The organism is Halomonas citrativorans (genome assembly GCF_014898005.1).
In the GTDB taxonomy this organism is placed as follows: Bacteria; Pseudomonadota; Gammaproteobacteria; order Pseudomonadales; family Halomonadaceae; genus Vreelandella; species Vreelandella citrativorans.
In genome coordinates this window covers 1-57,671 of record NZ_JABUYX010000020.1, presented here as the reverse complement: position 1 = coordinate 57,671, position 57,671 = coordinate 1, and the positions used below count along the sequence as shown (strand labels likewise).

The window sequence follows — 57,671 nt, the reverse complement described above, 5'->3', positions numbered from 1 at the left end:
GGTGTTACCCATGGGCAGGCGGCTATCCAGTAAATCCTGCGCCCGCAGGCCGAACAGGCGGCTGCTAAACGTCTCTGGGGCCGCGTTTATCTCGCTGACGGCGGCGATGAACGCATCACGGCAGGCGGGCTCGTTTAGCGCATCGCTGCCAATGGAGTGCTTTAGAACCGACTGATTCGCCAGTAGCTGATAAAGCTCGCCTGTTAGATAGGTGGTGAACTGTGTTACCACGCCTGACTCAATGCTCGCCCATTTGGAGTGGGTGCCCGGCAGGCAGACCCGACCTGAAAAATCGGGCGCTTCGGCCGCCAGGCCAGCAAGCTGGGTCTCTTCTCCGCGCATGACATCAAAATGCTGAGCCGCGCTGTGGGTTTGGCTCAGGCCGGGCAGCAGATGCACACGCAGCTGGCCACCAACCAGCCTAGGCATCACCGCGCCGTGGCTAAGCTGGTCAAGCGAGATAGGCACCGGCAGGTAAGCGGCTTCCAGCCAGCCTTGTCGAGCGCCTGCCATGCCGCACACCATTGCCGCTATGTGGCCGTTGGCAGGTAGCCAATCGCCCACCAGGCGCAACAATTCAGCCTCGTATTCATCCGGCGTGAGCGAAAGCATGCCCTTATCGCTGCTGGCGTTGGCGATCACCTGGTGTTGCTTATCGAGCCCCCAAGCACGCAGGTTGCTTGAGCCCCAGTCCACCGCGATCCAGGCGAGCGTTTGCGGTAACGCATCAGAATCGGTACGCATGTGACGATATCTCCACGAATAAGGTTCTCCACGATTTAGAAGGCAGGGCTTACCACTCAGCGATAGAGCCGTCATCGTGCGTCCATACCGGGTTGCGCCAGCGGTGGCCTGTTTTTGCGCGCTCTTCAACATAGGCTTCATCAATTTCTACACCCAGGCCGGGGCCTTGGGGGATAGCGCAAAAACCGTCGGTGATACTTAGGGCTGTTTTGTCTACTAGGTAGTCCAGCACGTCATTGCCCTGGTTGTAGTGAATCCCCATGCTTTGTTCTTGAATGAAGGCGTTATGGCAGACAGCATCCAGCTGAAGTGAGGCGGCCAGGGTTAACGGCCCAAGCGGGCAGTGGGGCGCCAGCGCCACATCGTAGGCAGAGGCGAGGGTGGCGATTTTCAGCCCTTCGCTAATGCCGCCACAGTGGGAAATATCCGGCTGGATAATGTCGATCATGCCATCGGCCAGCAGATCGCGGAACTGAAAGCGGGTATGTAAGCGTTCGCCGGTCGCCAAGGGGTAGCTCAACCCGCCCGCAATATCTTTCAAGCAAGGCAAGTGTTCCGGTGCAACGGGCTCTTCAACAAACATGGGATGGTAAGGCTCAAGCTCACGCAGTAATGCTTTGGCCATGGGACGATGGACGCGGCCATGAAAGTCGATACCGATACCCACATCCGGCCCAACGGCCTCGCGCGCCTCACGCACTCGGGCCACGGCTTCATCGACCTTGCGATGAGAGTCGACGATTTGCATTTCGGGCGTGCCGTTCATCTTGAACGCGGTAAAGCCTTTTTCGACCAGCGCCTTGGCACCGGCGCCCACATCGCTTGGGCGGTCGCCCCCGGTCCAGGCATACATGCGCATTTTATCGCGCACCGCTCCCCCCAAGAGTTGGTGAACGGGAACACCCAAATCACGCCCTTTAAGGTCCCACAGTGCCTGGTCAATACCCGCAATAGCGCTCATCAAAATGGGGCCGCCGCGATAAAACCCGGCACGATAGAGCGTGTTCCAAAGGTGTTCGATCCGATGAGGGTCCTGGCCAATCAGGTAGTCGGAAAGTTCATGAACAGCCGCTTCTACCGTTGCGGCACGGCCTTCGATGACCGGCTCGCCCCAGCCATAACAGCCTTCATCGGTTTCGATTTTAAGAAACAGCCAGCGGGGAGGGACTTGCCATGTTTTAAGACGCGTAATTTTCATACGATATAATCCTCACGGTTAGCCGAGTGGGTACGGCAAGCGTTACTGCAGAAGTTGGTTTCAGCCCAGCTAGACGATGCCCAGATCGATAGCGGTGCGCCGCAATACCTCGCGCGCAGCGGTGTCGGCCGCGTTAATGTCGCCGGCTTTAATCGCATCCAGTACGTGGCGGTGCCGGGTCAAACTGTCGTCGAGCGTTTTAATATCGTGTTGCGAGCGATATACCAGCGCCATGATTGAAGGGCGTAATAAATGGCCCATTTGCCGCCACACCAGGTTATGCGTCGCTTGGTAGATCACATCGTGAAAGGCAACATCGAACTCAATGTGCTGGGCACGCGCGTCAGGGGTGCCTGCCGAACAGCGCATGCCTTCAAACGCTGCTTCCAGCTGTGTAATGTCATCACCGGTGGCCGCTTGGGCCGCCAATCTCGCAACCGTGGGCTCTGCTGAGAATCGAAAAGCGTAAATTGCGCGCACGAGCTGAGGGTCCAGGTTGACGAGCCCTGTCATCCATTCGCTCATCAATGGGTCAAGCAGGTGCCATTCACTCATTTCACGAACCAGCGTGCCCCGGCCCGCCGTGCGCTCTATAAGCCCGGCGGCCGTTAGGCTTGCCAATGCATTGCGTACCTGATTGCGGCTGACGGCAAAGTGCTTGCCGATATCCAGCTCCTTGGGAAAAACGTCACCGGGCTGCCAGTGGCCGGTTAATAGCGCCCTGGCCAGTAAGCGTGCCAAGTGTTCAGCGCCACCATGGTGGGCGGGCAGGGTATCCAGCGTCATGGGATGTCTCTATGAATGACTGTAATCGCGTGAGCTTATTAAATGTCAGACATTTTAACAACCAGACGAAAGTTGGTTTTAGGGGGGCCTTTTTAAAAGGACTGTTTTTAAAGTACCGTTTTAAAAGGACGAGTCTTGGAAACTGCTTTTAACGCGCCCGTAGTGCGGCAATATCATCCTGAGTGGGTAGCGCGGCGTACGCGCCAGGCCGAGTAACGGCATGAGCCCCGCAGCGGCAGGCAGTCTCCACGGCAGCGCTTAAGAAGGCGTTATCCTCGTGCCAACCTGGGGCAATGCCGTGGCGAGAAAGCTCTGCCAGTAGGCCACCAATAAACGCATCGCCACCTGCTGTGGTGTCCACCGCTTGTACACTGGGCGGCGCAATGTGCTGTGCCATGGCAGCACTTTTAAGCACCACATCGTTAGGGCCGTCAGTAATCAAAATGACGTTGACGCCTGCGGCCAAACGCTGGTTAAGCCAGGTGTCCTGAGACTGCTCGCCGCGCAGGTAATCCAGCTCCTCAAGCGATATCTTGAGCAGCTCGGCAGTATCTAAAAGCTGCATCACCAGGCCAATATCGGCGGCGGCATCTGCCCATAAATTATGTCGCAGATTGGCGTCAACGCTCACCAGACAGCCAGACTGCTTGGCCATGTTTGCCAAGGCGAGGGTGGTTTCGGCAATGTCAGGGTCGGTTAGGCTATTGCTGCACAGATGCACGATGGCTGGCGTTTCAAATACTCCTTGGGGCAAATGGTGAATGCGATAGAGCAGGTCAGCGGCCGGTGGGCGGTAGAAGTCAAAGGTGCGTTCGCCGAGGGCATCTCGGGAGACAAACGCGAGTGCCGTACGGGCCATTTTAGTCCGCATAACGCCATCGGTATTAACACCGTGGCTATTCAGTTCCCGAATCAAAAAATGGCCGAATGTGTCATCGCCGACCATACCTAAAAAGTGACTAGGCACCCCCAGTCGAGCACAAGCGACGGCAACATTCGCGGGCGCACCGCCAGCGTAAGGAGTAAAGGTTTCCTGGCGGTCGTTAGCATCGCCTAAGCGGCTTGAAAGCATATCCACCAGCGCTTCGCCAAACGCAATAACAGAAATCATGGGTTGTCCTTGTTGTTTTTGAGGTTGCTGCCGCCCTGCGCGTTAAAACACTTCTTCGTTATGTAGCGCTTCGGCAGCGCCTAGCAGGCCTGTCCATGGGTGAGTGACGACCCAGATAGGAATATCCGCATTATAGGTGTGCATACGCCCTTTATTGATAAAGGCCGTATGTAGCTCGCTGTTGGGCAGCCAGTCCAGCAGGCGTGGAACAATACCGCCACATAGATAAACGCCCCCGCGAGCGCCCATCGTCAGTGTTGCGTCGCCACACACATCCCCCAGGATTTTTAGAAACCGCAGCAGCGTGCGGCTGGCTATTTCATCACCCTGCTGGGCAGCCTGAGTCACCTCGGCAGCAGTGGTAAATGCTGGCGCTATGCCTTCAAGGGCGCAGTCAGCCGTATACAGGTCAACAATGCCCTGGCCACACAATAGGCGCTCTACGCTGACGCGCGGGTAGTGCTTGTGTAGCTCATCCAGCAGTTCACGCTCTCGAATATCGGTGGGGGCAAACGTAACATGGCCGCCTTCGGTGGGCAGCGGAATCCATGCGTGCAGACCAGGGAAAACGCCCGCCACGCCCAGCCCCGTGCCCGGGCCAATTACCAGGCGCGCTGCATGTGCTTGAGGCGTGCCGGGCTTCACTTCCACCAGGTCGTGATCTGGCACGTGGGGGATGCCCAATGCCTGAGCGGTGAAATCATTAATAACTTTAAACAGCGAAAGGTTCAGCGTCTGCTGAACCTCGCTTTTTAAAAACTGCCAGTGGTTGTTGGTCATTTTGACCTGCTCGGCATGCACCGGGCAGGCAAACGCTAAGCAGGCCTCGGTGGGCGCGTTACTGCCGGTCGCGCCCACTTGGCTCAAATAGTCCTGGGCGGCTTCCACCACCCCCGGGTAGTCGGAGCAGGGTAGGTTGAGAATGTGTTGGGGCGTTTTCTCCCCCGGGGTGACCAACGCAAAGCGGGCGTTGGTTCCCCCGATATCGCCAATGAGAGCAGGTCGGCTCATTGGTCCTCCTGCTCTATTTTTTCCAGCTCTCGGGAAAGAACGTCAGCTTCAAAGCCGCCAAACACGCCTGCGCCTTCTTCGGCTTTAGTGGCCAAGTGGCGGAAGCCACCGAAAAGCTCGCGACCCATGCCAAAGTGGTTCTGCTCAAGATTGGCCTGCGCGCAAGGTCTGGCATCAAACGTGGCGGCATCCATCAGTACGTTAAGTTCGCCGGTTTCGGCATCCAGGCGCACAATGTCACCATCCTGCAGTTTGGATAGAGGACCACGGTCAATGGCTTCAGGCGTGACATGGATAGCGGCAGGCACTTTGCCTGAAGCGCCCGACATGCGGCCATCGGTCACCAGGGCCACTTTAAAGCCACGGTCTTGTAGCACGCCTAAAAACGGCGTGAGCTTGTGCAGTTCGGGCATGCCATTGGCTTTAGGGCCCTGGAAGCGCACCACTACGATGACATCGCGATCCAACTGACCCGATTCAAACGCCGCTTTTACCTGGTTTTGATCATCAAATAGCTGAACAGGCGCCTCAACGATGCGGTGTGCCTGCTTCACTGCGGAAATTTTAATCACGCCGCGGCCCAGATTGCCGTCGAGTACGGTAAGTCCGCCAGTTGGCGAGAAAGGATTGCTGACCGGACGGAGTACCTCTGAATCGAGGCTGGATTCAGGGCCTTCGCGCCAAGTGAGCTTGCCATCTTCAAGGAAAGGCTCTTGCGTGTAGGCGGTCATGTCCGTACCAAAAACGGTAGGAATGTCGCCATGCATAAGACCCGCTTGGAGCAATTCACGAATCAGCAGACTCATACCGCCCGCCGCCTGGAAGTGGTTAACATCCGCCTGGCCGTTGGGATAAATGCGGGTCATGCTGGGCACCACAGCGGAAAGCTCGGTGAAATCATCCCAGTTAATGGTAATGCCCGCCGCGGCTGCCATGGCCACCAGGTGCAGCGTGTGGTTGGTTGAGCCGCCGGAGGCCAGTAGGCCGACAATTGCGTTAACAATCGCTCGCTCATCAATTTGCTTATAGAACGGGCGGTAGTTGCCGCTTTGTTCGGTATTGCGAATGGCCTGTTCCGTGGCGTAGCGGGTGAGCGCTTCACGCAGTGGGGTGCCAGGGTTAACAAACGAGGCACCGGGCAGATGGAGGCCCATCATTTCCATCATTAGCTGGTTGGAATTGGCGGTACCGTAAAACGTGCAGGTGCCGGGGCTATGATAGGACTGGGATTCGGATTCCAACAGCTCGTCTCGGCCAACCTTGCCTTCAGCATAAAGCTGGCGAACGCGGGCTTTTTCGTCATTAGGAAGGCCGGTGGTCATGGGGCCACCAGGCACAAACATGGCCGGTAGATGACCAAAGCGTGCAGCGCCAATAAATAGCCCAGGCACAATTTTATCGCAGATACCCAGGTACAGCGTTGCATCAAACATGTTGTGAGAAAGTGCGACCGCCGTCGCCATGGCGATCACGTCGCGGGAGAACAGCGACAGCTCCATACCGGGCTGCCCCTGGGTCACGCCGTCGCACATGGCGGGTACGCCGCCTGCGAACTGGGCGGTTGAGCCCATGCCCCGCGCGGCTTCTTTAATAACCGCAGGGTAGTCTTCAAAAGGCCGGTGAGCGGAAAGCATATCGTTATAGGACGATACGATGCCCACGTTGGCGCTATTGGTTAACTTGAGTCGGCCCTTATCGACAGGAACATCGCAGCCGGCAAAGCCGTGCGCCAGGTTCCCGCAAGAAAGCTCGCCACGATGGACGCCTTGCTTATGTTGGTCCGCCATATGCGCTTCGTAGAGCGCACGCCGCTGCCGAGAACGTTCACGGATACGTTGAGTAACCTTGGCAACGGTAGGATTTAACGTAGCAGGTGTTGGGCTCGGCATAATGACCTCTGCATGATAGAAACGGCACGGTTTGTGTAGTTATTTTACATATTTTTATACTATTTAAAGTAAATAAATAATAAAACAGGTTATTCATTTGGTTTTATTACTATATCCAAGGTCTTGCGTCTTTTGCTTCCTTGCCTCCATGCAGCGCTAAAGCCGCTCAGAGGCTCATAGACACAAGCCTAGTATAATTCAATTGGCCCGTACCGAACGTCGACTGTCGTAGCGGATGGGGCACTCAATAGTTACTCGTTTTCAACCTCGTCCCGTTTAATGCTGAAGAACAGCGCATAAAGCGTGGGTACCGCGACCAGAGTGAGAAGCGAAGCGAATGCTAGCCCGCCCATAATAGTGACCGCCATGCTGTTGAAGAACGCATCGGTCAGCAGCGGGATCATGCCCAGAATGGTGGTGCCTGCCGCCAAAAGTACCGGGCGCAGGCGGCTAATGCTGGCCTCAAGCAGTGCCTGGAAACGTGCCGTACCCTGACGAATCTGCTCATCAATTTCATCGACCAGCACAATGGCATTTTTCATCAGCATGCCAGAAAGGCTTAACATGCCGAGCAGGGCAGTAAACGAGAAGGCCAAGCCGGTCGCCAGCAGGCCTATAACAACACCGCATACCGACATGGGGACTACCAGCCAGATAATTAACGGTTGTCTGAGTTTTCCGAAAAGCAGAATGGTCGTCAGTACCATGATTAAGAAACTGATAGGCAGCTGCTGCGCCAGTGATGCTTGAGCGTCGCCGGAGTCTTCGCGCTCGCCGCCCCATTCCAGTGTATAGCCGGGCGGTAGCGGAATGGCTTCAATCTCAGCGCGGATCTCCTCGAAGGCCTGGGCCGCCGTGTAACCTGCTCCTGGCTCGGCGCCCACGGTGAGTGTACGCACGCGGTTACGCCGCTGAATCAAGGCCTCTTCACTGCGCGCCTCAAAGGCATCCACCACCTGCGTAATGGGGATGAACTGCTCTTGCGCTTCACTCCATACCTGCCGATCAGGCAGCAGCGCCACGTCATCTCGCTCCGCTTGAGGCGCTCGAGCCACAATAGGCACCAAATGCTCGCCTTCACGATAGGTGCCCGCTTGAATGCCTGACGTGGCAAACTGAAGTGCCTGAGTAATATCATCGCGTGTGACGCCAGCAATACGCGCGCGCTCCTCATTAATCACTGGTGCGACGATCAGCTCCTGTTGGCGCCAATCGGTGCGCTCGTCAATGAGAAAGGGGTTGGCCGCCATACGTGCTTCGGCTTCAGCGGCTAACCCACGCAGCACGCTGGCGGAGGCGCCCTGAAAGCGTGCCTCTATATCAGCGCCGTCGCCGGGCCCAAACTGCAGGCGCTGGGTACGTATTTGGGCATTAGGGAAGTGTTCATTTAAAGCGCGGTAAAACTGTCGGTCCAGCGCGGGGATAGCGTCGAGCTCTGCCGTACGCACGATGAATTGTGCGTAAGCGGTATTGGGCTGCTCGGGTGAGTAGGTCAGCATAAAGCGTGTTGCCCCACTGCCCACAAAACTTGCCACCGATACCACATCGTCCTGTTCGAGAAGGTAAGCTTCTATCTCTTCGACATCGCGTAGCGTGGCGCGAATGTCGGTGCCTTGAGGCAGCTCGTAGTTGATAAAGAATATAGGTGTATTTGAATCAGGGAAGAAGGATTGGGGCACTAGCGTAAAAGCCCACATGCAGGCTCCAGTAATCACCACCAGCGCCGCGACGGTAATAATGCGCAGCTTAAGCGCCATCAAGAGCACCTTGCGGTAGCTGCGATACATCAGGCCGCCGTATAAATCCTCTTCGTCATCCTGATTATTCTCTTCTTCATCCTCTTCACCTTTCTTGCGCAGCAGGTAGAAGCCGAACAGCGGGGTAACGATGAGGGCCAGCAGCCAGCTCAACATTAACGACACCAGAATGACGATAAACAGCGAGAACATGAACTCACCGGTTACATCATCGGAAAGGCCAATGCCTGCAAACGCCATAATGCCGATAATAGTGGCACCTAATAGCGGTATCTGAGTGCGTTGTGCGGATGCGCTGGCCGCCTTCTTGGCCTTCATACCGCGCTTTATATTGGTGACCATGCCTTCTGCCACCACGATGGAGTTATCCACCAGCATGCCCATGGCGATAATCAGCGCGCCGAGTGAAATGCGCTCCATCTCGATATTGAAAATGGCCATAAACATCAGCGTGCCGAGTACGGTCAGCAGCAACGTGCTGCCGACGACCACGCCAATCCGCCAGCCCATGACCAGGCACAGTACGCCGATAACGATACTCACCGACATCAGCAAATTAATCAGAAAGTCATTGATGGCGTCGTTAACGACATCGTGCTGTTCATAAAGCGGGTGAAGTTCAACACCGAGCGGAATACGGCTTTGCAGCTGCTCCATACGCGCTTCAACAGCGTCACCGACCTCAATGATATTCTCGGTTTCGATGCCCGAGATACCCAGCGTAAACGCGGTTTGACCGTTATAACGGATGACCTGGTCGGGGATTTCAGTGGGCTGTCGATAAATCGTTGCGATATCGGCCAGCGCTACCTGGTCGGTTGTGCCTGGCGCACCAATGCGGATCGATTCCAGTAGCGCGGTACTGTCGATGTTCGAGCGCGCGACAAGGCGTACCTGTCGATCACCCACCCGCAGTACTCCGGCGTCTTCGACGGCGTTTTCGGTTTGAATGGTATTGATTACCTGCTCGATGGGAATGCCGAGCGTGGTTAGCCGCTCATTGGAAATATCGAGATAAATCGTCTCTTCGCGTTCGCCTGCGCTAGTGACGCGGGCAACACCCGGTACCGCCAGTAGTTCGCGCTGAAGAAAAGTTGAAATATCGCGAATCTCACGGGTAGAAAAACCGTCGGCGGTGACGGCATAAAACAGCCCATATACTTCACCGAAGTCGTCGTTGACCTGAGAAGGTTGGGCGCCTTGCGGCAGGTCGGCTTGGGTATCATTAACCTTGCGGCGCAACTCATCCCAGATTTGTGGCAGTTCGTCACTACCATAAGTAGAGCGTACTTCTACCTGGATTTCTGAGCGGTTGGGCACCGATTTGGAATCAAGCACGTCTATTTGCGGCATTTCCTGAATGGCGCGTTCCAAGCGCTCGGTAACCTCTTCCTCAACCTCTTCAGCAGTGGCGCCAGGGTAGGGAGTGTTGATGATCGCGTAGGGAATGGTGAACGATGGATCCTCCAACTTGCCCACCGCATTAAACCCCCAAATACCCCCAAACAGACAAAGTACAACAATCAGCCAGGTGTTGATGGGCCGCTCGATTGAAAGCTTCGCAATATTCATGACCACGCCCCTTATAGCGATGCTTCAAGCGGTTTGACCTGCATGCCATCACGTAGCAAATGAACACCCGCTGCAACGATAGACGCACCGTCTTCAAGGCCCGCTGTAATAATCACCTGGTCACCGACGATGTCGCCGGGGGTAACGCGTTGCGGCGATACCGTGCCTTCATCGCCGTCGTAAATCCACACCTGAAATTCGCCTTGTTCATCGTTGTCCAAGGCGCTGCTGGGCACCATGATCAGCGGTGTCTCAAGGGTGTTTTTAAACGCGATAAAAACGCTGGCGGTCGTGCCGGGGAGGGCGATCAACGGGACGTCCGGGGTTGGGGCATACTCTACTTCATAGGTCTGGGCGATTTCGTCAGGTTCGGTGGCATGTTCCCGATACTCAAGCGAGAAGCGCTGCCCCGGTAGGGTGGCAATCTCGGCCTCGACCTTAAAGTGATGGTCTCTTTCAAGGTGCTGCATTAACGCTTGGGGCACGTTAAAGCGTACCCGCAGCTCGGAGATATCCTGAATGCGCACCACCTCTGTATTGGGTGGGACCGTTGTATGATTCTCGACTAAACGCCGGGATACGAGCGCATCGAACGGCGCATTAAGGGTGGTGTAGGCAAGTTCCTGACGCGCGCTCTCAAGCTGGGTTTCGGCAAGCTCGGCCTCCGTTTGGGCGCTATCCAATGCGGATTGGGAAACGGCGTCATGGGCCCGCAGGTTGCGCTGTCTTACCAGGTGGCGGCGAGCTTGCTCGTACTCGGCTTCGGCGCTGCGAACCTGTAAGGCATAGTCGGTCTGGTCGAGCCGGGCGATTAACTCGCCGCGTGGAATCGTTGCACCTTGAACGGCGGGAAGCGCCTCAATGCGCCCGCCTACCTGAAAGGCCAGGTTCACCGTGCTCAGTGCATCCACGCGGCCTACAAATCGGCGGCTTGGGTAGACCTCTTGCTGGCTTGTTTCATAGAGCTTCACAACTTGGGTCGGGTTAGGTTGCGTTTCATCATCGTTGCCACAACCCACGGTTAATAAGGGGGTGAGCACCAACAAAATCCATAAAAAGCCCGGCCTCATTAGCTGCCTCCATGCAAGCGGTCAAATCCATTTTTAACTAACGTATTATTATCACTAGGGTATCTTTATAACCAGGGTGTCGTTATGCAAGCTAGCAACTATAGTCGTTAGAACCATCGTCGTTAGAGCCATAGCTGTTAGAACTATAGTAGTTAGCAGGGAGTGCGACGAACGGTTGTTTAATTTTATCCTGAGATAATTATTTGAGTGGATGAATAGCTCAACGGTGGCAAACACTGTAGAAGAATGCAAAGGAGTGCAGATGTACAAGGGGAACGTCAAACGCCGTTGGTTAGGGGTGGCGCTTGTCGCTTTATTAAGTGGCTGTACGGTAGGGCCTGATTATCAGCGTCCTGAAATAGCGCTACCGGATACCTGGCCTGAGCGTATTACGCTCAGCCAGGCAGAGCGCAGCGAATGGCGCGATTGGTGGAAGCAGTTCAATGATCCCGCCTTAAATACGCTGGTTGCCCGTGCCACGCAGGATAATCTCGAATTGGCCGTTCAACTGGGCCGTATTCAAGAGGCCCGAGCACAGTTGGGGTTGGCCGATGCCGAGCTATTCCCAAGCGTTGGTTACCAAGCTGAAGCTAACCGCGAACGCATGCCTGGGGCTTCCATACCCATCGATATTGAGCCGGTGCAAGACTTGCTCACCTCGACCAGCAATCAATACTCTCTCGCGGGTAGCCTTGAGTATGAATTTGACCTTTGGGGACGGTTGGCGCGCCAACGCGAGGCCGCCATCGCCATGTTTGAAGAGAGTCAGTTTGCCCACGATGCCGCTGAAATTGGCGTCATTGCGGATGTTGTCACTACCTATTTCGATCTTAAAAGCGCTCAGTACCAGCAGGCGATACTTGAAGAGACGCAGGCCGCTTACGAAGAGACGTACCGGCTGCAACAACTGCGGTTCGAGTTGGGTGAAAGCAGTGAACTTGAGGTGCGCCAGGCTGAAGCTGAGTGGCAGGGCGCGCGTACTGAACTCCCGCAGGTTACTCAGCGGGTAGAGACGCTGAGAGGCGCCTTGGCCGTGCTGGCGGGGATGTCACCGCGTGAACTAATGGGCGAGCTTGATTTTGGCGATACGCATCTACGCGAAATTGCTGAGCCTGCGCGTATTCCGCATTTACTCCCTTCAGAACTGCTTCAGCGGCGGCCAGACCTGCGGGCAGCGGAGGCTGAGCTGATCGCCGCTAACGCCCAGGTTGGTGTGGCCGAAGCCGGCCGTTTGCCATCGCTGAACCTCAATGCTTCCCTGGCAAGCGTGGCGGCCAATACCAGCGACCTGTTTACCGATAATGCACACTCTTGGGGGCTTGGTGCATCAATTGTTGGGCCGCTTCTGGATTTCGGGCGCAGCCGAGCCAATGTGGAAAGCGCGGAAGCGCTGGTCGAACAAGCCGATGCGCAGTATCGACTAACCGTGTTGACCGCCTTCAACGAAGTACGCGATGCGCTGTATAACTACGATATCAGCCAGCAGCGCGTCGAGGCAGTCAATGACCAGCTTGAGGCGGTAGAGCGGGCGCAGGAGCTTGCGGTGCTGATGCATGAGCAAGGGCAAGTCAGCATGCTGGAAAGGCTCGACGCTGATCGCTCGCTGCTTTCAGCCGAGCTTGACCGTGCGGATGTGCAGCGCGAACGGTTGGCGGCGGCAGCGACGTTATTTAAAGCCCTGGGCGGCGGGTGGCAGGCCAATCCTCCGGCAACACTGCAATAGCACCAGCGTAACGGCTAAAAAGCCAGGTGCGCGGCGATGAAAGAGCAACGTTAAAGCCCCAACGTTTGTTACTATTTGAGGCTTAACTGTCTGTTTTCTTTTACGCTACCGGAGCTCGCTATGCATTCCCTTATTGCCCAGATACAACCTGTTGATTACGCTGCTGGTGATAGGGCAAGGGCGTATCTGGACACGCTGACCAAGCCGCCTGGAAGCCTTGGGATGCTAGAGCAGTTGGCGATTCAGCTTAGCGAAATTAGCGGTGAACGTGCGCCTACTCTTACGCCGCCTGGGGTCGTGGTGTTTGCCGCGGACCATGGCGTTGCCGCCGAAGGCGTTTCTGCCTTTCCCCAAGCGGTTACGGCACAGATGGTCGCCAACTTCGCCAGCGGAGGTGCGGCAATCAACGTGTTTGCCCGGCAGGTGAACGCCAGGCTGGAAATCGTCGATGTGGGTGTCGTAGGCGATATTGATATGCCGGGCGTGGTCGTCAATAAGATACGTCGCGCCTCGGGAAATATTGCTATTGAAAATGCCATGCTCCCCGAGCAAGCCCAGGCGGCAATTGAAGCAGGCATTAATGCCGTGACGCGCGCTCACCAGGCGGGTTGCCGTAGTGTGATAGTAGGCGAGATGGGCATTGCCAACACCACCGCGAGTAGCGCCATGCTAGCGGCCTTGACCGGTACGCCGGTGGCTCAGGTGGTGGGCGCAGGCACAGGGCTTAATAGCCATCAGCAAACCCATAAGGTGAATGTTATTGAACGGGCGCTTGCGGCGCGGCATTTTGAGGCGAATCAACCGTTAAGCGTGCTGGCCGCCTTGGGTGGGCTTGAAATAGCCGCGATGACCGGCGCCTATTTGGCTGCAGCCGCTTATCGCCTGCCCGTCATTGTCGATGGTTTTATTGCTAGCGTGGCCGCACTGACTGCCTGCCGAATTTGCCCCGCTGTAAGCGGCTATCTTGTATTCGGTCATCGCTCTGAAGAGCCAGGCCACGGGGTAGCGCTGGAAGCGCTTGAGGCAACACCGTTACTCGCGCTGGGCATGCGCTTGGGGGAAGGCAGCGGTGCCGCGCTGGCTTTCCCTTTGCTCCAGGCGGCTACCGCCATGATGGCTGAAATGGCGACGTTTACCTCCGCCGGTATCGCGGACAAAACAGCGTGACCCTGCTACTGCTTATTACACTCGCTATCGGATTGGATTTACTACTAGGCGACCCTCGCTCGTTGCCGCACCCGGTCGTTTTCATTGGCCGCATGATCAGCTTTTTAGAAAAGTGCTGGAATCGAGGCACTGATTCACAGCGAAAGCGCCGAGGATTTCTACTCACCGCAACCGTCGTCATTGCCGTATGGGGTGTTAGCTGGTCAGTGCTTGCGCTGTTAACGGCGATTAACGTTTGGCTTGGGTTAGTTGCAGAGCTCTGGCTGCTGGCTACAACGCTTGCCATTAAAGGGTTGGCGGATGCAGGCCGAGCCGTCGCGGTACCGCTGGCTAACGGCGATTTGCCGGGCGCACGCCAAGCGCTTTCCATGATTGTAGGGCGCGATACGGCAGCGCTCGATGAGGCTGAAATCACTCGGGCGACGGTGGAAACCGTGGCTGAAAATACCGTGGATGGTATTACCGCACCGCTGTTTTTTGCCGTGATAGGTGGGGCGCCGTTAGCTCTGGCGTATAAGGCGATTAATACGCTGGACTCCATGGTCGGGTACCGTAACGAGCGCTTTGAGAATTTTGGCTTTGCCTCGGCCAAACTGGACGATATAGCCAACTGGTTGCCTGCCCGAATCACCGCGTGTTGCCTTTGGTTAGGCGGCATTTTATTGGCCTTGGTGGCCAATAAGCCGCTACGCTGGCGAGGCGCGCTACGTGCCACTTTCCAAGAGGCCCCGCGTCACCCAAGCCCCAATGCCGGTTGGCCAGAGGCCATGGTTGCCAGGCTATTGGGTGTGCAGCTGGGTGGGCTTAATACCTATCAAGGGGCTGTTTCTCGGCGCGCAACGCTTGGCGAGCCACTGGCGCCACTAAACGTGACGCACATTGGGGCGACCATTCAACTAATGCATGTAGGGTGGCTGCTGTTTATGGGGCTGATGGGGTTGCTATGGGTGGGGGTAAGGTGAGCTATAAAGCAGAGCAGTGCGCCTCTCACTGGCCAAGCCATGGTGGCCAGCCAGCCGCACTTTTAAAGCGCTTTGGGCTACCCGATGCGCATCCGATAGAAGACTTTAGCGCCAACCTTAATCCGCTTGGCCCGCCTGAGTGGGTGGCAAACGCGCTCACTACGTCGATTGCGTCGCTTGCCCATTACCCGGCACCTGATTATCGCGTGGCTCGGGAAGCGATAGCCGCCTACCACGGCGTTACGCCCGAGCAGGTACTGCTGACCAACGGGGGCGCCGAGGCGATTTTTTTAGCGGCAGCCCGGTATGCGGGCAAGCGCGCCGCCATCGTGACGCCTGGCTTTGGAGAGTATGCGCGCGCCTGCCGCGCACATCGTTTGCCAATTACTTATGTTGCGTTATCCGCTCCAACGTTTGAGCTTGATCTCGACGCGTTAATGGCATCACTAAAAGGCATCAGCGTACTGTTTTTATGCCGCCCCAATAACCCTACCGCTACGTTGATTCCACTGAGTATCATGCAGGCGTTATTGGCCCGCACGGCAGCGATAGGTTGCGATGTGGTGGTTGATGAAGCGTTTGTCGATATGACCGTGCAGGTGGGGGAAAGAGCGTCGTTAACGCCCCTGTTGACCGAGTATCCGCATCTACTACTGCTACGCTCGATGACCAAGTTTTATACGTTGCCGGGGTTACGCGTAGGCTACGTGCTGGCGTCTTCGGTGGCCATCCAAACGCTGGCGGTGCATCAACCTCCCTGGAGCGTAAATCAGATGGCGGCTGCGTTGGTGGCGCCGCTTCTTCGGGATGCGGTGTTTGCTGAGCAAACTCGCAGCTGGCTAAGCCAGCAGCATCCGCTGATGGAGGCATCTCTGCCTACAAAAGGGCTTGATGTCGTCACCAGCACGACGAATTTTTTTCTGGTAAGGCCTAATAACACTTTGCGTGAAAGGGGGCTTACCAGTAACGTACTTTTTGAGCATCTGTTGCGAAACGGCATACTGGTTCGTCATACGCATAACTTTGCAGGTCTGGACGGCGATTGGGTGCGCATTGCCCTGCGTGGCGCAACAGCGAACCAACGATTACTAAAGGTACTGAATGATTGTCTTTGTTAGTGGCGGCGCTCGCTCGGGGAAAAGCGCAGTGGCCGAGCAACTGGTAATAAAAGCCGCCAAGGGGAGCAGTTGCTACTACATTGCTACTGCGGAGGTTTATGACGCAGAGATGGCGGCGCGAGTGGCACGCCATCAAAGTACACGGGATACGCGTTGGATCACGATAGAGGCGCCCATTGCCATTGACCAGGCGATCGCACAAGTGCCCGATGGCGCCGCTGTATTGTTGGACTGCCTGACACTCTGGGCCAGTCAGGTGCGTTACGCGGGTGGTTTAACTGACTCCCAAGGCAAGGCGCTGTTAGCTAAGAGCGTACAAGATGCGCGCTCGCGAGGCATTCACCTGGTGCTGGTTTCCAACGACCTCAATGAGGATCTGCCTTCACCTGATAAAGAGCTCTGGAGTTTCCTGACGTTTTTACAGGCACTGCATTGCTGGCTGGCGGCTGAGGCAAACTCGGTGCTTGAAGTGGTGGCTGGGCATGCCATTGAGTGGAAACCCAAGAGTGAGCCTTCATGAAAAATGCTTTTTATGGTGGTGCGCTTGCCCTGCAGTTTTTAACCCGCTTACCGGTACCGATTGCTTGCCCTTGGACACCTAAAACCCGCCGCTGGGCTATCCGTGTCTATCCCCTGGTGGGGCTATTGTTGGGTAGTTTGTTAGCGCTGCTGGCGCTGTTGCTTCAAAACGCGCCCACGCCAATTGCCGCACTTGCGCTGCTCAGCCTATGGGTGGGCTTGAGCGGTGGCTTGCACCTGGATGGGGTAATGGATTTAGCCGATGCACTGGGCAGCAATCAGCCGCTGGCGCGCCGCTGGGAAATCATGAAAGACCCCCAAATTGGCAGTTTCGGCATCCTGGCGCTGCTTTTTTTGCTTGCCTGGAAAGGCGTCCTGCTTTGGGCATTGCTGCAATACGGTGCTCCGCTCTGGTGGTTGGTGGTACTCCCCGCGCTGGGGCGGTGGGGCGGTGCAATGCTACTGGTATTCACGCCATGTGCTCAACAAACAGGGCTGGCCTGGGCCTGGAAACAGTCGCTTGGCCTGCGTGATGTACTGCTGGCGCTGGTACCTTTGCTGCTGCTCGCGCTTTTTTGGTCGGGCATTATGGCAATGTGTCTTGCGACGGGCTTATTTGTAGTCGCCAGCCGATGGGCGCTGATGACACTGTTCCAGGGTATTAATGGTGATATGGTGGGTGCGACGATAGAAGGGGGTGAGTTGTGGCTGATGGGGTTAATGTTGAGCTGGTGGTGGTACGCCATGGCATCACCGCCTGGAATGTAGAGCGCCGCTATCAGGGGCAGCGCGATATTCCGTTGTTATTTCCTGATGCTGAAGAGGGGCTTTTAGCACTTCGCGAAGCGCTAGCAAGCGAGCGTTTTGACGCGATCTATTCAAGTGACCTTCACCGCTGCCAACAAACGCTTGAATGGATTCAAGCGGCCAAGCCGGGGGTGCCGCTACGTTTGGAGTCTCGCCTACAAGAACTCAATTTTGGCGATTATGAAGGCAAGGTTTACGATGAACTTAAGGACTTGCCGCATTATCGAGCCTGGGTGGATAGTGTCGGCGAGCTACAAATTCCCGGTGGCGAGTCCGCGGCTCAGTTACGTGAGCGCTTGGCGCTTTGGCTTGCCGATGTAGCGAAAGATGCCTTGGCGCATGGGTATCACAAGATTCTGGTCGTGACGCATGGCGGCGTTATCCGCGAGCTTCGTCGCCGCTTTGAAACGATTGAGTTTTGGGATGGCGCGGTGACTCAGGCCCAGGGAAGACGCTGGCAATTGACGTATCACCCCGGCGATTGTGGAAAAGGAGAGTGGCTATGCAACTGTTCATCGGCGGTGCCTGTGCCGGTAAGCGAAGCCTTGTAAAAACACGTTTTCCAAGTGCTGTCTGGTGGCGGTTAGCGCCTGGGCAGCGCTTACGTGAGTGCGCCGGGGTAATGTTGCCCAGCACACCATTAATACTGCATGGCGTACTGGAGTGGCTCTCAGCCTCCATGGACTCAGATGCAGGAAGCGATGGCTGGCGGTCACAATGGTGCGATGATTTAAACGAGCTTCTGCAATCTGCCAAGGCGCAGCAAACAGCGCTGGTTATTATCGCCAGCGATATCGGCCGAGGCATAGTGCCCATCGAGCGCCACCAACGCCGCCTGCGTGATTTAAACGGCTGGTTTAGCCAAGACGTAGCGGAACGTGCCGAGCACGTTTGGTATGTGCGCCATGGGTTGGTGCAGGGATTACCTAATTAAGTAGCAGCACGTTTTTCTTTAGTACGTCAGTTTTATCCTGCTTTTGTAAGAGATCTCTTACTTTTTTGTAGGATATTGTCGCTTTGCGCGCTTAAAGGGTTGTTCTTCAGTGAGTTACCGCTACTCTGGACGTTTGTCTTTTTGTTACGTTCCAGGGAGTGGCACGATGGCTAACGGTAAGGGCCTACAATTCACCCTAACGCTGCCCGGCGTTGATGATATCGCGGTGATCGATTTTACCCACCGCGAAGCGCTCTCCCAGCCTTTTGAATTGGTGCTCAACCTGGCCAGCCGCGATGGCCGGCTGGACGCCGCCGAGCTGCTGGACCGCGAAGCCACCCTGACCGTTTGGCAGGATGGTGAAGCGTTGCGTCATGTGCACGGTATCGTTAGCGAGTTTGGTCGCGGCGACCGCGGCCATCGACGCACTTTTTACTCCCTGGTGCTGCGCCCGGCGCTCTGGCGGCTTTCGTTGCGCCACAACTCGCGTATCTTCCAGAAAGTCGACCCGCTGACCATCATCAATACCCTGTGCGACGAACGTGGCATTACCGACGTGGCCTTCGCCGTCACCCGCGAGCTGCCCGAGCGCGAATACTGCGTGCAGTACCGCGAGACTGACCTGGCATTTATCGAGCGCCTGGCTGCCGAAGAAGGGCTGTTCTACTTCCATGAATTTGAAGAGAGCGCCCACCGGCTGGTATTCGCCGATGACCCTCAAGTGCTGGCGAATGTAGGCGAGCGCACTTACCACAGCCGCGCCGGCGGCACCGCGCCCACGCGCCATGTGCGCAAGCTCAGCCACACCGCCCGCGTAGCGGCGGCCACTGCCACCCTGAAAGACTACAGCTTCAAGAATCCGGCCTACGCCCAACTGCACGAACACCTGGGCCGCGACGTGGAAGCCCACGGCCAGCAGACCGACTACGAGCACTTCGATTACCCCGGCCGCTACAAGCAGGACGCTTCGGGCCAGCCGTTTACCCGCATCCGCCTGGAAGAGCTTCGCCGCGACGCGATCACTGCGAATGCCGAAAGCGACCTGCCCGAACTTGCCCCCGGCGTGCGCTTTAGCCTGACTGACCACGACACGCAAAGCCTTAACCGCGATTGGCAGGTAGTGGCCGTACACCACACGGGCGAGCAGCCCCAGGCGCTGGAAGAGGATGGCATCAGCAGTAGCGAATCGGGCGGCATGACGCGTTACGTCAACCAGGTCACCCTCATGCCCGGCGACGCCCCCTGGCGTGCTACGCCCAACCCCAAACCGCGCGTGGATGGGCCCCAGGTGGCGTTCGTGGTCGGCCCGGAAGGCGAGGAAATTTACTGCGACGAGCACGGCCGCGTAAAAATACAGTTCCCTTGGGACCGCTACGCCGAGCCCAATGAAACCGCCAGTTGCTGGGTGCGTGTGGCTCAGGGCTGGGCAGGCGGCGGCTACGGCAGTATTGCGATTCCGCGCATCGGGCATGAGGTTATCGTTTCCTTCCTCGAAGGCGACCCGGACCAGCCGCTGGTCACCGGGCGTACCTATCACGCCGTCAACATCCCGCCCTACCCGCTACCCGAGCACAAGACCCGCACCGTGATCCGCACCCAGAGCCATAAAGCCGAGGGCTTCAACGAACTGCGCTTTGAAGATGAAGCGAGCGAAGAGCAGATCTGGCTCCACGCCCAGAAAGACCTGGAGCTTCTGACGCTCAACGACCGCACCGAAGAGATCCGCCGCGACAGCCACCTGAAGCTGCACCGCAATCGTTTAAGCGAGATTCACAACGACGATCACCTGACAGTACATAACGACCGCTTTACCCACATCAAGGGCGATGACCACCTTCAGGTGGATCAGACCCGCCACGAGTTCTACGGCGATTCGCAGCTGTTGGAAGCCGGCCGCGAGGTACACTACAAGGCAGGTTCTCAGGTCGTGATTGAGGCCGGCGCGGAGATCACCCTCAAGGCCGGCGGCAGTTTTGTAAAACTCGACCCGAGCGGTGTGACCATTGTGGGTTCGCAGGTGAAAATCAACTCCGGCGGCAGCCCGGGCCGTGGCCAGGGGCAGGCGATCATGCTGCCCCGCCTACCGGGCGAAGCGGAGCCGGAAGAGAGCGAAGACGTTACCCTCGAGCCGCACCAGATGCCCCTGCTGAGCAGCGACATTGCCGCGGCCACGCCCCTGGCGCTGGAGGACATCGACATCACCGATGGCCTGGCCGACGACTGTAGCGCCTGCGAACCCGCCGTCGGCAGCCCGGTGAACCCGCTGCTGGGCGCCAAGCTGCTCCCCGCCGAGACCGATTTTGCGCTACCCGCACCGCGCCCTTTTGTGTTCAGCCGTGGGTACCTTTCCAGCAACGCGCGGATCGGCGTACTCGGCCAGGGCTGGTCGCTGCCCGGCGAAAGTCTGGCCATTACCTTAAAAGATGACGCATATATCGTGCATGACGCTCAGGGGCGAGCCATCACCTTTGGATCACTCGCACCGGGGCAGGCGCGCTTCTCGCCTACCGAACAGCTGTGGATACGCCGCGGGGGCGAATCCGTGTCTCAAGACCAAGCAGCAGATAACGATCCCCGCTGGCAGGCGCTGGACGAGACGCTGCGCGACGACCCCGAACGCATCGTGCTCAGCGATACCAGCGGTCTTTACTACGTGTTTGCCCGCCCCGAGGAGGCCAGCACACGCTGGCCGCTAATCGAAGAGCGCGACCGCAACGGCTATACCACGGCGTACCAGTGGGACAATGGCGTGTTGGTACGCGCCATCGACAGCGCCGGGCGTCATTATCAGTTCGTCTACGATGCCCTGCTGCCCAAGCAAGTTGATGATGCCGGTCAGCGCCTGACCGGCGTCACACTGGTGCAGGACCACGACGGCAGCGTGCAGGATGACTGGCTGGTGCGCTACTCGTTCAGCGCAGCCGGTGACCTGCTCGCTGTGCGTCACCGCCATGGCGAAGTGGTGCGCGAGTTCGAGTGGCAGGATCACATGCTGACCGCCCACCGTGTGCCCGGCGGTATGGAAGCCCACTACACCTGGGACCGCCATGCCCCGGATGGCCGCGTGGTCGGCCAGCAGGAAGCGGGCGGCCTCGCCCGACGCTACACCTATCACGTCGATCACACCCAGGTCACCGACAGCCTGGGCCGTGAAGAGCTGTATCACTTCGTGGGCAGCGGCCCCGGCCAGCGCTGGACTGCCCACACCCGCGCTGACGGCTCGCGCATCGAATTCCGCTACGACCGCGCTGGGCGTAAAGTGGCCACCCTCGACCCGCTGGGCCGCGAGACGCAGATCGAGCGTGACGAGAACGGCCAGGTGATCGGTCAGATCACGCCGGATGGTCAGCGCTGGACCCTTAAGCGCGACGCCATGGGCGATACGACCAGTGTGGAAGGCCCCGAGCACCAGCGCTGGCAAATTACACGCAACGAGCGCGGCCAGCCGCTGGAGGTTACCGGGCCGGAAGGCACCACTGCCTTTGCCTATGATAATGAGCAGCTACCTGACCGCCCCACCACGGTCACCGATGCGGTGGGCGCGACCCACCAGCGTGAATGGAACGCCTTGGGCCAGGTCACCGCCGAGATCGACTGCTCCCAGCAGCGCACCGCGTACGATTACGACCGCCACGGTTTTCTCGCCAGTGTCACTAACGCCCTGGGAGAAACCACCCGCACTCAGCACGACGAGTTAGGGCGCCGTATTGCCACTCAACAGCCCGATGGCACCCACTGGCACCATCACTATGACCCGCAGGGCCGCCTGGTCGAGCTGGAAGGCCCGCAAGGCTTCCGCCAGCAGTTCTTCTTTGACGATCACGGCCGCCCGGTGCAGCGCATCGAGGCCGACGGCAGCCACCAGGCCACCGCCTATGATGAAGTCGGCCGTCTGAACGAACTCACCCTGGGCAACGGTGCAGTCTATCGCTTTGCCTATGACGACATGGACCGCCTGGCCAGCGAGACCGGTCCGGATGGTCGTGAACAGCAGTACCGCTATGACGACGCGGGCCAGTTGGTCGAGCGCACCGAAACCCACCGCACAGGTCCGGACGGCCAGCCGCTGGCTACGCGCTATGAGTACGACGCCGCCGGACGACTTGTAGCGCGCCATCTACCGGCCACCGAACACGCCCAGGCCAGCAGCGAACACTACCGCTGGAGCGCCAACGGTCAACTGGCCAGCGTGACTAACAGCCACGGCGAAGTCACATTCAGCTACGACCACGCCCAGCGACTAACCGGCGAACAGCAGCGGCATGCCGGTATGGAGGGAAACAGCGGCTGGCAGTGGCAGCAGCACCACACCCTCACCGCCAACGGTGCCCCGCAGCAGAGTCAGTTTGGCGACTTGCCCGCCCTGAACTGGCACACCTACGGCAGCGGCCACCTGCACGGCTTGAGCGCGCCGGACCTGAATCTTGACATCGACCTGGAACCCGACGTCCTGCACCGGGAAACCCAGCGCCGCTTGAGCCTCGGCAGTGGCGACCAGACGCAACCGCTGATCCTGGAGCGCGACTACACCAACCTCGGCCAACTGGATCACCTCACCCTGCGCGGGGCTCAGGCAAACGGCGGCCAGCAGTACCAGTACGACGCCCTGGGCCGGATGAGCTTCCGCGCTCTGCAAGGTGAACACTCCAAAGTGATTGCGTACAGCTATGATGCCGCCGGGCGCCTCACCGGCAGCCAGCATGGCGACCAGGCCCACCGCTACACAGTAGACGCCGCGGGTAACCGCCTGGATGGCCAGCAGGCGCTCTCTGACAACCGCCTAAGCCAGCTCAACGGCACTCGCTATCGTTACGACGGTGCGGGTAATATGATCGAGCGGCAACAACCGGACGGCGAGCGTCTGACGCTCGGCTACGACGGCGCCAACCGTCTGGTACAGCTCACCCACACCAGCGCCTACGGCCATACCACGGAGGCCGCCTACCGCTACGACGCCCTGGGCCGCCGGATCAGCAAAACCGTACGCCACACCAACGGCACTACTGCCACCATCCACTACGGCTGGGACGGTGATCGCATCGTGCGCGAAGAGTCCGAAAATCAACGCTCAACCATTGTCTACGAGCCGGGCAGTTTTGTGCCCATGCTGCGTATTGATGAGACTCAGCCAGGCCAAATGTTGAGTGCTTTCGTCACCGATGCACTGGGTACGCCCATGCAACTGGTCGCCGTCAACGGCGAAACGAAATGGCAGGCGCAGCCTGATGACTGGGCGGCGGTGAAGAACGTTCGCGGCAGTGCGAGTCAGCCGATTCGCTTTCAGGGGCAGTGGCACGATGAAGAAAGCGGGCTCTATTATAACCGCCACCGATATTACGATCCGCAGCAAGGCAGGTACATCAGCCAGGATCCGATTGGGTTGTTGGGTGGGATTAATTTGTATGGATATGTGGCGAATCCAATAGGGATGGTGGATCCGCTAGGGTTAAATGCTTGGGAAGCCATCAAGTTTCATTCTAAAATGATACCTCGCTTCATCCGTGACGAGGGCATGGATGTGTTGACACGTACCGCTACCGTTGTTGGTGGCGGTGGTCAAGTCTTATTGGGAGGGGCTCTCTGTAAGACAGTAGTAGGTTGTGTAGCGGGTGCGCCTATTGCAGGTCTTGGCGTTAGTAATATTCAAGAAGGTTTCTCTGAAAATGGGAGAGGTTTTGCACGCGAAGCAGCCGTCAAGCAGTTGGGCGAACAATGGGGAAATCTAGCCATAGATGGGGCGAATTTAGGTACTTCTGTTGGCGGGCTTCTAAGGCCGATACAGAAACCTGGGACTTTTCAGCTATTTCGAAGATTACCTGAAGACTTCATTCCAGCTTATCAAAGCGCAACAACAACGGGTCTAACTATTGAAGCTGGCTCTGCGGGCATGGGCACTTTTAGTGGAATTAATAATTATATGGAAAGTAACAAGGAGTGCCAGAGATGATAGACGTTATATTGTCAATTATATCTTTCATGGTTTTTTTGATAGCTAAATTGCTAAAAGAAAATGCAAGGAGACTAGGTAAAAATATAACTTTGCTATCCTACTCAGCGATGTTTTTTTTCATATTTCTAATTGGAGGAGCGGTAGATGGCGAGCTGTTATTTGAAAAAACAACTTATTCAGTAATTTTGATTTATATAATGGTAATTATTTGTGCAGTATATGTCTGGAAGACTGTCAGCAATCTTCAGGATTCATAGGTAAGCTATGATAGCTTCAAAACTTGGATTCAATAAACAGTTGCAGCCCTGGCCCGGATGAGCTGCGCGCTCCACAAGGCGATCACTTCCAAGTGATTGCGATGCCGCCGGTAACCGCCTGGACGGCCAGCAGGCGCTCTCCGACAACTGCCTCGGCCAACTCAACGGCACCTGCTACCGTTCGATGGCGCCAACCGCTTGGTACAGCTCACCCACACCAGCGCCTATGGCCATACCACGGAGGCCACCTACCGCTACGACGGCCTGGGCCGCCGGATCAACAAGACCGTGCGCTAGGTGGACGGCACCACCGCCACCCACTACGGCTGGGATGGCGACCGCATCGTGCGCGAAGAAAGCGAGAGCCAGCGCTCGACCATCGTGTACGAGCCGGGCAGCTTTGTGCCCATGCTGCGTATTGATGATAGCCAACAAGGCCAAGTGCTTAGTGCTTTCGTCACGGATGCGTTGGGTACGCCCATGCGACTGGTTGCGCCTAATGGCGAAACGCAATGACAGGCGCAGCCTGATGATTGGGCGGCGGTTAAACATCAGCGTGGCAGCTGACCTTTCCCCCGAAATTAACAAGGGCGAGAAGCATAGAAAACTTCATGTTCAGAGAGACCAGAGGCTACGCATGCTCAATAACCGTATTGGCGAGGTCGACAACGAAAATTGCCACTTGGTGTAAGGCAACCGGCCAATAAAAGGGATCAATACGGCCTTAACCCTTCTATTTGCTTATAGGAGAGTTAACCGACAACATCACACTGAAATAGTTAATAGCGGCGAGTCGTTGCCGCTATTAACGTAGCACCTGCTTTTACTAATAAAAACACAGCAGGCTATGCCGCTGGCGCTTTTCCTACGAGTTAAACAATGCCTGAGCCACTCCGGTTTGCATCGGCTGGGCGTTGCTCGCCGCAGGTTTGGCGGTAGCCTGAGGCGCGGTAGCTGGCGATGGGGTTGATAGCCCCACCATCCAGGCGCCGCGCTTGTTGCAGGATGGGCTCAACATCCTGGTTGAACGCGGCTTTAAGCGTTGCTTGGGCCATCAGTGCATCGTTGTTCTGTTGGTGGTGTGCCAAGGCTTCGCGGTCGACTAGCAGTGACTTGACGAAGGCGCGTCGTACTTCCCCTGCGCTGTAGATGAGGCTTTCAATGGGGTCGGTAACATTGTGCGATTGGTCAAGCATGTGGAAAGGCGCGAACTGCGAGTTTCTACGCTGGACATCAACCAACTCGTTAAACACCAGAAATAGCTGATAAGGGTCGATGGAACCCGCGTCCAGGTCATCATCGCCATACTTGCTGTCGTTAAAGTGGAACCCGCCCAGCTTTCCGAATTGGGCGAGACGAGCAACGATCATCTCAATGTTGACGTTGGGCGCGTGGTGCCCCAAATCGACCAGGCAAAGACAGCGCTCGCCAGTTTCCTTGGCGGCCAGATAGTTCGAGCCCCAGTCCTGAATCACAGTCGAGTAAAAAGCGGGCTCAAAGACCTTGTGCTCGATTAGCATGTTCCAATCGTTGGGCAGCGCTGAATAGATCGTTTTGGCGCTGTCCAGGTAGCGTGCGAAGCTGTCGGAAAAATGCTGCTGACCGGGGAAGTTGGAGCCATCGCCAATCCAGACTGAAAGCGCTTTCGAGCCTAGTTGCTTACCTAGTTCGACCACTTCAATGTTGTGCTCGATGGCCTGGCGGCGCGTTGCTTCATCGGTATGCGTAAGGCTGCCGTATTTATAGGAGAGCTTCTGGCCCGCCTCATCCTGAAAGGTATTAGAGTTCATGGCATCAAAGCCTAGCCCACGCTCAAGAGCGTAGTCTCGAAGCTCGCTGGGATCAGAAGGTCTATCCCAAGGGATATGCAGCGAGACGCGCGGCGTCATGGTAGCCAGTTGCTGGATGACGGCGCAGTCGTCCAGTTTTTCAAAAATATTACGTGGCTCGCCTTCACCGGGAAAGCGCGCGAAACGCGTGCCACCGGTGCCCACGCCCCAGGAGGGCAGGGCAATTTCCAGACCGCGCGCCTGTTCGGTTATTGTATCGATGCTAATGTCGGTACGGGCAAGTCTTTCGCCCAGGTACTGATAGTCGCGGTCAAGGTCGGCCGCTCGCTGCTCGTTATCACTATGGATGCGGTCAGCATTGATCATTGTTTTTGTCATACATTCACCAGTTATGCGTTAGTTAAAGCGGGGCTCAGCGTGTAAAAGAAGGGGCGTGTCCCGCGTCCACATTAAGAATGTTACCGGTTGATTTGGCTGAGGCGTCGCTAACAAAAAAGTAGATAGCTTCGGCGATGTCTTCAGGCAGTACGCTGAGCTTTAGCAGGCTGCGCTGGCGGTAATGATCCTCAAGCTCATCCGTGTCCAGGTCGTAGGCGCTGGCACGCTCTTCTTTCCATTTGCCGGTCCAGATTTTAGAGCCGCGTAGCACGGCGTCCGGGTTAACCACATTGGCGCGAATGCCCAGCGGGGCACCTTCCAGCGCTACACTGCGTGCCAAATGAATCTCTGCCGCTTTGGCGGTGCAGTAAGCGCTTGCATTAGCAGAAGCCACCAAGCCATTTTTACTGGCAACGAAGACAATATTACCGCCCGTTTTTTGCTGCTTGAGCACTTTGAACGTTTCACGCGTGACCAGAAAGTAACCTGTCGAAAGAATCGCCTGGTTACGGTTCCAAAGCTCCAGGCTTGTCTCATCAATGGGTGCTGAGGAGGCGATGCCTGCGTTAGAGACTAAAATGTCGACCCCGCCGAAGGCAACGCAGGCCTGGGCGATAGCCGCCTCGACCTGATGCTCGTCGGTGACATCCATCAGGCAGGTGGAAACAATGTCGGCACTGAACGTGTCAGCGAGCGCTTGTTGCGCCGTTTTCAGGCCTTCTGCGTCAATATCGAGCAGCATCACACAGGCACCTTCGTTGGCCATTCTAGCCGCGGTGGCCTGGCCTATGCCACCGGCACCTCCGGTCACTAACGCGATGCGTCCAGCCAGTGCCTTTGGTTTAGGCATCCGTTGCAGCTTGGCCTCTTCAAGTAGCCAGTACTCAATATCAAAGGCTTCCTGGTCGGGCAAGCCCATGTATTCGCTAACCCCGGACGCACCCCGCATAACGTTAATGGCGTTGAGATAAAACTCACTGGCGATGCGTGCAGTCGCTTTGTCCTTGGCGAAGGTGATCATGCCCACGCCCGGTAGCAGATAAACGACGGGGTTGGAGTCACGCATTGCGGGGCTGTCTGGCCGCTTGCAACGCTCATAGTAGGCTGCGTAGTCGCGGTTGTAGTCGGCTAACTGTTCATCCAGGCCAGCGATAACGGCATCAAGGTTGTCGGTTTCGGGGTCGTAGCCAACGACCAGTGGCTTAATTTTGGTGCGCAGAAAATGATCCGGGCAGGAAGTGCCCAGCTCCGCCAAGGCTTCAAGATCATTGGAATTGACGAATTCGAGAACCTCAGGGGCGTCGTTAAAATGGCCGACTTGACGTTGATGGCCACTGGTTTTACCGCGAATAATCGGCATTAGTTTAGCGGCGATGGCCTTGCGTTTATCGGCGCCTAGACTGGTAACGCGAGGGCCGGAAAAGGCTGCCTTGCCCTTGAGCTGTTCGTCCAGCCAGCTCTGGGCCTTGTTAATAATATCCAGCGAGGTTTGGTAGCACTCTTTGGCTGTATCACCCCAGGTGAACAGACCGTGCGCTTCAAGCAGCACACCTTTTAGATTCGGCTGCTCTCGGGCGATCTTTTCAAGCTCAAGGCCCAATTGGAAGCCCGGCCTGCGCCAAGGCAGCCAACCAATGTCGCCGCCGTAGATCACCTGGGTGAGCTCACGGCTATTCTTTGACGCAGCAATGGCGATAACAGCGTCTGGATGTAAGTGGTCAACATGGGTATAGGGCAAGTAGGCGTGTAGCGGGGTATCGATACTGGCTGCGCGGCTGTTCAGGTTAAAGGTGCAGTGGAGAAGTGCGCCCACCATCTCATCTTCATGCGCCTCACCTTTATAAAATTGTTTAAGCGTTTCAAGCTTGTCCTGATAAAGGGTCGCAAAGCCATCAAGCCCCATACTGCCGATGTCACCACCTGAGCCTTTAACCCAAAGCACCCGAATATTTTCACCGGTTAGCGGGTCTGCCTGGATGATTTTGGCAGAGGTATTGCCGCCGCCATAGTTGGTGACACGCTTGTCGGCACCGAGCAGATTGGAGCGGTAATGCAGCTGTTCGGCTTCGCTCATGGAGGCTGCCAGGCGGTCATCCCAGCGATTATTGATCTGGTTGGCGGGCTGTTGGGGCATGAGATACCTCGGGTATTGTTATGATGTGATTGGGCAGCGGCAGCCGGACTGATAGCGTTGAGTGCTTACTATTGTGAAAGCTATTGTGTTGAAAGGTCTGGCTGCGACCTTTTTGATCGATTTTGACGAGTTATGAGTCTAATCTGTAGAAAAGTATCGATTCGAGATTTTTATCTGTCAATAGCAATCATAAATATTCAAAATTGGCTTGCAGATGATCGATTATGAAATATAGTGATGAATGAGGATAACGAATGCATGAAGTTGAACGCCATCGAATCATCTTGGCGGAAGTTGAAGAAAAGCCCATTGCTACCCTCGGGTACTTGGTAAATTTATTGGGCGCTTCGGAAGCGACCGTTCGGCGAGACATCAACGAACTGCAGCGACAGGGAAAATTGAAAAAGGTACGTGGCGGAGCGGAAGCCTTGCATCCACCCGCTAACACCTCCTTGGTAGGGCGGCCTTACTCGGTTAATCAATTGATTAACGCCAAGGCCAAGCGCGCCATCGCAAAGGAAGCGGTGGGTCTGTTGGGAGACGGGATGTCAGTCACCATTAGTGGCGGGACGACAACTTACTTCATGGCGGAGTTCATGCGCTCATGCAAATTGCAGGTACTGACGAATTCGTTCGTGATTGCCGAGCAGTTATTAAAACGCAGCAAGTGCATGGTGATGCTACCAGGCGGTAACGTATATCGGGAACAGAACATTATCTTGAGTCCGTTTCCGAATGATATTTCCAGTCAATTTTATGCCTCGATGCTGTTCATCGGGGCGCAGGGAGTAGGTCCTCAGGGGGTGATGGAGGCAGATCCTCAGATTGTGCAGGCGGTAATGAAACTGCTGGACCAGGCCGATCAGAGAGTATTGCTGGTCGATTCCAGTAAGTTTGAAAACCGCAGTAATCTCATCGTCTGCCCATTATCTCATGTCGATATCGTCATTACCGACGATGGTATTGACCCCTCAAGGCGACAAATGATCGAAGATGCGGGTTGTCAGCTGATTATCGTCAATCAAGGCCTTGAAACGACCGCCCCCGGCTGATGCTCAAAGCAGGGTCGGGGCATAACAACAAAATTGGAGCGCACGATGTTCAAAAAACTCTTCCCAGCCCTAACGGCAATGATGTCGATTGCTTTGCTGTCGATTGCTTACTTAGCACCCGCCCATGCTGAAGATGATGTACGCATCGCCCTTGTGGTCAAAGCTATGGGTATCGGTTTCTTTGAGGCCGCCAACGAAGGTGCCCTGGAAGCAGCCGAAGAGCTGGGTAATGTAGAAATCATTTACACCGGCCCAACCACGACAACCGCTGAAGGCCAGATTGAGGTAATCAGCTCGCTGATTGCCCAGCGTGTCGATGCTATCGCGGTTTCCGCCAACGACCAGGACGCGCTGGTACCTATCCTGAGTCGTGCCCAGCAGCGCGGTATCAAAGTGATTTCCTGGGACTCTGGGGTCGCACCCGAGGGCCGCAGCGTGCACTTAAGCCCCTCCAGTGATGATTTGATTGGCCGAATGAATGTACAGCTAGCGGCCGATGCGTTAGAAGCCAAAGGCGTTAGCTCGGGTCAGATGGCTATTCTCAGTGCGACACCTACCTCGACCAACCAGAATGTCTGGATTGAGGAGATGAAAAAAGTGCTACCGGAATTTCCCCAGCTTGAGTTTGTAGACACCGTTTATGGTGACGACCTGGCAGACAAGAGTTATCGCGAAGCGGTAGCGCTAATGCGTAACCATCCTGATCTGGACGTTATCGTCGCCCCAACCACGGTCGGTATTTTGGCCGCGGCGCAAGCGGTGAGCGATGAAGGCCGTGTTGGTGAGGTTTATGTCACCGGTTTGGGGCTGCCGTCGGAGCTTGCTGGCCACGTGGAGAGCGGCGCCATGCATAACTTTGCCATTTGGAATCCTATTGATTTGGGCTACGCCGCAACGACCATCGCTTATAACCTGGTGATGGATAATGCAACAGAAACCAGTGTAGACATGGGCCGTATGGGTACTGCACAGCTTGATGAGAACGGCAGTGCCGCCATGGCGGAGCCTTTCATCTACGACGCAACCAATGTTCAGGATTTTGCCGATATTTTTTAATCGCGAAATCGGGCTGGCGCTGTTACGGCAGCGCCTGACCAAAAAATAAATACACCCAATAACAAAGATAATAGCCATGACACAAAGTACAGCAGTGTTCGCGCTGAGAAACGTCACCAAAACGTTTCCCGGCGTGACGGCTCTCGACAGGGTTAAGCTTGATCTCTATCCCGGTCAGGTGACTGCCTTGGTAGGTGAGAACGGCGCCGGAAAATCCACGTTGGTCAAAACCATGACCGGCATCTATCAGCCCGATGGCGGAGAAATTCAGGTCGCTGGCGAAGTGGTTTGCATTGACGATCCTGAAGCCGCGCGCCAGTTGGGCATCACGGCTATCCACCAAGAAACGGTGCTGTTCGACGAGCTGACCGTTACTGAGAACATATTCGCAGGTAACTACCTGACGCGCGGTCGCTTGGGGCGGCTTGATTGGCCCGCCATGTATGAGCGCACTCGCGAAATCCTCGCTGATATTGATGCGCCCCTGGACTCCAAAGCACGTTTGAGGGGGCTAAGTATTGGCCAGAAGCACATGGTGGCTATTGCCCGCGCGCTCTCGGTAGATGCCCGAGTGGTGGTTCTTGATGAACCAACGGCCGCATTATCACACCACGAGATCAAAGAGCTATACGGCATCGTTGAGCGCCTCAAGAAGTCGGGTAAGGCCATTCTTTTTATTACACACAAGTTTGATGAGATTTTTACCATCGCCGACCGCTATGTCGTTTATCGCGATGGCACCTTTGCTGGCGAAGGCATGATCAGCGATGTTACTGAAGCAGAACTGGTTGAGATGATGGTAGCGCGCAGTGTCAGCGAAACCTTTCCCAAGCAGACCGTGGCTATCGGCGAACCGATGATGACGGTAGAAAATTTGAACCACCCGACCGAGTTTGCCGACATTAATTTTGAAGTGCGTGCGGGTGAAATCCTGTGTTTTTACGGACTGGTAGGGTCTGGCCGTACTGAAATTATGCAGGCACTTTTTGGCCTTTCGAAGGCAGCAACCGGCAATGTGCACATTAATGGCAAAGCGGTAACTATCCGCTCGCCAGCTGACGCAATCAAGGCAGGCCTTGTTTACGTGCCGGAAGAGCGCCAACAGCAGGGCGTCATTTTGGATCTACCCATCTTTCAAAACATCAGCTTGCCACAGCTTGGGCGGCTTAACCGCTGGGGCTTATTAAACGAGACGCGTGAATATGACGTGGCACGGGCTTATGGCGAGCGTCTTAACGTCAAGACCTCAAGCTGGGATCAAAAAGTAGGCAATCTGTCAGGCGGTAACCAGCAAAAAGTTGTTATCGGCAAATGGCTCGCGACACGGCCAAAGATCATTGTCCTTGATGAGCCCACCAAAGGTATTGATATCGGTTCCAAAGCGGCGGTGCATCACTTTATGTCAGAGCTGGTTAACGATGGCTTGGCGGTCATTATGGTCAGCTCAGAATTGCCTGAAGTGCTCGGTATGGCCGACCGCATTATTGTGATGCACGAAGGCCTGATGGTGCGTGAATTTACTCGCGCAACTGCCACGCCTGAAGCTGTGGTGGGTGCAGCTACTGGAGGAATGGCCGCATGATGTCCGCGCTACTTAAACATCGTGAGCGTTTTCTGGCGCTGGTAATCCTGGCGTTGATATTAGTGGTGGGCGCTATCACGCCCTCGTTTCTAAGCCCGAACAGCCTGGTCAGTGCCTTCAACGATACCTCTATTCTGATGATTCTGGCGATGGGCCAGATGCTGGTTATCCTGACCCGCTGTATCGACTTGTCGGTAGCCGCCAATCTGGCCTTAACGGGGATGGTGGTGGGCATGATCAATGCCGCCTATCCCGGCGTGCCGGTGCCGTTATTGATACTTTTTGCCATGGCAATGGGGGCTTGTCTTGGTGCCATTAATGGGTTCTTTGTTTGGGTTGTTGGTGTGCCTGCCATTGTCGTAACACTGGGTACGATGAGTATCTATCGCGGTACTATTTTTCTGCTTTCAGATGGTGCCTGGGTGAATGCCCATCAGATGAGCGCTGACTTTATCAGCTTGCCACGCACGGTGGTGTTGGGCATGCCGATGATGAGTTGGATCGGTATCATCGTGGTCGCTGCTTTCTATTTCGCTACTCGCCATTTGCGCGTCGGACGCGATTTCTTTACGTCTGGCGGAAATCCTGTCGCTGCTTTCTACACCGGCGTGAGCGTTGGCAAAGTGCAATTCAAGGCCTTTGTGGTGTCCGGCATGCTGGCGGGGCTGTGCGGTTACCTTTGGGTGTCGCGCTACGCGGTTGCCTATGTGGATGTCGCGAACGGCTTCGAACTACAGGTGATTGCGGCGTGTGTGATTGGCGGTATCAGCATTATGGGTGGGGTCGGCACCGTACTCGGCTGCGCGCTGGGTGCTCTGTTTCTGGGTGTCATCAATAATGCTTTACCGGTGCTGGGTGTTTCACCGTTTTGGCAGATGGCTATTTCTGGCGCCGTTATCATCATCGCCGTCATTGCCAACTCAATGGCTGAGCGAAGCAAGGGACGTATTATTTTGCGCCGGGCGGTGAGCACACGCGCCACGCCCGCTCAGCATCAGGAGGCCTGACCAATGGCAAATACCATGACTCAAACGGCTGTGCCTAATCGCTTGTCCAACCATTGGCTGCGTCATCTGTTGCGCTGGGAAACTTTTTTATTATTGGTAACGGTATTGGTGTTTCTGTTTAACAGCCTTGCCACGCCCTATTTTCTTGATCCCTGGAACCTCTCAGACGCTACTTTTAACTTTACTGAAAAAGCCATCATCGCCTTGCCCATGGCCATGTTGATTATCTGCCGGGAGATAGACCTGTCTGTCGCCTCTATCATTGCGCTCTCCTCGGTGAGCATGGGGCTGGCTGCCGAAGCGGGCATGGGGCCGGGCGGGCTGGTGTTTGTGGCCGTTTCAGTGGGCGTTATCTGCGGGTTGTTTAATGGTTTAGTGGTCACCCACTTCGGTATACCCTCCATTGTCGTCACCATTGGTACCATGAGCCTCTATCGAGGTATTACCTACGTCATTCTTGGCGATGGCGCATTCACTAACTACCCCAGTGGTTTTGAATTCTTCGGTCAGGGCTACGTTTACTGGGTGTTCTCCTTTGAATTCACCCTTTTCATGGGGATGGCGCTGATATTTTATGGGTTGCTACATCACACCAATTTTGGCCGCCGTACTTACGCCATCGGTAATAACCCAACGGCGGCCCTCTATTCCGGCATTAAGGTCAACAAGCACAAGCTGATTCTGTTTGTCATGGTAGGGGCTATATCGGGGCTTGCCTCGGTGTTGCTGACGTCGCGTTTAGGAAGCACGCGACCCTCTATCGCCTTTGGCTGGGAGCTGAGCATCATCACGATGGTCGTGCTTGGTGGGGTAAGTATTCTAGGTGGCTCTGGCAGCATGGTGGGCGTCGTCATTGCCGTCTTCTTGATGGGCCTGGTGACCTTCGGGCTTGGTCTGCTCAATGTGCCGGGTATCGTGATGACGATTATTATCGGCGCCATGTTGATTTGCGTGATCAGTATTCCGCTGGTGGCGGGGCGGTTGCGGGCAGCGCGGGAGCAACGCAAATGATCCACGCCTCTGTTATGCAGCTACATCAAGGTTGCGAAGCCGAATATCGCGCCCGCCACGATGCCCTCTGGCCTGAACTTCAAGCACATTTGAAAGCCTGCGGTATCTTCAATTACCACATCTTTCTACATCCCCAAACGCTGCAACTGTTTGCCAGCTTTGAAACGGAAGGCCCGCTAGATGAAGCAGCGCTAAAAGCCCACCCGGTAATGCAGCGGTGGTGGGCATACATGGCGGACATTATGGAAACCCAGCGCGACTCTTTTGAGCCGGAAGCACAGCCGCTAACCGAGGTTTTCTACCTGCCATGACTCAACAACAGCATCAATCGGTACTGGCGGTACTTGATATCGGCAAGACCAACATCAAACTCTGCGCGCTCAGCCTTGGAGAAAATGGCGGTAAAGTGTTGGTGGAAAAACGCCGGGGCAATGAGGTTTGTCGGAACGGCCGCTATCCGCATATCGATACGGAGGCTATCTGGGACTGGCTGAAAGCAGCTCTGGCTGACCTCGCTCGTGACTATCATGTCGTTTCCATCGGTGTGACTACTCATGGCGCTACAGCGGCGTGTATGGCGGGCAACGAGCTGGCGCTACCGATCCCTGATTATGAGAGTGACCTGTGCGCGGCACTGAATAATGACTACCGCGGCGTGCGGCCATCTTTCGTGGAGACAGGTAGTCCTGATTTGGCGGGTGGGCTCAACCTGGGCCGTCAGTTGTACTGGCTTTCACAGGCGTGGCCCGAAGACTTTGAGCAGGTCACGGATATCTTGATGTATCCCCAATACTGGGGATGGCGATTAACCGGTATAAAAGCCGGGGAGGCCACGTCGCTCGGCTGCCATACGGATCTTTGGAACCCCCATAAAAGTGACTACTCGTCGCTGGTAGAGCAGCTTGGCTGGCGAGCACTGCTGCCTACGATTTTACCGACAGGAGCATCGCTTGGCCCGGTTCGGCCTGAGCTGGCCGAGTCACTCGGTTTGCCGGATAGCTGCCAGGTGTTGAACGGTATTCACGATAGTAACGCTTCGCTGGTGCCCCATCTTTTGAACCGTGCAGCGCCTTTTGCCGTTGTTTCAAGCGGCACCTGGACCGTTATCTGCGGAGTTGGTGCTGCCATTAACGGGCTGGATGAGGCCCGCGACATGCTGATCAACGTAAGCGCTTTCGGTGCCCCTGTGCCCACCATTCGCTTTATGGGAGGGCGCGAGTGGGAGACGTTACGTGGAGATGCTAACGGTGAGCTGGTCGATCTGAAGCGTGTCATGGACCAAGAGGTATTTGCGTTGCCCTCGTTCGTTGATCAGGGCGGGCCTTTTCGCCACCGCACCGGCCGGATCGTCGGCCCAATCGAACGGCTGAATGGCGCGGGTAAAACAGCCCTGGCCTCGGTCTACTGCGCGTTGATGACGGACTGTTGTCTGAGTTTGTTAGGCCAAGTAGGCGACATTATTGTGGAGGGCGCTTTTGCGGGCAACAAGATCTATATGCACGTATTAGCGACACTGCGAAGCGAACATGCTCAGAACGTGTATGGCAGTACCGACAGTACAGGAACAACGCAAGGCACGGCGATTCTTGGCCAGGACAGCCGCCAGTGGTCGTTCGTGGAGCCAGCGCTGATACCTCCCGCACGGCAGGGCGAAGAGGTTCTCACCTACGCGAATACCTGGCGGCGTTTAGTCGCCTAACGGTAGGCGCTCCAGTTTGGCTAAACCTGGGCACTTTTCAGAAAAGTGCCCATTTTTGCGCCAGCTCCACTCTTTTCTTATTCCTTTAACTCATTCCCCCAGCTCATCCCTCCAGGAATGGCGCGGTGAGAAACCGACCAGGCGGCGGGCTTTTGCATTGCTGTAAAAGGTTTCAAATTCACCCATTGCCTGCTTGATGGGTACGCTTGGGTAGAAGCGTTCCACTACTTGAGCATTGCTCAATCCTACTGACAGATCATTATTGGCGACGTTAAACACCTCGTAACCCAGGCCGTCTGTTTTCAGGCAGCAGTCGACCATCTGCCCCAGGTCGCGAGCGTCAATGTAAGCAAAAATATTGCGGCGGCGCAGTGCCGGGTTGTCCATATAGGCCGGGAAGTTCTGGCGATATTCGTGAGGCTCGATCACGTTATTAATGCGCAAGGCATAAATGTCGATGCCCGAGCGCTCCTGGAAAGAGCGTGCGGTTACTTCGTTAACCACCTTGCTCGTTGCGTAGCTGTCTTGCGGCACTGTGGGATGCTCTTCATCTACCGGTAGGTAATCAGGTTGCTTCACTCCATCGGCAAAGCAAATGCCGTAAGTGGTCTCGCTGGAAGCAAAAATGACTTTGGGAATATCCAGCCGAGTCGCCGCATCCAACACATGGTAGGTACTTAACGTGTTAATGCGGTAGGTTTCGTTGTCCGGCCGGTGGAGAATGGCGGGTATGGCGGCAAAGTGAACGATGGCATCGTAGCGTGGCATGCCGGTACCAGGTTCTAGCTCATCGAAATTGGCATAGGCTTGGCACGCATTAAATACCTGACCCGCGTCGGTCAAATCGACCTTTAGCGTAGTGATGCCCGGCACGTCGGAAACTACCCAGTCCAGATTGGTGACGCTGTGGCCCTGGTCGCGCAAGTATGCCGTTACATGACGACCCGCCTTGCCGCTACCACCGGTAAACAAAATGCGCATGTGGATTTCCCGTTTATTGTAAGAGTCCGTTACAAGGACCCACACCTTAGCAAAGAAAGCGTTACACCGCCGCCAAGCGTTTAAACCGCGCTTCTAAAACGCATGATCCGTTTGCCGTCAATGGGATCATCCAGCACGTGGGCATGCACGCCGAACGTCTCTTGTAAGCACTGGGTGGTTAGCACGTCATGTGGTTGGCCGCTGGCGATCAGTCGTCCGCCGTCCATCACGCCAATGCGGTCACACTCCATGGCCTGGTTAAGGTCGTGCAGGGTGATCACAACGGTAATCGGCAACTGCCTGACCAGCTCAAGAATGGAGAGCTGGTGGCGGATATCCAAATGGTTGGTGGGCTCGTCCAGCAGGAGAATTTTGGGTTGCTGGGCCAGTGCCCGGGCAATATGAACGCGCTGGCGCTCACCGCCCGAAAGGGTATGCCAGAGGCGGTCCGCCATGTGTGCCATATCCACGTCATCCAGTGCCTGGCCGACAATCGCATCATCCTCGGCGGACCAGGGGCGAAGCGCAGTGAGAAATGGCGTACGTCCCAGTGCAACCACCTGACGCACATGAATTCTATCGGTGGTTTCCGCCTGCTGTTCAACCATCGCGATAGACTGCGCAATATGGCGTTGGCGCATTTTAGCGATCGGCTGACCGCCCATGTGTACATGGCCCGTTTTGGGTTTGTTTAAACCTGCCAGCAGGCGAAGCAGCGTGGTTTTGCCGGAGCCGTTGGGGCCAATCAAGCCAAAGGTTTGGCCGGGCGCAACGTCCAGGCAAACGTCCTTTAAAAGCGTGCGCCCATGTACGCTCCAGCCCAGCTGTTCAGCGGTTAATTTCATCGGTTCCTCGTGCCGCGAACAAGAATCAACGCAAAAGCTGGCGCGCCGATCAGCGAGGTAATAACCCCAATGGGCAGTACCTGGCCGGGCACCAGAATGCGCGAAAGAATATCTGAGCCAATCAAAAACACGGCGCCAGCAAGTGCCGAAGCGGGCACCAGGCGCGTGTGTTGGGTGCCCACGATAAAACGCATGGCATGCGGAATGACCAAGCCGACAAAACCAATAGCACCCACCATCGACACCATAATGGCTGTCACCAGCGCTACCGCAATAATTAACAGCCCCCGCGTTGGGCGTACGGCGATACCCATGGACGCCGCGCTGTCGGCGCCGAAGGTAAAGGCGTCCAGTGCGCGGCGGTGCCAAAGGCAAATCAGCAAGCCGCCCAGGGCGGCAGGTAAAGCGATCACGACATCGCTCCAGCGCACGCCGGAAAGATTGCCCAGTAGCCAGAACATGATGCCGCGTGCCTGCTCGGCGCTGGCCGACTTGGTAATGATGAAGGCGGTCAGCGCGTTAAACAGTTGAGAGCCTGCAATGCCCGCCAGAATAATAGCCCCGGCGGCTTGGGTGCTGCGCCCACCGCCAGTCCCGCTGCTGGCTGCATGGGCAAGCAGTACCACCAGGCCAAAGGCAAGTACTGCCCCGGCAAACGCCCCAGCAGATAAAGTGAAAGCACCCGCACCAAGCCCCGCTACGGTAACGGCTACGGCACCGGTTGAGGCGCCTGCAGAAATACCCATCAAGTACGGGTCCGCCAGGGGGTTACGCAGCAACGCTTGAAGCACCACTCCGGCCAGCGCCAGCGCGGCGCCACAACACGCAGCCACAATGGCGCGGCTTAAGCGGTAGTTCCAGATAATACCGGCATCAATGCGATCAACGGCGTAGTTAGCGCCCAGAAGATGGTTAGCCAATACCTTGAGAATCGTATCCACAGGAATCGAGGTTTCACCAATCGCCGTACCGGCGAGCAGTGCTACCAGCAATACCAGGGGGGCAAGCCAAAACCAGTGCGCCTGAGCGCGCGGTGCTTGGGTACTTTGCATCGCAACCGCTTTCATAGCGTAAACGAGGTAGCAGGTAGGGCGGGGAAGGGCTTCATGGGATGGTGTTCCGGGTGCCGATGGATATAAAACTCGACAGACTGCCGAAGACGTGACGATAAAGCACGAAAAACCTTTGCGATTGATGACTTGCTTAAGCGGGGAGGTGGCTACACCCTGGTGCCATCCTCTATAATGCGCGGTTATTGTAGTCATTTTATCGGCGTTTGGCTCTATCGTTATTCTCTTGTCAGTGATGAATAACTTTCACGTGTGTTGCAGTGTCCATGCGTCGCTTAATGTATTAGGTTTACCCGCTTGTAAAGTAGGCGCTTTACTCGCTTGTTAGGGCGCTGAGTAGCTCAATATCTTCTTGTTAAATCAAGTTAATGTTCCTTCTGCCCATGGTGATGCCTGTGGTTGAGTTTCCCTTTACCGCCGTCGTCGGCCAGGCATCGCTTAAAAAAGCGCTGCTTCTGAACGTGATTAACCCGCGCATTGGCGGGGTGCTGATTAGCGGCCCGCGAGGCAGCGCAAAATCGACCCTCGCCCGCGCGTTGGCCGCACTACTTCCAGAATCAGGTCAGGGCGACACGTCGCCGTTTGTTACTCTGCCGCTGGGCGCCAGCGAAGACCGCCTGACCGGTAGCCTGGACCTGCAAAAGGTATTGAACGAGCGCGAAGCCACCTTTCACGAAGGGCTGTTGGCCAAAGCCCATGGCGGCGTTTTGTACGTCGATGAAGTCAATCTGCTCGCTGACACGCTGGTTGATCTGCTGCTGGATGTGGCTGCCAGTGGGGTCAATATCGTCGAACGCGACGGTATCAGTCACTCCCACGCGGCACGCTTTAGCCTGATTGGCACCATGAACCCGGATGAAGGGGAACTGCGCCCGCAGTTGCTCGACCGCTTTGGCCTCTGTCTGGAACAGCCTGCCTCCATCCGTATCGAAGAACGCATCGCCATCGTGCAGCAGCGCGATGCTTTTGACCGTGACCCTGACCGCTTTATCGCCGACTACGCTGATGAGCAGTCAGCCCTGCGTGAACGTATCGAGCAGGCGCGCCGCACGCTTGCTGCCGTTACAGCACCTGACTGGGTTTACGCGCACATCGCCAAGCGCTGTGAAGAGGCCGGCGTTGAAGGCCTGCGTGCCGATGTTACCTGGCACCGCGCCGCCCAAGCCCACGCCGCTTGGCGGGGAAGCGATACGATCATCCAGGACGATGTCGATACCGTGGAGCCGTGGGTATTGGCCCATCGGCGTACGCGTGAATCTTCCACACCGCCACCGACACCGCCATCAACGCCGCCGTCTTCTCCACCGCCTTCGTCCACGCCAAATGAAAAGCCTTCTGGCGTTCAGTCGTCTGCCAGTGGACATTCTGGCGAGCAAGGGCAGTGGGGCGCCATGCCGCCCGTGGCGCAGAATATGCGGGATAGCCAGCCGCTTGATCTCCCTACGCTACGCTTGGTTCCTTCTTCCCACCGGTCTGTGGCTAAGCAGCCGCTATCACTGGGTGGTAGGCGCAAGGGCGATGAAGCGGGCCAGGGGCGAACCAGGGCTGCGCTGAGCTCTCGGCCAGACTGGTTTGCTACGCTGATCGCCAATCGCGGCCAATGGCCCTGGCGGCAGTTGCGTTATCAAAAAGCGCGCACCGGGCAGCCGGTGCTGCATTTGGTACTGCTGGATACCTCCGGCTCGACGTTGGGTAAGCGCTTGTTGGGCCAAGCCAAGGGCTGGGTCGATAGCCTGACCCGCCAAGCGTACAGCGCGCGCGAGCAGATGGCCGTATTAGGCTTTGGCAACGATACGGTGACAGCGTTATTCACCCGCCAACGCGCCCCCAAAAGCCTGGAGGCGACGCTGAATAGTGCCGATGGCGGGGGCGGTACACCGCTGCGTAAAGTGGTAGAGGAGGCTGGGCGGTTGATTCGCCAGTGGCAGAGCCGTGAGCCTGGCCTGCATATACGCACTTACTTGATCACCGACGGACGCACCCGCGAATCCGTTGCAGACCTGCCGAAACTGGGCGACTGCGTGGTGATGGATACCGAATACTCATTTGTAAAACGTGGCCAGGCCGCGCGCCTTGCCCAGCAGCTAGGCGCCCACTATTGGGCCATGCCCACCCAGGAGTCAGCATGAGCGATAGCAATCACCAAAACCGCATGCAGCGCAAAAAAGAGGTGGTCGACGAGCGCATCAGCCGCGCTATTGATGAGCGCGGGGTGTTAATCCTGCTCAAAGGCAACGGCAAGGGTAAAAGCAGCTCGGCGCTCGGTACATTGGCGCGCTCGCTGGGGCATGGTCAGAAAGGCGCGGTCATTCAGTTCATTAAAGGGCGGCGCGAAACCGGCGAATACCTGTTCTTTCGTGACCACCCAAGGCTTGACTGGCACATCATGGGCCAGGGCTTTACCTGGGAAACCCAGGACCGCGAGCGCGATATTCAAGCCGCCGAAGCCGCCTGGGAAATCGCCAAGGGCCTGCTGGAAGACCCGGCCTACAACATCATCGTGCTGGACGAAATGAGCTACATGTTCAAGTACGGCTACCTGGACCCGGTGCCGGTGGTAGAAGCCTTGCAGCGCCGCCCAGCGCATCAGAATGTGATTATTACCGGGCGCACCATGGCCCAGCCGCTTCAGGAAGTAGCAGACACTATCAGCACCGTGCAGGATGAGCGTCACGCGTTTCGCGGCGGCGTTAAAGCCCAGCCGGGGATTGAGTACTGATGAGTACACCTTCCGCCCGCTGCCCCGCGCTGTTTATCTCGGCACCGGCCTCAGGCCAGGGTAAAACCACCGTCACCGCTGGGCTTGCGCGGCTGCTGCGTAATCAGGGCAAGGTGGTGCGGGTATTTAAAACTGGTCCGGACTACCTGGACCCGCAAATACTCGCTCAGGCCTCGGGCCAGCCGGTTGACCAGCTCGATTTATGGATGGCAGGCGAAGCCTACTGCCGCCAGCGCTTTTATGAAGCCGCTGTTGAAGCCGATTTGATTCTGGTGGAAGGCGCCATGGGCCTGTTTGACGGCGAGCCTTCCAGCGCCGATTTAGCCGCGCTGTTCGGCATCCCCATGGCCATCGTGATGGATGTTAAAGGCATGGCCCAAACCGCCGCTGCGCTGGTAACAGGGCTGGCTGGCTTTCGCGACGATATTCATTTTGCCGGGCTGATTGCCAATAACTGTGGCTCGCAGCGCCACCGTGAGCTGATTGAAGGCGCGCTGCCTGAAGCCATACCGTTTTTAGCTGCCGTACCACGCGACCCTGAACTGGCACTTCCCGAGCGCCATCTGGGCTTGGTGCAGGCGGAAGAGATTCGCGACGACCTGGAAATGCGCTTTGAAGCCGGGGCGCAGGCGCTGGAAACCGCAGGGCTGCTGGATGCGCTCGCCACGCTTGCGCCGGTCAGCTTTAGTGCTTCTACTGAGGTGCTTCCCGCTGTGCCGCAAGTGCTAACAGGGCAAACGATAGGCGTAGCCCGCGATGCGGCGTTCAGTTTTATCTATCAGGCCAACCTGGATCTGCTGGCGCAGATGGGCGCGCAGGTGCGCTTTTTCTCGCCGCTGAGCGATGCCGAACTGCCCGAATGCGATGCCCTTTGGCTACCTGGCGGCTACCCGGAGCTTCACGCGCAGGCGCTTGCGGCGAACACCGCCATGCGCGATGCCATTAAAGGCTTCTTTAGCGCGGGCAAACCCATCCTCGCCGAGTGTGGTGGCATGCTGTATAGCCTGGAAACGTTAACCGACTATGCTGAGAACCCTCACTCCATGCTCGGTTTACTGCCGGGGCACGGTGCCATGCGCGGGCGTCGCGGCTGCCAAGGCATGCAGACTGCCGAGCTACCCGAAGGGCCGGTTCGCGGCCATGCCCACCATCGCTCCATGGCCGAGCAAACGCCTGAGCCAATGGCTTACGGGCGCCGCCAGCGCCACCCAGCGCCCGGCGAGCCAATTTACCGGGCCGGGCGCCTGACGGCGACCTACTTACATCTGTTTTTCCCGAATAATCCTGCGGCGGTAGCGCGTCTGTTTAGCCACGCTCTTGGCAACGATTCAGCGCAGGCCACGGCCGCAAGCCCCCAAATTGAGGAATCCTCGCATGCAGTTAAATAAAATCCCCGCCACGGTTGTGACCGGTTTTCTGGGTAGCGGCAAGACCACCTTGCTGGCCAATATTCTGCGCCAGATCACCGGTAAGCGAATTGCCGTTATCGTCAATGAGTTTGGCGAGCAGGATATCGACTCAAGCCTGCTGCGTAGCTGTGCGCTGGATTGTGACGAAGAAAGTGACGAGGGTGAGCAAATCGCCTCCGGTGAAGACGGCAGCATTTACGAGCTGGCCAATGGCTGCATCTGCTGCACGGTGGAAGAAGAGTTTTTGCCGGTGATGAAACAACTGGTGGCGCGGCGTGATGATATCGACCACATCCTGATCGAAACCAGCGGGCTGGCCTTGCCCAAGCCGCTGGTGCAGGCGTTTAACTGGCCGGAAGTCCGCCAGCACTGCACCGTGGATGCGATTATCACGGTGATCGACGGGCCTGCCGTCGCTGCGGGCCGGTTTGCCAACGACGAAGAAAAAGTTGCCGCCCAGCGCCTAGCCGATGACAGCCTTGATCACGACCCCAGCCTGCGCGAACTGCTGGATGACCAGCTAAGTGCGGCGGATTTAGTGCTGGTCAGTAAAACCGACCTGCTGAACGCCGACGAAAAAGCCCGTGTTGAAGCGCTGGTACAGGCGCGGGTACCCGCATCGGTCAAAACGCTGTTTATCGACCAAACGCTAGCGACTGACACGGCCCAACTGGAAGCCCTGATGGGCATTGGTGCGGCCAGTGAAGAGCATATCGACAAGATTACCAACCATCACGACAAGCACCATGCCGAAGGCGCCCACCACGATCACGCCCACGATAACTTTGACTCCTGCGTGATTACGCTGGGCGAAGTCGATGGCGATGAGCTGGCGGCTAAGCTTCAGCATCTGCTGAAAACCCAGGAAATCTATCGCGCCAAGGGCTTTGCGGCGATCCCCGGTAAGCCCATGCGCCGAGTCATCCAGGCCGTTGGCGAGCGCCTGGACGGCTATTTTGATCGCCTGTGGGCTCAGGACGAGCCGCGCCAGACTCAGCTGGTAATTATTGGTAAAACGCTGAACAGCGATGAAATTCATAAGGCGCTGGCCAGCGCTGAGACGTCGGTAAGCGCCTAATGCATCTTTTCGCCGCCAAACCGGGGGGCTTTGTTGATGATGAAGGCATCATCGACCTGCAGCAAAGCCCCGCCGAGGTTGTGATTATGTCCGCCGCTGACAGTAACTTGTCGGCGTTGGCCCAGGCGGTTGATCGCCTGGGCGATGATTACCCCTCGGTGCGGCTGGCGAACTGGATGAACCTGGTGAAACCGGCGGCGTTTGATCTTTACGAAGACCGCGTGCTGGAAAAAGCCCGCTTGGTGGTGGTGTCACTGCTGGGCGGAAAGGGCTACTGGCAGTACGGCTACGAGCGGCTTCTGGCCTGGGCGGCTGCCAAGCCCGAGCGCCAGCTGATTCTGGTGCCCGGCTGTGATGCCCCGGACGATGCCCTGCTGGAAGACTCCAGCATTGCCTTTGACGATGCCTACCGCGTATGGCGCTATTTGCGCGAAGGCGGCGTGGATAACGCCGAGCAGCTGCTGCGCTTTATCGGAAGTGAATGCCTGGCGCATGAGTATTCGTGGCAAGAGCCTAAAGTGATTCCGGCGGCGATAATTTACGCACCCCAAGCCAACGGCCAGCAAGCGGTCAGCCTAAGCGAGTGGCGTGACCAGCGTATTGCAGAGCGCCCGGTGTGCCTGCTGCTGTTTTATCGCAGCCACCTGCAAGGCGCGAATACCGCTGTGCTCGACGGCATGATCGACGCGCTGAAAGCCGAAGGGCTTGAGCCGTTGGCCGTCGCGGTGGCCTCTTTAAAAGAAGGCCCCTGCATCGCGTTCGCCAATCACCTCATTGAGCAAACCGGCGCCATGCTGGTGGTCAATACCACCGGCTTTTCGGTAAACCGTACCGCCGATGACGCCAATGCAGCAGATGAGCTGGGCAGCAATCTTCATGAGAGCCTTTTTATCGGGCGGCCGGTGGTGCTTCAGGCGATACTCGCCAGCAGTACGGCGGATGACTGGCAGGGCATGGCCGCAGGCCTGCATAGTCGTGATGTCGCCATGCAGGTAGTGCTACCCGAAATGGACGGGCGGATTATCACCCGTGCCGTTGGATTTAAAGCTGAGGCGCACTATAACGCTCGCGCCCAGCTCTCAGTCACGCACCACACGCTGCACCCAGAACGCGCTGCCTTTGTGGCCAAACTGGCCCGGCGGTTTTGCGCGCTGTGCCAAACGCCCAATGCCCAAAAGCGCGTCGCGCTGATTATGGCCAATTACCCCAACCGCGATGGGCGTATCGGTAACGGCGTGGGGCTGGATACACCGGCCTCTACGCTGCACATTTTAAATGCCCTGAAAGGTGCCGGTTATCCGCTAAGCGAATTGCCGGAAAGCGGCGATGCGCTGATTCGCCTGCTCCAGGGCGCCGTTACTAACGATCATGACAGTCTGGATCAACGCGCTTGCTGGCAAAGCATCAGCGTTGAGGATTATCTGGCCTGGTTTCAAACCCTGCCCGCCGCGCTTCAGAAAACGATATGGACCCGCTGGGGCGCGCCGCAAGATGACCCAAAATGCCGCCAGGGGCGGCTGATGATTTCGGGTATCCGCTTGGGCGAAACCTTCGTGGGCATCCAGCCCGAGCGCGACTTTATTGAGGACCTGACCCAGTCCTACCACGATATGGAGCTGGCGCCGCCGCATAGCTACCTGGCGTTTTACCTCTGGCTGCGCGAGCACTATCAGGTCGAGGCGGTGATTCACGTGGGCAAGCACGGCAATCTGGAATGGTTGCCGGGCAAAAGCACCGCGCTAAGCGCCGAATGCTGGCCGGATATCGCGCTCGGGCCGTTGCCGCATTTCTACCCGTTTATTGTTAATGACCCCGGCGAAGGCGCCCAGGCCAAGCGCAGAAGCCAAGCAGTGATTATCGATCACTTGATGCCGCCGCTGGCGCGCGCTGAACTTTACGGCCCCATGGCCGAGCTTGAAGCGCTTACCGATGAGTATTATCAGGCGCTGGATATGGACCCGCGCCGTGAGGCGCTGATTCGCGAGCAGATATTGGCTCACCTACGGGCAACCGGCATCGATCAAGAACTTGCCCACGCGGTGAATAGCAGTTGTGACAGCGAAATTCTCAACGAGCTGGACACCTTTTTGTGCGATATCAAGGAAGCCCAGATTCGCCACGGCCTGCACATACTGGGCACGCTACCGCCCGAGGAGAAACGGGCGGCCACGCTGGTAGCCCTGTTAAGGCTGCCGCGTGGTGAAGCGGTGGCAAGCCGCGGTTTGCTGCACAATCTGGCCGCTGACTTGGTGCTGGGTGAGGACTTCGACCCGCTGGCGGCGGGCAGCGAGCCTTGGCTTGGCCCTAAACCGGCCGTGCTGGCAGGCAAACTAACCGCTGCCTGGCGAACCGGCGCTGATACCCGCGAGCGGCTGGAGCTGCTCGGCGAAGAGCTGGTGGCCGACTATGTGTTGGCTCAAGGTTGCCTTACAACGCTCTCGCAACATTATCCGGCCACGGCCGAGCAGCTTAAATTTGCCCGCGAGCAGCTGTGGGCCGCCATGCAGCAGGGCGTAAAGATGGAGGTTGGCTCGCTGCTGGATGGGCTTGAGGGGATTTTCGTGCCCGCCGGACCGAGCGGTGCGCCGAGCCGGGGGCGGTTGGATACGCTGCCCACCGGGCGCAACTTTTTCAGCGTGGATAACCGCTCGATCCCTTCGCCTGCTGCCTGGACGCTGGGGGAAAAGTCCGCTCAGGCATTTGTCGAACGCTACCTGCAGGATCACGGCGACTATCCACGACGCTTGGGGCTCTCCATCTGGGGGACCGCGACCATGCGCACCGGCGGCGACGATATCGCGCAAGCGTTTGCCCTGATGGGTGTGCGGCCCAAATGGTCGTTGGGCTCTCAGCGGGTGATCGATTTTGAAGTAATCCCTTCAATGCTGCTTAACCGGCCACGGGTGGATGTCACGCTGCGCGTATCCGGATTTTTTCGCGATGCCTTTCCGAACGTGATTCGCCTGTTTGATGCCGCCGTGCAAGCGGTTGCCAGCTATGCAGAACCAGGCGATAGCAACACCATTCGCGCCGCCGTGGTTGAACGCCAGCACACCCTTGAAGCGCAAGGGTTAAGTGCCGAAATGGCCGCCCAGGAAGCGAGCTACCGTATTTTTGGCAGCAAGCCTGGCGAGTATGGCGCAGGCCTGAACCGGCTGATTGAAAACCGAAGCTGGGGCGATGCCGATGACTTGGCCGAGGCCTACCTGGGTACCGGCGCCTACGCTTACGGTCAGTTTAAGGAGTCCGGCACTGCCGCTCGCGGCGCCTTTGAGCAGCAGATCAAAGGGCTCGACGCGGTAATGCAGAATCAGGATAACCGCGAGCACGATATTCTCGATTCCAACAGCTACTACGCCTTTCAGGGCGGTATGGCCAACGCTACCCGCTCGCTGAGCGGTCAGGCGCCGGAGATCTATCACGCTGACCACGCCAACCCCGCCGTACCCAAAATTCGCACGCTCAAAGAGGAACTTGCCCGGGTCATTCGCTCGCGCGTGTTGAACCCCAAGTGGATCAACGCCATGCGCGAACACGGCTACAAGGGCGCGTTTGAGATGGCCGCCACGGTCGACTACCTGTTTGCTTACGACGCCACCACGGATTTGGTGGCGGATTACCAGTACGCCCAGGTGAGCGAAGCGCTGGTGCTGGATGAGGCCAACCAGCAGTTTTTACGTGAGCATAACCCCGCAGCCCTTGAAGAGATGGCCGAGCGGCTGTTGGAGGCCGCCCAGCGCGGCATGTGGCAGGAACCCGGCAAGCACGGCGACGCGCTGCAAGACCTGCTGCTGGAAATGGACGAAGCCAGGGAAACCGCCAGTTTATGAGCACTAGTCCGCTGATCAAAGGCTGGTGCCCCGGCGCCTGGCAGCCCATGGAAACCGGCGACGGCTGGTTAGTGCGCGTGCGCCCACCGCTCGGCCAGCTTTCCAAAGCGCAGATGCTCGCGCTGTGCGATGCAGCGGAAACCTATGGCAATGGGTTAATTGAGTTAACCAGCCGCGCCAATATTCAGCTGCGCGGCGTCTCGGAAAGCACATGGCCGCCGTTAATGGACTTTTTGGTCGCGCACGAATTGGTCAGCGCGGAGCCCGCCACCGAGCAGCAACCCCAATGCCTGCTGGCACCCGGCTGGCAGGCGGGCGATGACACGCATCAACTTGCCCGCTTGTTACAGGCGCGAGGCAGCGAGTTGGCCGCGATGCCTAGCAAAGTTGGTATTGCGATTGATGCGGGTGAATTAGCGGTATTGGGAGATACCGCCGCTGATTTTCGAGTGGAACGCGCAATAGAAGGCGGGCTGATAGTGCGCGTCGAAGGCCAGGCCTGCGGTACCCCGGTGGGCTCTATTGAGGCGGCCATTGAGCATTTAATACGCCTGACACACTGGTTTGTAGAAAGCGGCGGAAATGACGCCGGGCGGATGAGGCGGCACAAAGTGCCGCTTCCCGCGTGGTCACCTGCTAAAATGCGCCCCGCAAGCGCTTCTGCCATGGAGAATGCAACGCAGGGCGCGGCGCTGGCGCTTGGCGAGTATCAAGCGGGGATGGTTTACGGGCTGCCGTTTGGGCGCGTAGCCGCTGATGAGTTGCGGGCAGCGGTTACGCCTGCGGCGGTGAGCCATATACGCGTAACGCCGTGGCGACGGTTATGGGTCAAGGGTGCAAGTGAGCCGGTTAAAGGCTTAATCAGCGATAATCAGGATACGCGCTTATTGATGGATGCCTGCCCCGGCGCGCCTTACTGCGCTCAGGCAAGCGTTGCTACCCAGCCGCTGGCTAAACGGTTAGCGCCCGACGTTAAAAGACACAGCGTTCATATATCCGGTTGCGCCAAGGGGTGCGCCCGCCGTTCATCGGCCGACGTGTGCCTGGTCGGTCAGGCAGGCCGATTTAATCTTATTGTTAAGGGTGATGCCCAGAGCACGCCCGTTAAGATAGGCCTCACCGAGACTGAGGTCGTCGAATATTTGGAGAGTTTGGGTGCCCTATACGTATGAAACAAGCGGCCCGGCGATTTACCGGGAATCCTTCGCGATTATCCGCAGCGAGGCCGACCTTGCGCGCTTTTCTGCTGAGGAAGAGACCGTTGCCGTGCGCATGATTCACGCCGCCGGGCTTGTCGAGTTGGCCGCGCATATTCACTTTCAAAATGACGCGGTCAATAAAGCGCGCTCGGCACTCGAACGCGGCGCGCCGATTCTTTGTGATGCACGGATGGTTTCTGAAGGCATCACCCGCAAGCGGCTGCCGGCCAATAACGAGATTATTTGCACCCTGAACGATGAGCGCACGCCACACCTCGCCCAGGAAATGGCTAACACCCGTTCGGCCGCAGCACTAGAACTATGGCGCCCGCATCTGGAAGGCGCCGTGGTGGCCATTGGCAACGCGCCCACCGCGCTGTTTCATCTTTTAAATATGCTGGAAGACCCAAGCTGCCCGCGCCCGGCGGCAGTAATCGGCTGCCCGGTAGGCTTTGTAGGCGCCGCTGAATCCAAGGAAGCGCTATGGGCGACGCCCGCCATTCCCAGCTGCATCGTTCGTGGCCGCTTGGGCGGAAGCGCGGTGACGGTCGCGGCCATTAACGCCATGGCGGATCGCGTCGAATGACTCAGGCATCCACACAGGGCACGGTTTACGGTGTTGGCCTGGGGCCGGGCAGCCAGGACTTGATGAGCGTGCGCGCCGACCGGCTGATTCGCGGCGCCACGCATGTTGCCTATTTTCGTAAAAAGGGCCGCAAGGGCCATGCGCGTAGCATTGTTGAAGGGCTGTTAGCCCCCGGCATCATTGAGTTGCCGATGGAGTACCCGGTCACCACAGAGATTCCTTTCGACGACCCGCAGTACAACGCGCTGCTCTCGCAGTTCTATTCGCGATGCGTGGCCCAGCTGATCGAGATAGCCAACGCCGGTGACAACGTGGTGGTGCTCTGTGAAGGCGACCCGTTCTTCTACGGCTCGTTTATGCACCTGTATACGCGCCTGCTCAACCAGGTGCCGGTGTCGGTAGTGCCGGGGATTACCGGCATGTCTGCCGCCTGGACGGCGACCGGGCAGCCGATTACCTGGGGCGACGATATTCTGACCGTGCTGATGGGCACGCTACCGGAAGAAACGCTCGCCAAACATATCGCCGATACCGACGCGCTGGTGGTCATGAAGATTGGGCGCAACCTGAACAAGCTGCGCCGGGTGCTTAAACAGGCGGGCCGGGAAGACCAGGCGTGGTTGATTGAGTACGCCGCCATGGAGCAGCAGCGCGTGCTGCCGTTGGTAGACGTTGGCGAGAGCGTGCCTTACTTCTCGATTGTGCTGATACACGGTAACGGGAGGCGCCCATGAGCGGCTGGCTAAAAATTGTCGGCCTGGGCCCAGGTGCGGAGGCGATGATTACCCCCGAAGTGTCCGCCGCGCTTTCGGATGCTACCGACGTTGTCGGCTATGTGCCTTACGTTAACCGCGTAGCACCGAGGGAAGGGCTTACGCGCCACGGCTCGGATAACCGCGAAGAGATTCGTCGTGCCGAGCAGGCTTTGCAACTGGCGTTAGAAGGCCACCGAGTCGTGGTGGTTTCCTCTGGTGACCCTGGCGTATTCGCCATGGCCTCGGCGGTATTCGAAGCGCTGGAAGCGGGCGATGCCGCGTGGCGCGCGCTGGATATTCAGGTGCTGCCGGGTATTTCCGCCATGCTCGCGGCCAGCGCTCGTGCGGGTGCACCGCTGGGCCACGACTTCTGCTGCATCAATTTATCCGACAACTTAAAGCCTTGGGCGCTGATCGAAAAGCGCCTGCGTTTGGCCGTTGAAGCCGATTTTGCGATGGCGTTTTATAACCCGCGCTCAAAATCGCGCCCAGTAGGGTTCGAGCGCACCCTGGAGGTGCTGCGCGAGGCGTGTGAGCCTGAACGGTTGGTCATCTTCGCTCGCGCGGTTTCCACGCCGGAAGAATCAATCCGCGTAACGGCCTTAAAAGATGCCACGCCGGACATGGCCGATATGCGCACGCTGGTGATTGTCGGTTCAAAACAGACGCGGTTAATTGAGCGAGATGGTGAGCCGTTGGTTTATACGCCGCGCTCAGCGCTTTGATCAAGAGCGATCATTAAGCCAGGCAAGTACCTCATCAACGCTATGCACTTCATGGCGAGCAGGCAGCGCCGGGCGGTCGATCATGATAACTGGCACGCCAAGCGAGTGGGCAGCATCAAGTTTGGAAACAGCACCTTTGCCGCCAGCGTTTTTGCACACGATGCGCTCGATACGTTGGGTTTTGAGTAGCGCTAAATCGCCTTCCAGGGTGAACGGGCCTCTATCCACCGTGGTGGTGAAGTGGGCAAGCGGCAGCGGGGCGGTTGGTTGGTCGACCAGGCGCAGCACATAGTGGTGTTGAGGTTGTGCGGCAAACGCGGCCAGGTGCATGCGGCCAATGGCGAGCAGCACGCGCTGGGGCGGGCCTTCGAGGGCGCTAACTGCCTCTTCGACACTTGCCACGTGTTGCCAGTTATCGTGAGTGGTGGGCACCCAGGCGGGGCGGGTCAGAGCAATCGCCGGTACGCCGGTTTGCTGGGCGGCGGCCAACACGTTATGGCTCATCTGTGTGGCAAACGGGTGGGTTGCATCAATAATATGGGTGATGCGCTGTTGGGTAATGAAAGCCGCCAGACCGTCGGCGCCGCCGAAACCGCCCACGCGAGTAGGCAGCGGTTGCGCTTTAGGCATTTTAACGCGGCCTGCATAGCTGAAGATGGCTGGAATGCCGCGCTGGCTAACGGCGCTGGCCAGTGCACTGGCCTCGCTCGTACCCCCAAGAATCAGGACGTTTATCATGGCTGAGGTTAATAAGGCTCCGTGGCTCACACTGTTAGGTTGGGGGGAGAGTGGCACAGCGGGCCTGACAGCGGCAAGCCGCGAGCAGCTTGAACGTACCGAAATAGTGTTCGGCGCCCGCCGCCATTTGCGCCTTCTTCCCCCGCTAAACGCGGATATTCGCGAGTGGCCGGTACCGTTTCTTGATGGCATCCCCGCACTTCTCAACGAGCGTGGCCGCCGGGTAGTCATGCTGGTTTCCGGCGACCCGTTCTGGTTCGGGGCGGGCACTAGCGTGGCGCGCCACCTGGAAGCCAGTGAATGGATCGCCGTGCCATCGCCTTCGACCTTTAGCTTGGCGGCGGCCCGACTGGGCTGGCCGCTGGAGCGCTGCACCTGCCTGGGCCTTCACGCCAAACCGCTTACCCGCATTCGACCCTACCTGCAAAGCGGCAGGCGCTTGCTGGTGCTGTTACGCGATGGTGCCGCTGTAGCTGAATTGGCCGCGCTGGTGAAAACATTCGGCTTTGGGGATTCCAGGCTCAACGTGCTGGAAACTCTGGGCGGTGAAGATGAGCGCATCCGCACGCTGCGCGTGGATGACACGCTACCCGACGATATCGCCCATCCGGTGGCGGTCGGCATCGAAGTCGCGGGCAACGGCCCCGCAATTCCCTTAACGCCTGGCCTGGCTGATAGCTTTTTTGAGCACGATGGGCAGATCACCAAGCAAGCCGTGCGTAGCTTAACGCTTTGCGCACTTGCCCCCCAGCCCGGCGACCGGCTGTGGGATATCGGCACTGGCTCTGGCTCTATCGCCATTGAGTGGCTGCTGGCCCACCCGGATAATCAGGCCATCGGCTTCGAGCAGCATCCGGAGCGCGCCGCGCGGGCGCGGCGTAATGCAGAAAACCTCGGCGTTGATTGGCTGGAAGTAAACGAAGGCCGCGCACCGGAGGTGCTTGAGAATGCGCCGCTGCCTGATGCGGTGTTTATCGGCGGCGGGCTTTCTCAGGAACTGTTGGACGCTTTATGGCAGGTGTTGCCTAGCGGCACACGCGTAGTGGCCAACGCGGTCACGCTGGAATCCGAAGCCTTGCTGGCGCACTGGCAACAACAGGCGGGCGGCGAACTGCTGCGCCTGGAACTAGCCCACGCCGCGCCCATGGGCACCCGCCGGGGCTGGAAATCCAGCTACCCGATTGTGCAGTGGCGTGGCGTTCGATGACCAAGCAAACAGTGGCTAAGCAGGCACTAAAAGTCGCAGGGTTCGGCTTTCGCCAGCAGGCAACGCTTGAGTCACTGGAACAGGCGCTGGATCAATTGATTGCCCAGTACGGCCCTATCGACCAGTTGGCGGCAGCACACAGTATGCTGCCACTGGTTGAAGCGCTGGGCAGCGCCCGCAACATTTCGGTAATAAGCGTAGCGGATGCCGAGTTGGCAAGCGTTGCCACGCTGACTCATTCCGCCTACAGCCTGCGCGAAAAAGGCACCGGCAGCGTGGCCGAAGCCGTAGCGCTGCTGACCGCAGGCAGCGGGGCGCGGCTTTTAGGCCCGCGCACGGTTTCAAACGATAGACAGGCCACGGCCGCGGTGGCCACCACAGCGGCGCAAGGAGTTGGATTATGACGGTTCATTTTATTGGCGCAGGCCCCGGCGCGCCGGATCTTTTGACGCTGCGCGGGCGCGACCTGATCGCCGCCTGCCCGGTGTGCCTGTATGCAGGGTCGCTCGTTCCCGAAGAAATTCTCGAGCACTGCCCTAACGGCGCGCGCATCATCAACACCGCGCCGCTGTCACTCGATGATATCATGCAGGAAATTCAAACCGCCCACGCCGCAGGCCAGGATATCGCCCGGCTGCACTCCGGCGATTTATCAGTGTGGTCCGCCATGGGCGAACAGCTGCGCCGCCTGCGCGAGCTTGATATTCCCTACAGCGTTACCCCCGGCGTGCCTTCCTTTGCGGCGGCGGCGGCAACGCTCGGCCAGGAACTAACGCTACCCGGTGTAGCGCAATCCGTGGTGCTGACCCGCACGCCGGGCCGGGCAAGCGCCATGCCGGAAGGTGAGACGCTTGCCAACTTCGCCCGCACCGGGACCACACTCGCTATTCATCTCTCCGTTCACAACCTTGCCCAAGTGGTGGAAAGCCTGACGCCCCATTACGGCGAAGAGTGCCCGGTAGCGATTGTATGGCGGGCCAGCTGGCCGGATGAGCACGTGGTGCGCGGGCGCTTATCCACGGTGGAATCGCTGATCGACCACACCCTCCAGCGCACGGCGCTGATTCTGGTAGGGCCGGCACTCGAATCCGAAGACTTTCAGGAAAGCAGCCTGTACGCGGTAGGTTACGACCGCCGCTTTCGCCCCCAGTCCGCCGATTCGCCGTTTGCCAGCAGCGATGAAGAGGGCAGCGCATGATCACGCTCTCGCTGATCGGCATTGGCACCGGCAACGTCGACCACGTAACGCTCGCGGCAGTGCGCGCCTTGAACGAGGCCGACGTGATTCTGCTACCCCGCAAGGGCGAGGCGAAATCGGACCTAATCGACCTGCGCCGAGTACTCTGCGGCGAGCTGCTTGATGAAGCGGCCAATACCCGCATCGTTGAGTTCGATTTACCCACCCGCGACGGCGAACGCCAGTACCTAAGCGCAGTAGACGAATGGCATAACGCCATTGCCAGCATGTGGGCAGGGCTAATGGATAAGCACCTGCCAAATGGCGGGCGCGTCGGCATGCTGGTATGGGGCGACCCCTCGCTTTATGACAGCAGCCTGCGCATCGCCAAGCGCCTGACGGATAGCGGACGCGCCGTTGAGGTTAACGTCGTACCCGGCATCACCAGCCTACAAGTGCTCACCGCTGAGCATAAAATCCCCCTCAACGCGCTCGCCGAACCCATCCAGATCACCACCGGCCGCCGCCTGCGCGAACGCGGCTGGCCTAATGATGCCGCCACGGTAGCCGTGATGCTCGATAGCGGCGGGGCGTTTACTACGCTGCCGAAAACTGACACTTACATCTGGTGGGGCGCCTACCTGGGCATGGATAAACAGTGCTTGATCAAAGGCCCGCTAAGCGAGGTAAGCGACGAGGTTGTTGAGCGTCGCGCTGCACTGCGTGAAATGTATGGCTGGATTATGGATATCTATCTACTCGCCAAACAGCCACTGCTGTAACGCCGGTATTAAGTTGGAATGTTTTTCCATAAAATGGCTCTATACACTCAACACGTGATTATCAGGAGAGCGATATGAGCTTTTACGTTTATTTATCTGGCGAGATCCACACCGACTGGCGCGAAGAAATCCAACGTGGCGCTGAAGCCGCAGGCCTGGATATCGTCTTCACCGCGCCCGTCACCGACCACGACGCCAGTGACGCCGCAGGCGACCACTTGGGCGAGCAGAGCAACCAGTTCTGGCGCGACCACCAATCCTCCAAGGTCAACGCCATCCGCACCCGCACGCTGATCGAGCAAAGTGATTTAGTCGTCGTGCGCTTCGGCGACAAGTACAAGCAGTGGAGCGCCGCGTTTGATGCGGGTTACTGCTCCGCACTCGCCAAGCCCTACATCACTCTGCACACCGAGGATATCGTTCACCCGCTGAAAGAAGTGGATGCTGGCGCGCAGGCTTGGTGTACTACTACCGAGCAGGTCGTGGAAACCCTCAAGTACGTGCTGAAAGATTAACGCATGCCACTCCCCTGCAGGCCAAGCCTGGCCTGCAGCCCTCTTTCTTGGGGCTGCTAAAGGCTGGTTTTGTGGGAGCCCGCTTCAGCGCGCGAAAGCCCCGTCCCAAGAATCATCACAAGTAGCGTGGCGTAACGTTTGGCGAGGCACGAGCCAATAAGGCACCCGCGAAGGGCAGCGCTAGCTGCCCCGATGTCATCTCTAATGCAGCCCTTTTATCTCAAAAAACTGACATCAGCTTTTCCTCACCGCGCCCATTCTTCCCAGTGACCTCGCTGCACTACGACCTATTGCTGACCGCTGTCATGAAATTACCACGTGACCGAAGGTAAATTTGTCAATAGAGTATGATGGAATCGAGCAAAACGAGCGGGCACGCGAATAATGAATATACTTCCTGAGAGTTTTGAGAAACTATATGAAGCAGTGAGTTATGGCTTTTGTGTAGGCTGTATAACATCAAGGAATGTGCTGGCGCGTTTATTGATGTTACATGGCTGGGCGTATAATCACTGTTAGATTTTTAGAATTACTTTAGGAGTTAGAGTTATGTCGGATATCGTAAAAATAAATATTGATTTGAATAGCGGTGCAGTAAATATCGAGGCAGCCAGTGAATCGCTCAACATGATATTTGATAGGCTTGAGAGCTTTTTGCCATCATTAATCGACGCTAAATCCCAGTTCTCAAATTGCGAGGGCGAAGGTGAAGAAACCGGAGAAGGGGACGAAGAAAATGTTAACGAAGAAGCCGTCGAAGCAGTAGAGCCCAAAGGAAAAACTCTTGCCAAGCCAAAGAGAACTTCTTCCGCAAAACCGGAAACCTTTAAGACCGTAGAACTTGGGCTGAATGCCGATGAGAGGCAAGCCTTTAAAGATTTCTATGCAGAGAAGAGCCCGTCGGGGCAGTCAGATCATGTCTTGACCGTAATTTATTGGCTAATCAAAAATACCAACAGAGAATCTTTGAGCAAAGATGAAGTGTTCACGGGGCTTCGTACCGTGAATGAAAAGGCTCCAAAAAGGCTAACTTCCGTACTTTCTAATCTGGCTATATCCTCATATATTGTTAAGAGTGGCTCGAATTCAAGCCTTCACCATATAGGCGAGGATTATGTTGAACGAGATCTCCCTAAGAAAAAGGCAAAGTAAGTAAATGAATCAAGATTTAGATGATTTCGTTCTTCAGATTGAAAATTTCGAAGAGCTAAAAAAAACGGAATTAATTGACTTTTTTGTTTACTTCATTACCGTAATCAAAGAAGAGGATTCTGCGAACTCTCGCCAGCTGAAAGAGTGCTTTGATATTTTAAGGATTGAACCGTATTCCAATATACCTTCATATCTTTCTGCGAAAAGTAAGCGAGGGAAAGGAAAGAAGTTCATAAAAAAGAAAGATGGATATATTCTTGAGCGCTCTGCCGAACTGGATCTTCAAAAAAAATTAAGTACAGGGCCGTCGAAGAGAGAAACCTCTTATCTTCTAAGAAATATGCTCTCAGATATAACGGACTCGCATCAAAAGTCTTTCCTTCAGGAAGCCATCGATTGCTATGAAATAGGGGCCAAACGAGCAAGTATAGTTTTAGCTTGGATTTTGACTGTAAACCATTTATATAAATACATATACAAGCATAAAAAAAATGAATTCGACGCCGCTCTATCAGCGAACACAGACAAAAGAGTAAAAATATGGTTCTTCGTCACTTCATGTGGATTTGGCCTGATCGAACACGCGGCCCACCGGGCTGCCAATCAGGTAGATCATGGC

General features: G+C 57.1%; 48 protein-coding genes and 1 pseudogene (1 of these 49 running past the window's edge). 35 read left to right on the top strand and 14 right to left on the bottom strand.

Translation table 11 applies throughout. The features are described 5' to 3' along the window. The 8 genes from INT20_RS14620 to INT20_RS14585 form a co-directional block, all read right to left on the bottom strand. On the bottom strand, window positions 1-744 hold the 5' portion of the coding sequence (locus tag INT20_RS14620; RefSeq protein ID WP_193055085.1) for a 2-dehydro-3-deoxygalactonokinase. Its footprint begins 249 nt before the window's first position; only the first 744 of its 993 coding nucleotides appear in the window; its start codon is at window positions 742-744; its stop codon lies beyond the left edge, outside the window. A gap of 49 nt (window positions 745-793) precedes the next feature. Continuing rightward, entirely contained in the window at window positions 794-1,942 is a 1,149-nt protein-coding gene (gene dgoD / locus INT20_RS14615) for a galactonate dehydratase (RefSeq protein WP_193055084.1), read from the bottom strand. 69 nt (window positions 1,943-2,011) lie between these two features. Further along, window positions 2,012-2,728 carry a FadR/GntR family transcriptional regulator gene (locus INT20_RS14610; RefSeq protein ID WP_193055083.1) on the bottom strand — a complete coding sequence of 239 codons (717 nt, stop codon included), beginning with the start codon at window positions 2,726-2,728 and terminating at the stop codon, window positions 2,012-2,014. A gap of 148 nt (window positions 2,729-2,876) precedes the next feature. Then, the gene (locus INT20_RS14605; protein ID WP_193055082.1) at window positions 2,877-3,839 is read right to left on the bottom strand and encodes a carbohydrate kinase family protein; all 963 of its coding nucleotides are present in this window, start codon (window positions 3,837-3,839) and stop codon (window positions 2,877-2,879) included. A 42-nt stretch (window positions 3,840-3,881) separates the two neighbouring features. Beyond that, the gene (gene glk, locus INT20_RS14600; protein WP_193055081.1) at window positions 3,882-4,850 is read right to left on the bottom strand and encodes a glucokinase; all 969 of its coding nucleotides are present in this window, start codon (window positions 4,848-4,850) and stop codon (window positions 3,882-3,884) included. Continuing rightward, complete coding sequence (edd, locus tag INT20_RS14595) at window positions 4,847-6,739, bottom strand: phosphogluconate dehydratase (RefSeq protein WP_193055080.1); 1,893 nt, start codon at window positions 6,737-6,739, stop codon at window positions 4,847-4,849. Before edd ends, glk begins: the two co-directional genes overlap by 4 nt. Window positions 6,740-6,990: 251 nt before the next feature. After that, complete coding sequence (locus INT20_RS14590) at window positions 6,991-10,068, bottom strand: efflux RND transporter permease subunit (RefSeq protein WP_193055079.1); 3,078 nt, start codon at window positions 10,066-10,068, stop codon at window positions 6,991-6,993. Window positions 10,069-10,079: 11 nt separating this feature from the next. Further along, window positions 10,080-11,138, bottom strand: coding sequence for an efflux RND transporter periplasmic adaptor subunit (locus INT20_RS14585; protein WP_193055078.1), 1,059 nt, complete (start codon window positions 11,136-11,138; stop codon window positions 10,080-10,082). Between the two features lie 262 nt (window positions 11,139-11,400). Between INT20_RS14585 and INT20_RS14580 the strand changes: the two genes are divergently transcribed. From INT20_RS14580 to INT20_RS14530, 12 genes and pseudogenes are all read left to right on the top strand, one after another. Next, the gene (locus INT20_RS14580) at window positions 11,401-12,861 is read left to right on the top strand and encodes an efflux transporter outer membrane subunit (RefSeq protein WP_193055077.1); all 1,461 of its coding nucleotides are present in this window, start codon (window positions 11,401-11,403) and stop codon (window positions 12,859-12,861) included. A gap of 120 nt (window positions 12,862-12,981) precedes the next feature. Continuing rightward, window positions 12,982-14,028 carry a nicotinate-nucleotide--dimethylbenzimidazole phosphoribosyltransferase gene (gene cobT, locus INT20_RS14575; protein ID WP_193055076.1) on the top strand — a complete coding sequence of 349 codons (1,047 nt, stop codon included), beginning with the start codon at window positions 12,982-12,984 and terminating at the stop codon, window positions 14,026-14,028. Further along, window positions 14,025-14,990, top strand: coding sequence for an adenosylcobinamide-phosphate synthase CbiB (cbiB, locus tag INT20_RS14570; RefSeq protein WP_193055075.1), 966 nt, complete (start codon window positions 14,025-14,027; stop codon window positions 14,988-14,990). Before cobT ends, cbiB begins: the two co-directional genes overlap by 4 nt. Further along, window positions 14,987-16,108 carry a threonine-phosphate decarboxylase CobD gene (gene cobD, locus INT20_RS14565; protein WP_287078087.1) on the top strand — a complete coding sequence of 374 codons (1,122 nt, stop codon included), beginning with the start codon at window positions 14,987-14,989 and terminating at the stop codon, window positions 16,106-16,108. Before cbiB ends, cobD begins: the two co-directional genes overlap by 4 nt. After that, entirely contained in the window at window positions 16,092-16,628 is a 537-nt protein-coding gene (locus tag INT20_RS14560; RefSeq protein ID WP_172118265.1) for a bifunctional adenosylcobinamide kinase/adenosylcobinamide-phosphate guanylyltransferase, read from the top strand. Before cobD ends, INT20_RS14560 begins: the two co-directional genes overlap by 17 nt. After that, on the top strand, window positions 16,625-17,395 hold the full coding sequence (gene cobS / locus INT20_RS14555) for an adenosylcobinamide-GDP ribazoletransferase (protein ID WP_193055073.1): 771 nt from the start codon (window positions 16,625-16,627) through the stop codon (window positions 17,393-17,395). Before INT20_RS14560 ends, cobS begins: the two co-directional genes overlap by 4 nt. Continuing rightward, the gene (locus INT20_RS14550; protein ID WP_172118263.1) at window positions 17,332-17,985 is read left to right on the top strand and encodes a histidine phosphatase family protein; all 654 of its coding nucleotides are present in this window, start codon (window positions 17,332-17,334) and stop codon (window positions 17,983-17,985) included. The genes cobS and INT20_RS14550 overlap by 64 nt, the downstream gene beginning before the upstream one ends. Further along, entirely contained in the window at window positions 17,937-18,368 is a 432-nt protein-coding gene (locus INT20_RS14545; RefSeq protein WP_193055072.1) for a bifunctional adenosylcobinamide kinase/adenosylcobinamide-phosphate guanylyltransferase, read from the top strand. The genes INT20_RS14550 and INT20_RS14545 overlap by 49 nt, the downstream gene beginning before the upstream one ends. Window positions 18,369-18,534: 166 nt before the next feature. Continuing rightward, window positions 18,535-20,517: pseudogene (locus INT20_RS18130) on the top strand (type VI secretion system Vgr family protein); the annotation flags it as partial. Beyond that, window positions 20,506-24,315 (top strand): RHS repeat-associated core domain-containing protein, encoded by a 3,810-nt coding sequence (locus INT20_RS14540; RefSeq protein ID WP_226912191.1) that lies wholly within the window; start codon window positions 20,506-20,508, stop codon window positions 24,313-24,315. The pseudogene INT20_RS18130 and the gene INT20_RS14540, both read left to right, overlap by 12 nt. Window positions 24,316-24,872: 557 nt before the next feature. After that, window positions 24,873-25,091 carry a hypothetical protein gene (locus INT20_RS14535; RefSeq protein WP_193053357.1) on the top strand — a complete coding sequence of 73 codons (219 nt, stop codon included), beginning with the start codon at window positions 24,873-24,875 and terminating at the stop codon, window positions 25,089-25,091. Further along, entirely contained in the window at window positions 25,075-25,266 is a 192-nt protein-coding gene (locus tag INT20_RS14530; protein WP_193053356.1) for a hypothetical protein, read from the top strand. Before INT20_RS14535 ends, INT20_RS14530 begins: the two co-directional genes overlap by 17 nt. Before the next feature lie 181 nt (window positions 25,267-25,447). On the opposite strand, the gene rhaI is transcribed toward INT20_RS14530, so the two are convergent. Both rhaI and INT20_RS14520 read right to left on the bottom strand, forming a co-directional pair. Next, entirely contained in the window at window positions 25,448-26,743 is a 1,296-nt protein-coding gene (gene rhaI / locus INT20_RS14525; protein WP_193053355.1) for an L-rhamnose catabolism isomerase, read from the bottom strand. Between the two features lie 34 nt (window positions 26,744-26,777). After that, entirely contained in the window at window positions 26,778-28,877 is a 2,100-nt protein-coding gene (locus tag INT20_RS14520; protein WP_193053354.1) for a bifunctional rhamnulose-1-phosphate aldolase/short-chain dehydrogenase, read from the bottom strand. A gap of 254 nt (window positions 28,878-29,131) precedes the next feature. On the opposite strand from INT20_RS14520, the gene INT20_RS14515 reads away from it, so the two are divergent. The 7 genes from INT20_RS14515 (at window position 29,132) to INT20_RS14485 (ending at window position 36,284) form a co-directional block, all read left to right on the top strand. Continuing rightward, window positions 29,132-29,929 carry a DeoR/GlpR family DNA-binding transcription regulator gene (locus INT20_RS14515; RefSeq protein ID WP_087106121.1) on the top strand — a complete coding sequence of 266 codons (798 nt, stop codon included), beginning with the start codon at window positions 29,132-29,134 and terminating at the stop codon, window positions 29,927-29,929. Window positions 29,930-29,974: 45 nt separating this feature from the next. Continuing rightward, window positions 29,975-30,985 (top strand): rhamnose ABC transporter substrate-binding protein, encoded by a 1,011-nt coding sequence (gene rhaS, locus INT20_RS14510; RefSeq protein ID WP_193053353.1) that lies wholly within the window; start codon window positions 29,975-29,977, stop codon window positions 30,983-30,985. A 76-nt stretch (window positions 30,986-31,061) separates the two neighbouring features. After that, complete coding sequence (locus INT20_RS14505) at window positions 31,062-32,567, top strand: sugar ABC transporter ATP-binding protein (RefSeq protein ID WP_193053352.1); 1,506 nt, start codon at window positions 31,062-31,064, stop codon at window positions 32,565-32,567. Beyond that, window positions 32,564-33,574 (top strand): ABC transporter permease, encoded by a 1,011-nt coding sequence (locus INT20_RS14500; protein ID WP_193053351.1) that lies wholly within the window; start codon window positions 32,564-32,566, stop codon window positions 33,572-33,574. The genes INT20_RS14505 and INT20_RS14500 overlap by 4 nt, the downstream gene beginning before the upstream one ends. Before the next feature lie 3 nt (window positions 33,575-33,577). Further along, window positions 33,578-34,585 carry an ABC transporter permease gene (locus INT20_RS14495; RefSeq protein ID WP_193053350.1) on the top strand — a complete coding sequence of 336 codons (1,008 nt, stop codon included), beginning with the start codon at window positions 33,578-33,580 and terminating at the stop codon, window positions 34,583-34,585. Continuing rightward, window positions 34,582-34,896, top strand: a complete 315-nt coding sequence (locus INT20_RS14490; protein ID WP_193053349.1) for an L-rhamnose mutarotase — start codon at window positions 34,582-34,584, stop codon at window positions 34,894-34,896. Before INT20_RS14495 ends, INT20_RS14490 begins: the two co-directional genes overlap by 4 nt. Then, window positions 34,893-36,284, top strand: a complete 1,392-nt coding sequence (locus tag INT20_RS14485) for an FGGY-family carbohydrate kinase (RefSeq protein WP_193053348.1) — start codon at window positions 34,893-34,895, stop codon at window positions 36,282-36,284. Before INT20_RS14490 ends, INT20_RS14485 begins: the two co-directional genes overlap by 4 nt. 90 nt (window positions 36,285-36,374) lie before the next feature. Here INT20_RS14485 and INT20_RS14480 read toward each other — a convergent pair whose 3' ends face one another. From INT20_RS14480 to INT20_RS14470, 3 genes are all read right to left on the bottom strand, one after another. Next, on the bottom strand, window positions 36,375-37,265 hold the full coding sequence (locus INT20_RS14480) for an NAD-dependent epimerase/dehydratase family protein (protein WP_193053347.1): 891 nt from the start codon (window positions 37,263-37,265) through the stop codon (window positions 36,375-36,377). 80 nt (window positions 37,266-37,345) lie between these two features. Further along, window positions 37,346-38,110: an ABC transporter ATP-binding protein gene (locus INT20_RS14475; RefSeq protein WP_193053346.1), complete on the bottom strand. Its 765-nt coding sequence runs from the start codon at window positions 38,108-38,110 to the stop codon at window positions 37,346-37,348. Continuing rightward, window positions 38,107-39,162 (bottom strand): FecCD family ABC transporter permease, encoded by a 1,056-nt coding sequence (locus INT20_RS14470; protein ID WP_193053345.1) that lies wholly within the window; start codon window positions 39,160-39,162, stop codon window positions 38,107-38,109. Before INT20_RS14470 ends, INT20_RS14475 begins: the two co-directional genes overlap by 4 nt. 407 nt (window positions 39,163-39,569) lie before the next feature. Between INT20_RS14470 and INT20_RS14465 the strand changes: the two genes are divergently transcribed. The 9 genes from INT20_RS14465 to cobJ are packed head-to-tail and all read left to right on the top strand — an operon-like array spanning window position 39,570 to window position 51,481. Beyond that, a complete protein-coding gene (locus INT20_RS14465; RefSeq protein WP_226912190.1) occupies window positions 39,570-41,309 on the top strand; it encodes an AAA family ATPase in 1,740 nt (579 codons plus the stop codon). After that, on the top strand, window positions 41,306-41,899 hold the full coding sequence (gene cobO, locus INT20_RS14460; RefSeq protein ID WP_193053343.1) for a cob(I)yrinic acid a,c-diamide adenosyltransferase: 594 nt from the start codon (window positions 41,306-41,308) through the stop codon (window positions 41,897-41,899). The genes INT20_RS14465 and cobO overlap by 4 nt, the downstream gene beginning before the upstream one ends. Beyond that, complete coding sequence (locus INT20_RS14455; RefSeq protein WP_193053342.1) at window positions 41,899-43,287, top strand: cobyrinate a,c-diamide synthase; 1,389 nt, start codon at window positions 41,899-41,901, stop codon at window positions 43,285-43,287. Before cobO ends, INT20_RS14455 begins: the two co-directional genes overlap by 1 nt. Next, window positions 43,274-44,386: a cobalamin biosynthesis protein CobW gene (cobW, locus tag INT20_RS14450; protein ID WP_193053341.1), complete on the top strand. Its 1,113-nt coding sequence runs from the start codon at window positions 43,274-43,276 to the stop codon at window positions 44,384-44,386. The genes INT20_RS14455 and cobW overlap by 14 nt, the downstream gene beginning before the upstream one ends. Further along, window positions 44,386-48,216, top strand: coding sequence for a cobaltochelatase subunit CobN (gene cobN, locus INT20_RS14445; RefSeq protein WP_193053340.1), 3,831 nt, complete (start codon window positions 44,386-44,388; stop codon window positions 48,214-48,216). The genes cobW and cobN overlap by 1 nt, the downstream gene beginning before the upstream one ends. Further along, window positions 48,213-49,388 (top strand): cobalamin biosynthesis protein CobG, encoded by a 1,176-nt coding sequence (locus INT20_RS14440; protein WP_193053339.1) that lies wholly within the window; start codon window positions 48,213-48,215, stop codon window positions 49,386-49,388. The genes cobN and INT20_RS14440 overlap by 4 nt, the downstream gene beginning before the upstream one ends. Beyond that, window positions 49,372-50,001 carry a precorrin-8X methylmutase gene (locus INT20_RS14435; protein WP_172118253.1) on the top strand — a complete coding sequence of 210 codons (630 nt, stop codon included), beginning with the start codon at window positions 49,372-49,374 and terminating at the stop codon, window positions 49,999-50,001. The genes INT20_RS14440 and INT20_RS14435 overlap by 17 nt, the downstream gene beginning before the upstream one ends. After that, a complete protein-coding gene (locus INT20_RS14430; protein ID WP_193053338.1) occupies window positions 49,998-50,735 on the top strand; it encodes a precorrin-2 C(20)-methyltransferase in 738 nt (245 codons plus the stop codon). Before INT20_RS14435 ends, INT20_RS14430 begins: the two co-directional genes overlap by 4 nt. Further along, window positions 50,732-51,481 carry a precorrin-3B C(17)-methyltransferase gene (cobJ, locus tag INT20_RS14425; RefSeq protein WP_193053337.1) on the top strand — a complete coding sequence of 250 codons (750 nt, stop codon included), beginning with the start codon at window positions 50,732-50,734 and terminating at the stop codon, window positions 51,479-51,481. The genes INT20_RS14430 and cobJ overlap by 4 nt, the downstream gene beginning before the upstream one ends. Here cobJ and INT20_RS14420 read toward each other — a convergent pair whose 3' ends face one another. Continuing rightward, window positions 51,482-52,219 carry a cobalt-precorrin-6A reductase gene (locus tag INT20_RS14420; protein ID WP_193053336.1) on the bottom strand — a complete coding sequence of 246 codons (738 nt, stop codon included), beginning with the start codon at window positions 52,217-52,219 and terminating at the stop codon, window positions 51,482-51,484. On the opposite strand from INT20_RS14420, the gene cbiE reads away from it, so the two are divergent. From cbiE to INT20_RS18125, 7 genes are all read left to right on the top strand, one after another. Further along, complete coding sequence (cbiE, locus tag INT20_RS14415; protein WP_193053335.1) at window positions 52,218-53,426, top strand: precorrin-6y C5,15-methyltransferase (decarboxylating) subunit CbiE; 1,209 nt, start codon at window positions 52,218-52,220, stop codon at window positions 53,424-53,426. The genes INT20_RS14420 and cbiE overlap by 2 nt on opposite strands. Then, window positions 53,423-53,830 carry a cobalamin biosynthesis protein gene (locus INT20_RS14410; protein WP_193053334.1) on the top strand — a complete coding sequence of 136 codons (408 nt, stop codon included), beginning with the start codon at window positions 53,423-53,425 and terminating at the stop codon, window positions 53,828-53,830. The genes cbiE and INT20_RS14410 overlap by 4 nt, the downstream gene beginning before the upstream one ends. Next, window positions 53,827-54,624 carry a precorrin-4 C(11)-methyltransferase gene (gene cobM, locus INT20_RS14405; protein WP_193053333.1) on the top strand — a complete coding sequence of 266 codons (798 nt, stop codon included), beginning with the start codon at window positions 53,827-53,829 and terminating at the stop codon, window positions 54,622-54,624. Before INT20_RS14410 ends, cobM begins: the two co-directional genes overlap by 4 nt. After that, on the top strand, window positions 54,621-55,385 hold the full coding sequence (cobF, locus tag INT20_RS14400; protein ID WP_193053332.1) for a precorrin-6A synthase (deacetylating): 765 nt from the start codon (window positions 54,621-54,623) through the stop codon (window positions 55,383-55,385). The genes cobM and cobF overlap by 4 nt, the downstream gene beginning before the upstream one ends. Before the next feature lie 74 nt (window positions 55,386-55,459). After that, window positions 55,460-55,900, top strand: coding sequence for a YtoQ family protein (locus INT20_RS14395; RefSeq protein WP_193053331.1), 441 nt, complete (start codon window positions 55,460-55,462; stop codon window positions 55,898-55,900). Window positions 55,901-56,449: 549 nt separating this feature from the next. Continuing rightward, on the top strand, window positions 56,450-57,052 hold the full coding sequence (locus tag INT20_RS14390) for a hypothetical protein (RefSeq protein WP_193057177.1): 603 nt from the start codon (window positions 56,450-56,452) through the stop codon (window positions 57,050-57,052). Window positions 57,053-57,056: 4 nt separating this feature from the next. Continuing rightward, window positions 57,057-57,671, top strand: a 615-nt coding sequence (locus INT20_RS18125; protein ID WP_226912189.1) for a hypothetical protein, incomplete at its 3' end; no start/stop codon positions are given.

Excerpts from the sequence above, each read along its gene's own strand:
- dgoD (WP_193055084.1), bottom strand. The coding sequence starts at position 1,942 with ATGAAAATTACGCGTCTTAAAACATGGCAAGTCCCTCCCCGCTGGCTG.
- INT20_RS14610 (WP_193055083.1), bottom strand. The coding sequence starts at position 2,728 with ATGACGCTGGATACCCTGCCCGCCCACCATGGTGGCGCTGAACACTTG.
- INT20_RS14605 (WP_193055082.1), bottom strand. The coding sequence starts at position 3,839 with ATGATTTCTGTTATTGCGTTTGGCGAAGCGCTGGTGGATATGCTTTCA.
- glk (WP_193055081.1), bottom strand. The coding sequence starts at position 4,850 with ATGAGCCGACCTGCTCTCATTGGCGATATCGGGGGAACCAACGCCCGC.
- edd (WP_193055080.1), bottom strand. The coding sequence starts at position 6,739 with ATGCCGAGCCCAACACCTGCTACGTTAAATCCTACCGTTGCCAAGGTT.
- INT20_RS14590 (WP_193055079.1), bottom strand. The coding sequence starts at position 10,068 with ATGAATATTGCGAAGCTTTCAATCGAGCGGCCCATCAACACCTGGCTG.
- INT20_RS14585 (WP_193055078.1), bottom strand. The coding sequence starts at position 11,138 with ATGAGGCCGGGCTTTTTATGGATTTTGTTGGTGCTCACCCCCTTATTA.
- INT20_RS14580 (WP_193055077.1), top strand. The coding sequence starts at position 11,401 with ATGTACAAGGGGAACGTCAAACGCCGTTGGTTAGGGGTGGCGCTTGTC.
- cobT (WP_193055076.1), top strand. The coding sequence starts at position 12,982 with ATGCATTCCCTTATTGCCCAGATACAACCTGTTGATTACGCTGCTGGT.
- INT20_RS14560 (WP_172118265.1), top strand. The coding sequence starts at position 16,092 with ATGATTGTCTTTGTTAGTGGCGGCGCTCGCTCGGGGAAAAGCGCAGTG.
- cobS (WP_193055073.1), top strand. The coding sequence starts at position 16,625 with ATGAAAAATGCTTTTTATGGTGGTGCGCTTGCCCTGCAGTTTTTAACC.
- INT20_RS14545 (WP_193055072.1), top strand. The coding sequence starts at position 17,937 with ATGCAACTGTTCATCGGCGGTGCCTGTGCCGGTAAGCGAAGCCTTGTA.
- INT20_RS14540 (WP_226912191.1), top strand. The coding sequence starts at position 20,506 with ATGCCCCTGCTGAGCAGCGACATTGCCGCGGCCACGCCCCTGGCGCTG.
- INT20_RS14530 (WP_193053356.1), top strand. The coding sequence starts at position 25,075 with ATGGCGAAACGCAATGACAGGCGCAGCCTGATGATTGGGCGGCGGTTA.
- rhaI (WP_193053355.1), bottom strand. The coding sequence starts at position 26,743 with ATGACAAAAACAATGATCAATGCTGACCGCATCCATAGTGATAACGAG.
- INT20_RS14520 (WP_193053354.1), bottom strand. The coding sequence starts at position 28,877 with ATGCCCCAACAGCCCGCCAACCAGATCAATAATCGCTGGGATGACCGC.
- INT20_RS14515 (WP_087106121.1), top strand. The coding sequence starts at position 29,132 with ATGCATGAAGTTGAACGCCATCGAATCATCTTGGCGGAAGTTGAAGAA.
- rhaS (WP_193053353.1), top strand. The coding sequence starts at position 29,975 with ATGTTCAAAAAACTCTTCCCAGCCCTAACGGCAATGATGTCGATTGCT.
- INT20_RS14505 (WP_193053352.1), top strand. The coding sequence starts at position 31,062 with ATGACACAAAGTACAGCAGTGTTCGCGCTGAGAAACGTCACCAAAACG.
- INT20_RS14500 (WP_193053351.1), top strand. The coding sequence starts at position 32,564 with ATGATGTCCGCGCTACTTAAACATCGTGAGCGTTTTCTGGCGCTGGTA.
- INT20_RS14495 (WP_193053350.1), top strand. The coding sequence starts at position 33,578 with ATGGCAAATACCATGACTCAAACGGCTGTGCCTAATCGCTTGTCCAAC.
- INT20_RS14490 (WP_193053349.1), top strand. The coding sequence starts at position 34,582 with ATGATCCACGCCTCTGTTATGCAGCTACATCAAGGTTGCGAAGCCGAA.
- INT20_RS14485 (WP_193053348.1), top strand. The coding sequence starts at position 34,893 with ATGACTCAACAACAGCATCAATCGGTACTGGCGGTACTTGATATCGGC.
- INT20_RS14480 (WP_193053347.1), bottom strand. The coding sequence starts at position 37,265 with ATGCGCATTTTGTTTACCGGTGGTAGCGGCAAGGCGGGTCGTCATGTA.
- INT20_RS14475 (WP_193053346.1), bottom strand. The coding sequence starts at position 38,110 with ATGAAATTAACCGCTGAACAGCTGGGCTGGAGCGTACATGGGCGCACG.
- INT20_RS14470 (WP_193053345.1), bottom strand. The coding sequence starts at position 39,162 with ATGCAAAGTACCCAAGCACCGCGCGCTCAGGCGCACTGGTTTTGGCTT.
- INT20_RS14465 (WP_226912190.1), top strand. The coding sequence starts at position 39,570 with ATGCCTGTGGTTGAGTTTCCCTTTACCGCCGTCGTCGGCCAGGCATCG.
- cobO (WP_193053343.1), top strand. The coding sequence starts at position 41,306 with ATGAGCGATAGCAATCACCAAAACCGCATGCAGCGCAAAAAAGAGGTG.
- INT20_RS14455 (WP_193053342.1), top strand. The coding sequence starts at position 41,899 with ATGAGTACACCTTCCGCCCGCTGCCCCGCGCTGTTTATCTCGGCACCG.
- cobW (WP_193053341.1), top strand. The coding sequence starts at position 43,274 with ATGCAGTTAAATAAAATCCCCGCCACGGTTGTGACCGGTTTTCTGGGT.
- cobN (WP_193053340.1), top strand. The coding sequence starts at position 44,386 with ATGCATCTTTTCGCCGCCAAACCGGGGGGCTTTGTTGATGATGAAGGC.
- INT20_RS14440 (WP_193053339.1), top strand. The coding sequence starts at position 48,213 with ATGAGCACTAGTCCGCTGATCAAAGGCTGGTGCCCCGGCGCCTGGCAG.
- INT20_RS14430 (WP_193053338.1), top strand. The coding sequence starts at position 49,998 with ATGACTCAGGCATCCACACAGGGCACGGTTTACGGTGTTGGCCTGGGG.
- cobJ (WP_193053337.1), top strand. The coding sequence starts at position 50,732 with ATGAGCGGCTGGCTAAAAATTGTCGGCCTGGGCCCAGGTGCGGAGGCG.
- cbiE (WP_193053335.1), top strand. The coding sequence starts at position 52,218 with ATGGCTGAGGTTAATAAGGCTCCGTGGCTCACACTGTTAGGTTGGGGG.
- INT20_RS14420 (WP_193053336.1), bottom strand. The coding sequence starts at position 52,219 with ATGATAAACGTCCTGATTCTTGGGGGTACGAGCGAGGCCAGTGCACTG.
- INT20_RS14410 (WP_193053334.1), top strand. The coding sequence starts at position 53,423 with ATGACCAAGCAAACAGTGGCTAAGCAGGCACTAAAAGTCGCAGGGTTC.
- cobM (WP_193053333.1), top strand. The coding sequence starts at position 53,827 with ATGACGGTTCATTTTATTGGCGCAGGCCCCGGCGCGCCGGATCTTTTG.
- cobF (WP_193053332.1), top strand. The coding sequence starts at position 54,621 with ATGATCACGCTCTCGCTGATCGGCATTGGCACCGGCAACGTCGACCAC.
- INT20_RS14395 (WP_193053331.1), top strand. The coding sequence starts at position 55,460 with ATGAGCTTTTACGTTTATTTATCTGGCGAGATCCACACCGACTGGCGC.
- INT20_RS14390 (WP_193057177.1), top strand. The coding sequence starts at position 56,450 with ATGTCGGATATCGTAAAAATAAATATTGATTTGAATAGCGGTGCAGTA.